The following is a 45,449-nucleotide window of genomic DNA, read 5'->3' as shown; positions in this document are numbered from 1 at the left end:
TTACGGTTTTAGTATCAATTTTAGTAGGACGTATCGCTTCGTTAGCTTCTTGTGCCATTGGTGTCTTTTTTTGTGTTTTAGTTTGTTTTGCGTTATTGGCTTATTTATTTTTAGATTTACTAACATAATTTTTACCATTATTACAACTTACAAGAGGCTAATATTCTCAAAAATTTCAATCTTACTTGATTTAGAAAAACCTAGATGATCTAACCCTAATTCAGACTTTTTTTTGTAATCATTAGCCATTTCTTTCGAATCGTTTATGGTATCTAATTCAATACATAATTTTTTTATTTCAGGAATTTTTTTTGGATCAATAATCCTGTCTAGATAGATTTCTCCAATTTTTCTTTTTTGAGTTGGATTTCCTTTTTGAAATACGAGTATTACAGGCAGTGGCTTATTTTTTGAAAGAATTCCGCCAAATTTTGCTGAATCTTTTGGTGAATCATCTCTAAAAAAGTCTATATCTTGCCTAATTTTTTCATAAGTCATTAGGTTCTTTGAAAGTTCATTAGGAGTATCCAAATCTGATTTACTAAGAATCATAGGAGTTGTCATAGTTAAGAGCAATAATGTTCCAAGCTTATGCTCAGCTAATCTTAGGTAATCATCAATTGTTGTTATTGGTTTTTCTTGAAGATCAAGTTCATAATTTTCGGATTCACATATCTTTATTATGCTTCCATCAAAATTAGAAATTATACTTAATAAAGATTCGGAATTATCAAAACCATCTGCAATATCTAATAATACTGATCTTGATAAAGCCTGGAAACCATCTCCTACATTTATTGCTTGAGCTGGCCCATATTTCCACCATAATGACTCTTTTTCAAATCTTTCAGTGTTACCATTTCTAACATCCTCATGAACCTCAAAAGATGCATTTAGTAATTCAATTGATGCTGATACTGAATAAGATATTTTATTATTTACTTCAAAATGCTCTGAAAATATTTGAGCGATAGTACCAAGGGGAAAATTTTGTTTAGGTGAATTCTCAGAATTATTCTCGAGACCAAAATGATATTTCATCATCTTATACAATCCGAGATCTTCTTTATTTAGTACTGAAGTTAAGGTTGGTATGAAATTCATCATCTTTTTTTATTTAATCAATTACTTCTTTTATTTTTTCTAAAGTTACTGGACCTTCTCTTAAAATATCTATTTCGGACTCATCATTGTCAATCTTTATTACGGTGGAAGAAAGAGTTTCTGATCCACAATCTATTTCAGTGATTTCAGAAACTTTTTTACTAAAAGTTAATTTGATTTGGTTTATATCTTTTGTGGGAGCAACACCACTTATATTTGCAGAAGTACCTGTTATTGGTCTTCCTAGAGATTCAATTATTTTTTGGGTAAATGAATGATTTGGTACTCTAACCCCTAAATATCCTGAACCGTTATTTATTTCTTTTGGAAAATCATTCATTATTGGTAGAACAATAGTTAGCGGCCCTGGCCAAAATTTATCAGCCAATTTATTAAGCCTTTGGGATGATATATCACAATACCTCTCTACATCTCTTAAACTTGAAATTAGCAGAGGAATAGGTTTATTTAAATCTCTTTTTTTTATCTTAAAAAGATTTTTTATAGCTAATGAATTATCTGCAACTACTGATAAAGAGTAAAACGTATCTGTAGGCAAAATACAAACCTTACCATTAGATAACTTTTCAACGATTTGGTCTATTAATATATTTTTATTTTTTTCTATCTTCAAATTTACAATTTTTACCTTTATTCTATAATTTTATATAAAAATTTAAACCGAGTTAGATTTGAAGCAAGCCACAATTGTAATTTTTGATTACGGATCACAATATACAAGACTAATTTCTAGAAGATTAAGAGAAAAAAATGTATTTTGTGATCTAGTAAATCCTGAAATAGATAAATCTTTTTTTGAAGATAGAGATATAAAAGGATTTATTTTATCTGGAGGTCCTAATAGTGTTTTTGATGATAATTCTCCAAATATTCCTGATTGGGTAATGGAAAGTAACAAACCAATTCTTGGTATATGCTATGGGATGCAATTATTAGCAATAAATCAAAGTGGTAAAGTAGAAAAAACCCAAAAAAGAGAATACGGTAACTCCATCCTAAGTATTAAAGAAGATTCTAAATTATTTTCTGGTATTCCTAAAAATATTAATGTTTGGATGAGTCATGAAGATAAAATAATAAATCTACCGCAAAATTTTAAGATAATTGGAAAAACTGATAATTCATTTTGTGCTGCATTTGAAAAAGACTTAATTTATGGAGTTCAATTTCATCCAGAAGTTGATAATACAGCCTACGGTAATAAAATTTTAGAAAATTTTGCTATTAATATTTGCAATACTTCAAATAATTGGACTGCAAGAAATTTTATCGATAAATCTATAGAAAATATAAAAAATGAAGTTCAGGACAATAAAGTTATTTGTGGAATTTCAGGAGGAGTCGATTCAAGTATAACTGCAACCTTAATACACAAAGCAATTGGAAATAAATTAACATCTATTTTTGTAGATAATGGATTACTAAGAAAAGGAGAATCAGAAGATGTTATGAATTTCCTTAAGAACAGTTTAGGGTTGAATATAATTAAGGTTGATGCAAGAGAGAATTTTCTAAATAAATTAAAAAATATAATTGATCCTGAAAAGAAAAGAAAAATAATAGGAAAAGAGTTTATAGACGTATTTGAAAAAGAAGCAAAAAAAATTGATGATGTAAAATACCTTGCTCAAGGTACACTCTACTCAGATATAGTTGAATCTGCTGTTACTAAAAATGGTCATCAAGTTGTTATAAAAAGTCATCATAATGTGGGTGGGCTTCCTGAAAAAATGAATCTTAAGCTTCTTGAACCTCTTAAGTTACACTTCAAAGATGAGGTAAGAGATATTGGATATGAGCTTGGAATAGATAAAGAAATTATAGAAAGACATCCATTCCCAGGACCAGGTTTAGCTATAAGAATTATTGGCAAGATAACTAAACAAAAATTAAACATATTAAGAGAAGCAGATCATATATTTATAGATGAAATAAAAAAAGCTGAATTATATGATGAGATTTGGCAAGCTTTTGCAGTTTTAACAAACATTCAAAGCGTTGGTGTTATGGGAGATAATAGGACTTATCAAGATTGTATAGCAATAAGAGCGGTAAATTCAAAAGATGCTATGACAGCTGATTGGTCTAAAATCCCCTATGAAGTTCTTTCTTCAATTTCATCTAGAATTATTAATGAAGTTGATGGAATAAACAGAGTGGTATATGACATAACATCAAAACCTCCAGGAACAATAGAGTGGGAATAATACATTAACAAGGAATCATAATATTTATGAAAGTTTTAGTAGTTGGATCAGGAGGAAGAGAACATTCAATAATATGGAATTTATCCAAAGATAAAAAAGTTAAGGAAATTATATGCATTGGTGATAATGCAGGTATCTCTAAGATAGCAAAATTAATTAATATAAATATTGAAGATTTATTTCTATTAGAGAAGACTATAAAAGATCAAAATCCAGATTTAGTTGTTATAGGACCTGAGGGACCGTTAAGTAAAGGTATCACAGATTTATTGATAAAAAATAATATAAATGTATTTGGACCAACCAAGCAAGCTTCGCAAATTGAAGCTTCGAAAATATTTGCAAAAAGATTAATGCTTGATAATGATATACCTACACCTCATGCTAAATTTTTTAATAATCACAATGAAGCTATAAAATATGGTAATGAAGTTGGTTTTGATAATTTAGTCATTAAGGCCGATGGCTTAGCAAATGGGAAAGGAGTATTTTTACCAAAATCTAAATTCGAAATGGAAGAAGTCATAAAATCTCTTATTATTGAAAAAAAACTAGGGATTTCAGGAGAATCTATATTATTGGAGGATAAAATATATGGTCCAGAGGTAAGTGTATTTTGTTTTACTGATGGGAGTAATTTTTCTGAACCAATAGCTATTTGTGATTATAAGAGAGTATTTGAAGACGATAAAGGTCCAAATACTGGAGGTATGGGTTGTTATACCCCTCCTGAATTTTGGACTGTTAGTTTAAGTGATAATATTATTGAAAATATTATCACTCCTACGTTAAAATCTATGCAAAAAAATCAGACACCATTTGCAGGGATGTTATACACAGGAATTATGCTGACTAATTCAGGGCCTAAAGTAATTGAATATAATTGTAGATTTGGTGATCCTGAATGTGAATTAATAATGCCAATGTTTGAAGGAAACCTATCTGAGGTTTTATTTGATATATCTAATGAAAATTTTGATCCTAAGAAAGTTAAATGGAAAAAACAAAAAGGAGTATGTGTAGTTTTATGCTCTGGAGGATATCCAGAGTCATACCAAACAGGATTTGAAATATTTGGACTTGATAATATAAAAAAAAATCTAATCTTTCATGCAGGAACTAAAAAATCAGAAAATAAAATAATAACTAATAGCGGTAGAGTGTTGGTTTTATCTAACATAAGCAAAACTATTAGTGAATCCAGAACAACAATTTATCAAGAAATAGATAGAATTAAATTTGAGGGATCATTTTATAGGAAAGATATTGCTCTCAGAGCAGAGGAAAAATGAATAAAAAGGAAATCTCATTAGTAATTGATTTTGATGACACACTAGTTGAAGAAAATGCAGCGAGAGTTGTTCTAAATCATTATTCTCCTGTTGAATACAATGAAATAGCTAATCTTTATAAATCAAAGAAAATTTCCTTCAAAATTTATCAAGAGAAATCTTTTGAAAAATCTATAGAGAATGCTTCTTTTTCAGATATAGAAAATTACTCAAGAAAAAATGTGAAAATAAGAGAAGGATTCATAGAGCTTTATAATTTTTCAATTAATAATAATATAAAAATTACTGTCTTAAGTTCTGGGCTAAAAAATTATATTCAACCTGTGCTAAAAGATTTTCATGAGATTGAAATAGTGGCAGCAACTATGAAAAAAAATAAATTATGTGAATTATCTTTTGATTACTCTGTTTCATTTGATAAGTCATGTTCACCTGAATGGGGTATATGTAAATGTGAGACAGTTAATCAAAAAATATCAGAAAGTTTTGTAATTTACGTAGGCGATGGAATTACAACGGATTTATGCGCTTCACAAAAATGTGATAAAATTTTCGCTTTGGATCCGTTATATAATAGATGTCTAGAAGAAAATATTTCTGCTACTAAATTTAGTAGCTTCAAACAATTATTAAGATATATAGAAAAAATAAAAGGAAATTTTATTGATTCCTAGATATTCAAGAGAAAAAATATCTAAAATTTGGTCTGATGAAAGTATGTTTAATTATTGGCTTCAGGTTGAAATTGCTACATGTGAAGCTTGGAATGAGTTGGGAGTCATTCCTAATAAAGATCTAAACAAAATACAAAAAATTACATTCGATATTAAAAAATATAATAAATATTTTGAAGAAACAAAACATGACATAGTTTCTTTTGTGAAATCAATTTCTGAAAATATTGGAGATGAATCTAGATGGATACATCATGGTATAACCTCAAATGATGTAAAAGATACGGCTTTGAGCCTACAGTTAAGATCTTCAATTAACCATTTACTATTAGAAATTGATGAACTTATGAATTCAATCAAAGATAAAGCAATAGAAGAAATAGAAACTCCTTGTCTAGGCAGATCTCATGGAATGCATGCTGAACCCATGAGCTTTGGGGCTAAATTAGCAATTTTTTGGGATGAGCTATATAGACATAAATCTAGACTAATTGAAACTAAAGATAGAGTTTCAATATGTATGATTTCTGGTCCTGTAGGTTCATATGCTACAGTTTCTCCTGATCTTGAAAAGAAAGTAGCAAAGAAGCTAAGTCTAAAACCTGCAAATGTAACTAATCAAGTAATTCAAAGAGATATACATGCTGAATATTCACAAAACTTAGCATTGGTGGCAAGTACTCTAGAAAAATTTGCATTAGAGATAAGACATCTTCAAAGAAGCGAGGTTGATGAGGTAAGAGAACCTTTTGGAAAAAAAGGATTTGTTACTAAGGGATCATCTTCCATGCCACATAAAAGAAATCCAGAATTATCCGAAAGGATTTGTGGACTTTCAAGAATTATAAGAGCGAATAGTGTTGTTGCTTTGGAGAATGTACCACTATGGCACGAAAGAGATATATCTCATTCATCTGCTGAAAGAGTTATTCTTCCTGATTCCTCTATAGCTTTAGACTATATTATTAATCTTTCTAATCAAATAATTTCTGATTTATACATAAATAGGAATCAAATGCTAGAAAATCTAAATAAAGCAAATGGATTAATATTTTCACCAAGAGTAATGCTGAAACTAATTGAATCAGGATTAGAAAAAAATAAATCTTATGATCTTGTTCAATCACTTTCGATGAAAAGCTCTGAAAAAGATATTCATCTAAAGGACCTATGTTTAGAAAATAAAGAAATAAAACTAAGGTTAACTGAAAAAGAAATTTTAGAAATATTCGATTTTAAGTTTTATCTAAGGTATACAAAAGATCAGTTTATTTCACTTGGATGGAAAATTGATTAGATGGAAGTAAAATCTGTTAAGTATACTAATTTGAAAAATAAAATTCATTCTGGAAAAGTTAGAGATATTTACAATATTGATGATGATAAATTACTTTTTGTTGCAACAGACAGAATTTCTGCTTTTGATGTAATAATGAATGAAGTAGTACCTCAAAAAGGAATAATTCTTAATAATTTAAGTTCTTTTTGGTTTGATTTTTTCAAAGATACTAAGTCACACTTTATTTCTAAAGCTGAAGATTATGATTTTTCAGATACTCCTTATGAAAAAATAAAAGATAAAGAAATATTGAAAAGATCAACTGTAGTAAAAAAGGCAGAACGAATAAATATTGAATGTGTTGTTAGAGGTTATATAACTGGAAGTGCATGGAATGAGTATAAATCTACAAATTCTATAAATTATAAAAAAATAGAACAAAAATTATTAGAAGCACAAAAATTTGAAACACCTATTTTTACTCCTTCAACTAAGGCTGATGAAGGTCACGATGAGCCATTATCAGAAGATGATGGTGTAAATCTCATAGGATCACAGCTTTACTATGAGCTAGAAAAGATTTCTATTGAATTGTACTCAAAAGCAGCAAAATATTGTTTAGGTAAAGGTATTATACTAGCTGATACTAAATTTGAATTCGGATATATAGATAATAATATTACTCTTATTGACGAAGCCCTTACTCCAGACTCAAGTAGATTTTGGAAATATACTGATTATGAATTAGGAAAATCCCCTGACCCTTTCGATAAACAATTCTTAAGGAATTGGCTTAATGAAGAAAACTGGGATAAAACCCCTCCCCCACCTAAATTGCCTGAAAATGTTATTAAAAATACATTAAAAAGGTATTTAGATATCTATGAAATTATTACTAATGATAATCTAGAATTATAAAAAATAAGGAAAAAGATATTACTACTAGGCCTAAACATAGAAAAGGAATGTCTAAATCTCAAATAACAAATGAGAGAAGAGACAAAAATAAAGAAAAGAAAAGAAGAAAAAGGTTCTTCATATATTTTTTCGGAGGACTGCTAGCTATAGTTTTTATACTTGGTTTAACTATAAGTCCTGCTCTAGGATCTAACTCAGATAGCTCCAAAATAAAAGGAGGAGGAGTTAATCTTGAGGGCCCTATAAATACTGATGAAGAAGATAAGCGAGAAGAAGTTGGAATTGGAGAAGTTCATGATGGCTATTCTTTATCTCCACCAACTTCAGGTGCATATTGGTATGACCTAGAAAGGCCTGTCCCAGGAGTTGGAGTAACGTCTCCAGCACCTTGGGGAAAGTATGATACTCAGTTACCTAATGAGATACTTGTTGCAAATCTATTACATGGGGGCATAGGAATACATTATGATTGCAGTAGATTAGATCCTGAATTTACAAGTATAAAGTCAGGCGGAATTATTTGCGATGAATTAATTGAAAATCTAACAGATTTAATGCCTACAAATAGGTTTCAATTTTTAATGACCCCTTACAGTTCTTTTGATGAATTTCCAATAACGATTACAGGATGGAGACATCACTTAAAATTAATGAAATTTGATGAAGAAAAAATTCAAGAATTCATAAATGCTTATCAAGATAGAGCGCCGCTTTCTTCATTTAGAGGAAATTAATAAATGATAGAAATTAAAATATTAGCTATTTCAAGCACTATTTTTATATCTATTTTTTCTCTAATTACAATATTAAACTTTTTTTATCCAAGTAACTTTATAGGAAGATTTTTTATAAATAATTTAAACATTAATAGAAACGTTTTATTTTATTGTTTTTTATTATCCTTAATTGGAACATTATCTAGCTTATATTTATCAGAAATAAAGAACCTAGAACCTTGTAAATACTGTTGGTTCGAAAGAATTTTTTTATTCCCTCTAGTAATAATTTATATAACGACTTACTTCAGGAAAGATAAAAATGGAATTTTCATATCGCTGCCATTTATATTAATTGGGATATCTATTTCTGTTTACCACTATTTTATTCAGTGGTTTCCAGGAGATGATTCTTGTGATTTAGTTAATTGCTCAAGCCCATATATCTGGGAATTAGGGTTTATATCTATTCCATTAATGGCTTTTTTCAATTTTTTTGGATTATTATTAATAATAATTAATCAAAAAATACTTTGTAAATGAAAAAATATATCATAATAACTTTAGTTTTATTTTTAGTATCTTGTTCAGGAAATTCTTATACATATACTGATGTATCTATCGTAGGAGGAGAACTACCGCAATATAATCGAAGTTCTCAAGATACTGCAGTAGGAGCTTTTGCTCCAATTCCAACTGGAACAAATCTCAATGGGGAAAGCATAACAGTAACAACTAGAGTAGGACTAGAAGAAAAAAAAGCTACAGTAATAGTATTCTTGGCACATTGGTGCTCACATTGTCAAAGAGAAGTTCCTATGATAAAAAAATGGTTAGACAGAAATGGATCACCTGAAAATATAAATTTATTCTCTGTGGCAACTCATATTGATAAAAATAAGCCTAACTTTCCACCTGATGATTGGCTAATAAGAGAAGATTGGAATGTTCCAGTAATATTTGATAATCAAAATAATTCCATTGCAGAACATTTTGGATTACCTGCTTTTCCATACTGGGTATTTCTAAATGATGATGGAACAATAAATATGAGGCATTCAGGCTCACTTTCTGAAGAAGCATTTGGACAAATAATGACTGCTGGGCTCGTAGAGGCAAATAATTGATATACAAGTTTGAAGTAAAAATCCTTTATAAGGATAATGTAAATGATCCTGAGGGACTTACGATATCTGATTCCGCAAATCGTATAGGATTTAGTGAAGTAAAATCTATAAGATCAGGGAAAATTTTCATTCTAGAAATAGAATCAGATAACGAAAAAAATGCTAAAAATATAACTGAAGAAATCTCTGATAAATTACTTTCAAATCCAATTATTGAAAAATTTTCTTTCAATATAATCTAAAGAGTTCCTTTAGTTGAAGGAATCGAATTTGCTCTTCTAGAATCAAATGAAGCAGCCTCTCTGAATGCTCTAGCAAAAGTCTTAAACGAACATTCTAAAATATGATGATGATTTGTACCAGAATGCATTCTGAGATGTATACCAAATCTTGCATTTGAAGCTAAAGATTCATAAAAATGTTTTGCCATCTCTATAGAAAATTCCCCTTCATTATCAATTTGACCCATATCGATTACAAAATAGCCTCTTCCTGAAAGATCAAGGGCTATTTGACATAATGCTTCATCTAATAAACAAGTTTTATCTCCCATTCTCAAAATTCCAGCTCTATCACCTAAAGCTTCATCTAAGCACATACCAAGAACAATAGATGTATCTTCAATAATATGATGAGTTCCTGTTTCCAAATCTCCTTTGATATCGGCTTTAATGTCAATCAAACCATGTCTAGCTATTTGATCAAGCATATGATTTAGCATGCCTATGGGTGAAGTTACTGAGGATTTACCACTACCATCAATATTTATTTCTATAGATATTTCAGTTTCACCTGTAACTCTTGTTTTTTTTGAAATTCTTTTATTAATCATAATAATATTTATATCACTAAATTATTGACTTAAGCACTCGTAATAATTTACGAGTTTGGTCAGGAGTTCCAGATGAAAATCTAAGAGAATTTGAAATCACATTATCTGAAAACTTTCTTACAAATATCCCATTTTGAGCTAATTTTTCAAATATTATGTTTGAATCCTTTTCCTTGAAATCACATAAAATAAAATTTGCAGAAGAAGGAAATGGTTTCAATTCATCATAGTTTGATAAAAAATCATAAATCTTATTCTTTTGATCTATGAGAATATCAACTTTCTCAAGAAGAAAATCTTTTTTACTCATAGCATTGATAGCTACATGTTCAGCAGCTGAATTTATATTATATGGTTGCTTTACTAGTAAAATTTTTTCAATTAATTTAGGATTTGAAATAGCATATCCAATTCTAAGTCCGGCTAAACCAGCCCATTTAGAAAATGATCTAAGTATGATCACATTATCATGTTCATGAATGAGATTAGAATAAGAAAATTTAGAAAATTCATAATAAGTTTCATCTATAACAACAATTAAGTTTGTATCTAAGAGTGTTTTTATTTCTTCAGGTGAAGCAATATTTCCAGTTGGATTATTTGGAGATGCTAAAAAAATCATCTTTGTCTTAGAGTCTATTTGTTTTAGAATTAGATCTAAATCTAAATTAAATTCTTTATCTCTAAATACAGATATAACATCAGCTCCCTGAATTTTTGCAAAAAATTCGTACATACCAAAAGTTGGTTTTGCATCTATTAATTTATCTCCTTCACTTAAAAATATTCTTATAAGAATATCTATAAGCTCATCACTACCGGAACCAGCAACAATTTCCTCAAATTTATTCCCCGTATAATTTACTAAAGATTCTCTAAGTAATTTTTGATTAGGATCAGGATATTCATGAATGTTTATTTTAGACAAATCTTTTCCTAAACCTAAAGTATCTCCAAATGCATTCTCGTTTGCATTTAGTTTGATAATATCCTTAGGATCAATACCTGATTCTGATGCAAGTTTTAGAGATGGATCAACCCCTTTATATGAAGGAATTCTCATTATATTTCTTCTGATACTCTTATCTAAACTCAATTAATTACTCCATTAAGTATTTTTCTTTTCTGATAGAGATAGCCTCGCTATGCGCTTGAAGTGATTCGAGTTTAGCAAAATTTTCTGCATCATTGCATATTTCTTTAAATATTTTTTTATCAATTGCCAAGACAGGGATAGATTTCTGAAACGTTCTTGATGATAGTGAAGAAGAATATCTAGCGGAACCATTTGTTGGCATAACATGACTAGGACCTGCTACATAATCAGCTAATACTTCTGAAGAAATTTCTCCAAGAAATATAGAACCTGCAGAATCTATTTTTTCAGATATATTTATTAACTTTTCTGATGCTATAGACAAATGTTCAGGTGCTACTTCATTTACTAATTCAATTATCTCTTTTTCATCTTGTAAAACTGAAATAAATCCTCGATTCATTGATTTTTCAATAATATCTTTTCTTTTCATTGAATTAAGCTTATTTTTATAGAAAAATTCGATGTCTTTTGCAAATTCTAGACTATTGGTAGCCATCATAGGAAGAGCAAGTACATCATGTTCAGCTTGAGCCATCAAATCTCCAACAACATATTCTATATTTGAGGAACTATCTGCAACAATCATAGTTTCAGTAGGCCCAAATATTCCATCTAATCCGACCTCTCCATATACAAGCTTTTTTGCTGTCATTACAAAAATATTTCCTGGGCCACATATCATATCAACTTTTGAAACTTTTTTAGTTCCAACTGCCATACTAATTATCGCTTGAGGCCCTCCATATGTATAAAAATCATCAACTCCTGATAGATAAGCCGCTGCAAGTAGCATATTATTTGGCAATTCAATACCTGCAGCAGGGGAAGCAATAGATATCCGCTTTACTCCTGCTACCTTAGCTGGAATAACTGTGTGTAGAACAGTAGAAATAAGAGGTGCAGTTCCACCTGGTATATAGCAACCTACAGATTCTATGGGTTTGATATATTCTCCATACCCATTTTTTTCATCAAACCAGTTCTTTGTTAATGTCTTTTTTTGAAAGTTTTCGATTCTTGAAATAGTATTTTCAAGAATATTTCTTTCTTCTTTTGTTATCTGATCAACTGAATTTTTTAATTCTTTTTCTGATATTTGTAGATTCCCAAATTTTTCATCATCTAATTTTGAACTTAATTCAAACAAAAAATCATCCCCATTAAGTTTAGTCAGATCCATAATTTTTTTTACATATTCCTCAACAGAATAATCTTTTTCAAAAAAGCCATTACCGCTAGTTAATATATTAGAGTATGTACTTTTCCTTAGTTCTTTTAAATATTTAAGTGTTGATTCAATATCGGATAGTATTTTCATTTCTTTTCTCCATACATAGATACTGCTTCTGATAATTTATAAAAACTTATAGATTCTTTATAAAATATCATATCTAAATTAGAGGTAGTAATACTGACTCCTCCAAGTTTTCTTAGTTCTTCAACACATTGCATTATTTGATCATTTGAAATAATTAACTCTAATGAAACCCATGAACCTGGTTCACCTGTTAGGACATAACTAAAAGAAGGACCTTTTAATCCATGCAAAACTGAGTTTGAACTTATAAGAGCTTCGAGTTCATCTGGGCTAGAAAGGCCAAGATCAGTAAGAGATAAATTTACAGTTACTCTTTGATATTTTTTTGAATTAATATGCCCTTCTATTCTTTCTATAAAAATTTTAATATCATCAAGATCTTCTTTTTGAGATAATGATTCAATGTTACCAATTAGTGCAGCTTGCGAAGAAAAGACTATTCCATTATCTATTATTTTAAGTCTATTCTGCCTAAGAGTATTGCCTGAAGCTGTTATGTCACAGATCATATCTGCATAGCCTATAAAGGGAGCTACTTCAATTCCACCACTAGCATCAACTATGTCGAAATAATATATGGAGTTATTATTGAGGAACCTTGAAACTAATTTTGGATATTTTGTTGCTATTCTTAAGTCCCTACCTTCTTCTCTCATTTTGAAAGATAAATCAGCCAAATCTACGAGATTTCTAACATCAAGCCATGCTTCCGGAACAGCAAGCACTAAATTTGCTTCTCCAAAGCCTAGATTATCTAAAATAACCATTGAGCTTCCATCATCTAACTTTGATTCATAAAAACTATCTAAGCCAACAATTCCAATATCTGCAACATTTGAGTCCAAACGTGAAGGAATATCAGATTGTCTTTGAAACATCACACTCATACTATTCAAGTTAGGTATTTTTGCTGTGTATACTCTATTATTAGATCTTGATATCGATAGACCACAATTATTGAGTAAATCTATACTTCCTTCATAAAGAGCTCCTGAGACAGGTATCGCTAATGATAAATTTCCCAAATTATACCCTCTTCCTCTCTACATTATTTTGATTAATTACCATAACCTCAGAAAAATCATTTTTTTTAGCCCAATCAATTACTTTGTCTAAATTTGAAGTCATAGTATCTAAAAGTACTACACTCCCAGTGTTTCTTTCTTCAAAACTAGTTCTTTGGGCGAATTCAAAATCTTTTTTATCTTTAGCATAAATAATTATTTTTTTTGTATTTTTTTTGATGTTTGAAAGTATCGAATTTTCTAATATTTTTTCTGTATCCACAGCGAAACCAGTTGCTGGAATCTGGTTTGTTTTCGATGAATAATCATATCTACCTCCTCCACCAAATGAATTATTATCACCAAATCCTTTAGCATAAAGATTGAAAACAAAACCACTATAATATCCCCATTCTCTAACTAATCCAAAATCAATTTTAAAATTAGAAATATCAATGTTATAGTTTTCTAAATTTTTTACTATAGTATAAAAATCTGACAGATTTTTTTTCACAGGTATCTTTACCAAAAGTTCATTCGCTAAAGATACAGATTCATCTAAGTTAGTATCAATATTAATTAGTTTTGAAATTAAGGAAATACACTCAGAAAAGTTTTTTGAATTAGAATTTTTTGAGAAATTATTCTTTATACCTTCTAATATAGAATCTTTATCTCTTGTTTGATTAAAATTACTATCTTCGGAAAAAGCAAAATCTAACATTTTAGAAATTTCAACATCAGATAATTCTTTTTTATCAATTGAAGGAATCCCATCATCAATAATAATTCCTGTTTGATTAGCTTTTTTTAATATGATCTCAACTGATTTCTCTGATGATATAAAATCTAAATTCTGCAATATAAACAGAGACTCTCTGTCACTCAAATTATAAAAACTAAAAATATCTGTAAGAATGCCTACATGACCAACTTTAACATATAAATCATCTCCTACTATTTTTTTGGAAAAATTGATTGACATTGATAATACCTCAATATCAGAAACTAAATTACTGTTTCCTATGAGTTCAATACCATTTTGAGATATGAAATTATCTGCCTCAGAGTTATATCTAAATATTTCACCGGTATAAGAGAATCTTAATGGGATATCTGAATAATCTAATTCTTTTTCTAAAATCATTCTCATTATTGATGATGTAAAATCAGGCCTTAGGGAAACCTCTGTTCCTGAGGGATCTCGAAAACTGTAGATATTACTTGTAAGACTAGTACCCGTTTTACTATTAAATAGATCAGATCTTTCAAGTACAGGAGTTCTTACTTGCTCATAACCCCATGTTTCAACAAACTCTATAAATTCTTTTTCTAATTTGTTAGTAAAAGACAAATCTCTAGAAAATTTATCCTGGAAACCAATTAACTTATTTATGTTTGAAAAATTATTCAATTATAAATTCTTCTCTCTGAAATTATGCGTGTATATATAAATATATTACTTAAGTTATAAAAATAATACTAAATTATGAGTTTGAAATAATATGAAATTAGTATACCTTAGACAGGCATTTTTCTTCCTGTTTTATTTCTACCATACTCAAGAAGTTCTTTTTGTTCACTTTCACTAAGCATTGCAGGCACACCAATCATCTTACAACCAAGTTCATCTATGATGTAATCAAGTCTTTGCTCCTGGGTCATACTTTCATCTATCCAACTTGAATAAAAGATTATTCCATTTTTATCCAAAGCAGACTTTATTTTATTTCTAGCATTATTCATAATTTCTGGATAAGGCGGATCATGAGCATCAGGTTGCATATAACTCATACCCATATCTCCTGGGCCCCATTCTGCAAATGCAATACCTGGAACTTTCGCTATATCATCGACATTTGCTACACAATGCCTATCCTCTATTTTTAGTCCTAAAATTAATTCTCCATTGGGGTTTAATGGCCATGGATCTGCAACATCAGTGTAATGGGATTGTTCTAATCCCCATAACTCAGCTGGATGTTTTTGTCCTCCTGATCCTCTTAATCCTTCTCCTATAAAATCTCTACCAATTTCTTGGTAAGGATACCTTGTAACTTGAACAAAGGCTTTTACTGATTCAGGACTTCTAGTATGTGTATGCAAGATCCCATGAATACCAGCGGTTAGCAAATGTCTAGCTTGCCATGCATTATATTTTACTTCTTCAGGAGAAATGGCATTAGAAGGTAAAGTACATACGACTGTAGGTGTTAGATGACCGCTATTAGTTGGTCCACCTTCTTTCAATCCTTCCATAAATTTTGTTAGACCTACTGTATCAAAAGGATTATGCTCAAAATCTATAAGAAACATATCTGCTAGCGTTTTAGCCCCCTTTATACCAGCATCATAACTTAATTCTTCTGGATGCTCATGATAAACTGGCTGACCTTGCTCCCATAAATCAATTACTTTATTTACTCTTTTAGTCATTTTTCCCTCTTTCAATTATTAGCTTAATTTCCAATCTATTCCTAATTCTGCGCAAATATTCTTGAACCAATCCAATACTTCTGGATGATAAGGTATACCATGATTTTCTCTTTCAATTTTTTCTTCATATTCTGGCAGACCAGCATATACAACCCTTTCTACTCCAGGGGCCGGTTTTGTTTCTTTAATTGATTTCATGTATTCATCCATGTCAGACTTAAATTTTTCAACATCTGTAAATGCATCTATATCATATGCTATGAAATGATGAGCAGCTTGAGACCTCCTAAAATTTCCAGCTCCAGATCCACCTAAAACCCCAGCTAAAATTTCTACAAGCATTGCTAATGAAAAACCTTTATGAGATCCAATTTCTCTTGTTCCACCAGCTGGAAGCATTAAATATTCATCAGGAACTTCTGTTTCTTCCATAATTGGAGTACCATCAGCTTTAGCAATCCAACCGGGCATAACCTTAACACCTATCCTCTGTGCAAGGGCTATCTTGTTACCAGCAACTGATGACATTGATGCATCAAAAATAAAAGGAGGCTCATTTTTTGTTGGAACAGCAACTCCTATTGGATTAAGACCAACTTTAGCTTCAGCTCCATTTACAGGTGCAACCATCAAACCTCCTGTTGTCATTGCTATGCCAATCATATTATGTTCTAGAGCCATTTCTGCATGATAAGCACATGCTCCAAAATGTCTACCATTTATAACTGTCACTGATCCAATCCCATAATCTTTTGCTTTTTCAATAGCCATATTCATTGCATAAGGACCCACAACTAAACCATGACCTGCGTCAGAGTCCAAAGTAGCTACAGCACCTTTTCCTCTAATTACTTTTGGTTTTGGGGTAGGATTTATATCCTTATCTGCGAATGAGTCAACATATCTTCTCAGCATATTAGAGACTCCATGTGATTCAATGCCTCTTACATCAGCATAAATCAGAACATCAGCAGAAATAGTAGCATCTTCTTTGGACATTCCCATTTTCAGGAAAATATTTTTTACAACATCAAAAATTTCTTTATGTTCAACCTTAATCGCAATATCTTCTGGTACATGAAATCTTTCTAACACTATTATCCCCTAACATATAATTATTAATGAACTATTATCTTAGACGATTTTTTAAAAAAAAAAACTAAAAATATCCATTGGGAAATATTTTTTTTATCAATTATCAATAATATTTTGAGTATAAAATGTCTTATATTTTGTACTCTGGGAAAATTAGGGGTTGCAATTTAAAAAATTTAATATATTATTTTATTAATCCTAAATGGAGAGAGGTTGTAGTAAAGTTCTCTAGGGGACTCTATAAGGGTAAACCGGAATGGAAACAGGAAGGAACCTAATTAGCTAAAACTGATTCCAATGGAACGATGAAGTTTAGAGAAAACCTCTAAATGGAGTGAAATTAGAGATAATTTGTAAAAAAATTATTAGGGGTAAACCGGAATGGAAACAGGAAGGAGCCCAATTAGCTAAAACTGATTCTGATGGAACGTTGAAATTTAGAGACAAAAAAGCCCGCTTCTAACGAAGCTCTAGTTGATTGCTCAGGTAGGACTCTGGAGGTGGGTTTTTTCATTTAATTGATATCTTATAACTCTTTAAATAAGATAAGTAATTTCTTGTAATTGAATCTGTTTCACTAAATCTACATCATATTTTTTATTCTGAAAAAGATATAATATTCATAAAAATAAATCGGAGATAAAAAAATGGCATTTGTAGAGATAGATAAACAAGATCAAATTATGATCATCAAACTTAATCGTCCAGAAAGGTTAAATGCTCTAAGTAAAGTTATTAGAGAAGGTATGGCGAATGCATTCATAGAATATAGGGACGATAAAAACTTAGAAGTTGCTATATTAACTGGTGAAGGGAGGGGTTTTTGCGCAGGAGAAGATATGAAGGAATCTTTAGAAGTTGGCTCATTAGCATCAGCTCCAGGTAAGGGTGAAGAAATTGAAAATCCATTTATGGATGGGAATCTAGACAAACCTGTTATAGGTGCCATAAATGGATACGCTATGGGTGGTGGTTTTATGTTGGTAGAAAAAACAGATTTAAGAGTAGCTGTCAAGGAAGCTATATTTGAAATGTCTGAGGCTAAAAGATGGCTTTTAGGAGGATATAATCACGGCTTCTATGCTAATTTACCACATCCTGTTGCTACAGAAATGGCATTAGGATTTAGATTTAATGCTCAAAGGCTATATGAAGTTGGATTTATAAATAGGCTTGTAGAAAAAGAAGAGCTATTGGCTACATCGATAGAAATGGCTGAGCATATTCTATCATTACCTCCAGCTGCAAGAGTAAATACCATATATATGATGAGAGAAATGGCCCCAAAAGTTGGAAGTAATTTTGAAGATTTAGCAGATCAATTACACTCTCATGGAGATCAAGAAGATCGAATGGAATCTAGAAGAGCTTTTGCAGAAAAAAGAAAGCCAAACTTTAAGGGATGGATTAATCCTGAAGATCGTTATAATATGCCAAAATTAAAGCCTAATAAATAAGGAACAAATATGACAGATACTAAGGGACCTCTATCAGGAATTAAAGCAGTAACATGTTCTACAGCTCAAGCAGGAACAGTTCCTTATATGCTGATGGCGGATATGGGAGCCGAAATAATCAAAATTGAACTACCCAAAAAAGGAGATGGAAGTAGAAAAGCTGGTGAAGTAAAAAATGGAATAAGCTCATTTTTCGAAACGAATAATAGAGGAGTAAAAAGCTTAACTCTTAATCTTAAGAGTAAAAAAGGTAAAGAAATTTTACATAAGTTAATCAAAAGAGCAGATATTTTTGGTCAAAATTTTAGTCCAGGGGCAGCAGAAAGAAATGGTTTTGGTTATGAAGAATTAAAAAAAATAAATCCTTCAATTGTTTATGCATCTGTTTCAGCATACGGTCCTGATGGCCCAAGCTCAAATCTACCAGGAACAGACGCCGTCGGCCAAGCAATTGGTGGAGTTACTGAAGCTTTTGCAGTACCTGGCCAGCAAAGAAGAACAGGAGTCGCTTCAGTTGCAGACGAGACTTGTGGATTAATAACCCTAAGTGGAGTTTTAGCAGCCTTAATTCATGCAAAAAATACAGGAGAAGGTCAAAAGGTTGAAACATCATTAATAGGTAGTGCATTTAGGCTAATGGGCTGGACAATGACTACCTCTATGTGGAGAAATATACCTCCAATAACTGGAGCTAGAATTAATGGTTCACGAGAAAGAGCAGGAATAGCTGCTTGTTTTAATGATATTGAAGGTAAACCTCTAGCTATTCAATTAGAACCAGATCATTGGAGACCTACATTAGAATTATTGGGTTTTTTAGAAAATTTAGAAAATAAAGGATTAGATGACTTAGGATTGGCTTTCGAATCTGAAGAAAATAAAAATTTAATTTTAGAAGAGCTAAATAAAATGTTTGCTACTAATAAAAGAGAACATTGGATAAAAATTCTTAGAGATGAAAGGAGAATTGCTGCACCAGTTAATAGCATGATTGAAGCTTCAAATGACCCTGACATTGTAGAAAATAATTATGTAACTGAAGTATTTCATCCTGATCTAGGAGAAAAATTTAAGACACACGGAACTCCTTGGAAATTTTCTGAGACACCATCAAAAATTGGAATAGCACCAAAGCTTGCAGAGCATAATAATGAGATTCTATTAGATTTAGGATATTCAATTGATGAGATTAAAGACTTTGAAAAAAAAGAAATTATTTAGAAATATATCCTAATAAGTTTTTGAGGGAAAGTTTTAGCTCAGGTAGAAATACTCTGAAGATTTTATGCCCAGGCCCCTCTGGGGGATATTTACATTTAACTATTTCCCAGAAATAATTTGTTACTAATAAGAAAATTAAATGCTATCTTTCTATTAAATAAAAAAATTAGAAATCTTTATGAAATATAATATTCTTGGCAATAATGGACCTAAAGTTTCAAATATATGTTTAGGAACATGGCCCATTGGCGGAGGAATGGGAAAAATAGAACAAAAAGATGCTATAAATGCCATTCATGCATCCATTGATAATGGTGTTAATTTTTTAGATACTGCGCAGATGTATCTTGATAGTGAAAATATTTTAGGGAAAGCATTAAAAGGGAAAAAGGAAAATTTAGTATTAGCTTCAAAGCTCTCTTCATGGAGAAATACTTCAGATATAGAAAAAGCTCTAGAAAATTCATTAAGAAATTTACAAACTGATTTTATAGATTTGTATCAAATTCATTCTTGGCAAGATTCAATTCCAATGGAAGAAACAATTACAAAACTACTTGATTTAAGATCCAAGGGATATTTTAAATATTTAGGTGTTTCAAATTTTTCTTCAAAACAAATTAAAGCTATGAATGAATTCTCTGGAAATCAAATTATTTCTAGCCAACCTCATTTCTCTATATTGTTTAGACATTCAGAAATAGAAATTATTCCAGAAAGTAATAAATTAGGCATAGGGTCTATTGTATATTCACCAATAGCAAGAGGCTTATTATCTGGAAAATATAAACCTGGACATATCTTTGATAAAAATGATGCACGGTATAATCATCATACATTCCAAAAAAATCAAATGGAAAGAGGATTAAGGATTTATAATATTCTCTCTGAATGGATTGGAGATAATAATTATAATGAAACCCAACTTTCTATAGCTTGGACTTTACATACAAATGGAGTGACCTCTGCTATTTGTGGATCGAAAAATCCAGAGCAGGCAATATCAAACGCAAAAGCAGGTTGCATAAACTTAACTCAAGAAGATATATCTGAAATCAACAAATTAATTAAAGATATTTCTATATATGAACTGATTACACCAAAAAGGTTTAGTGCCAATCAACCCCATACTCATCCCTGATATCTTCAAAAATCTTAGACAAACCTATGGTACCATATTGCAAGGAAGAACCTATATTCATCATTGTATATCCTTCCTTAATCCATTGTTTAGCGTGTTCTACATCACCCATAGTTGTAGCCAATGCTTTACCCGTACCTTTGACCTTATGAGCTAAATCAACCATTACATTTGCAGTTTTAGAATTAGTAGCATCATCACCAGGAAACCCTAAGGATGCTGATAAATCTGCAGGTCCAGCTAAAATCACTTCAAAATTAGGAATAGCAAGTATTTCATCTATCTGCTCATAAGCCTCAACAGATTCCATCTGCAGTATTAATAGAGTTTCATCATTAGCATTATCAACTACATCTCTGGCAGATACTCCATCAAGATATCCTGCAAAAAAAGGAGCTATACCTCTTTCACCAATTGGAGGGTATTTAGCATCATGAATTGCTTGTTTAACCTCATCTGTATTGTCAACCTGAGGAATCATTACTCCAACTGCCCCCACATCGTACGCCTTTTTAATGTAAGCGGGATCATTCCAAGGAATTCTTATAACAGGAGCAACTCCTTTTTTTCTACCATCGACACATAAAGTACCCATAGACTCAGTACCCCAAGGATTATGTTCAGTATCTATCCAGACCCAATCAGGTTTACAATTATAGGTTGCATTTGCAATATGGGGTTCGAAGCTAGGCATACTAGTTGATAAAACTGGTTTTCCAGTCGCAAGTTTTTTTCTAATGTCACTCGGATACATTTCTTTCTCCTGTATTGATGATTTTTTTACATATATTGTTATACTATGTTTGAGTATACCCCTTACCATTGATATTGAAAATAGAAAAGGAGAATAATAATGGAACTAACTAATTTTGCTTTTTTCCCACCTATTGATGATATAAAAAATGAATTAATAAAAAGACTTAAGATTGATTTTCCTAAAATAGATTTCCTAATACTTAATGATGAAAGTGAAGTTTTAGAAAATATTCATATCATTGAGGCTGGTTATGGATGGGTTTCACCTGAAGCTATAAGAAATGCAAAAAAATTAAAATGGTTAGCAAATCCTGATTCTGGAAGTTTTGTAAATGATTCAGGAAAGGATGGGTGGTTCTATAAAGAACTTGTTGAACATCCATTAGTAGTTACAAACCCTAGAGGCATATATTTTGACTACATAGGCAATCATGTTATGGCTTATTTGTTATCACTATCGAAGAGATTGCCTGATTTTTTGGAGGCTCAAAAAAAAAGAAGTTGGAACAAAAATGCAAATAGACATAAAGCTATTCATCTTGATGAAGCGACTATTATGATAGTTGGAGCAGGGGGAATTGGACAAGAAGTTGGAAGGCTGTGTAAAGCATTTAATATGAAAGTAATTGGTGTAGATCCAAAATTTGAGAAACTCAAGTATTTTGACAAACTTATAACTCAAAAAGAAATTGAAAAAGAAATTTCTGAAGTTGATATTTTAGTTTCAACGGTAATGCATACACCTGAAACTCACTATATGTTCAATTTAGAATTATTCAAAAAAATGAAAAAAACTTCTATTTTTATAAATGTCGGAAGAGGAAAAACAACGAGTCTAGACGATTTAGTTAATGCTTTAGAAAATAATATTATTTCTGGCGCTGGTTTAGATGTTTTTGAAGAAGAACCTTTACCTTCAAATCACAAATTATGGACTACTCCCGGAGTAATTATAACTCCTCATGTTGCACTTTTAGATGCAGGAGACACAATAACTAATAGAAGGTATGAAATTATCAAAAAGAATATTAGTCTCTTCAATCAAGGGAAAAAACTTCACAATATAGTGGATAAAGAAAAATGGTACTAATTTTATTTTGATATAGAAATTATTATTGCTCCAAAAAAAATTATTAATATCGCTAAAAATCTAGTTATTGTTAGTTTTTCTTTTAAGAAAAAATAGCTCCATATAATTCCAAACATTATAGTTAATTCTCTAGCTGTAGCAGCATAACTCATTTTAGAAATATTTAAAGCATAAAGCATCACGGAATATGCAATATACATAATTACTGATCCACCTATAACTGTAAGATAATTATTTTTAAATTGAAATTTTAAATCTTCTATTTTATTTTTACTACCTGTAAATAAAATAGCTCCTAAAGATCCTCCAATCGTAATTAATATTGGATAAATGAAAGGATGTACCGATGATACTGCCTTTTTATCTACTATGGTATAAAGTGAAATATTTAATCCTACCAATATTGATAAAAAAATACCTATTAGTAAATTTTTATTTATGGTTATATTTTTATTAATTACTGGAATTAAAGAAATAAATACTAGTCCAATAAAAATCATTGATATTCCAATTATCGCTGTGAATGTTACCGATTCATTTAAAAAGATCATCCCCCAAAATGGAATAAAGAAAACAGCACTCCCTCTTGCTAGAGGATATACGATAGATAAATCAGCTAATTTATATGCTTTACCTAAAAAAGCATAATAAAAAACTTGAAGAACTGAGTTAATTAATATGAATAACCACGATTCTAAACTGATAGAATTTATCAAAATGTAACCAATTGCTAGTGGAGAAAATATTACCCATGAACCAATAGCAATTAAGACGAGCATTATTTGAGGATTATCAGATTTTTTTACAAGAAAATTCCAATACGAATGTCCTAAACAATAAAGAAGTATTAAAAAAGTTGCAAATAACGTCATTTTTTAAGAGAATTTTTTAGATACTATCGTAAAAAGTAAAAAAAAAATAGAAGTGAGATTTAAATGAATTATAGGAATTTAGGAAACTCAGGAATTTTAGTTTCTGAAATTGGCCTTGGGACTAATAATTTTGGAAGAAAATTAAATTACAAAGAGTCTGAGATAATCATTAAATCAACTTTGGATCATGGTATAAATTTATTAGACACTGCCGACATGTATTCTAATGGTCTTTCTGAAGAATACATTGGAAAAGCAACTAAAGAAAATAGAGATCAATATATTATTGCATCAAAAGGTGGTATGAATCCCATGCCTTCTCCTACTGATACAAAAGTAGCTCAAAGAGTAAATGAAGGCCCAAATAAATCTGGGTTATCATCAGTGCATATAAAAAGATCCGTAGATGAAAGCTTAAAAAGATTACAGACTGACTATATAGACTTATATCAAACTCATATTTTTGATCCTTTCACCAGACAAGAAGAAACTCTAAAAGCATTAGATGATTTAGTTACTCAAGGTAAAATTCGATATATTGGATGCTCTAATTATATGGCTTTTGAATTAGTCGAAGGAATTCATATTTCAAGAAAATATGGATGGGCTGAATTTGCAACTATTCAACCTGAGTTTTCTATGTTCGAAAGAGAACCAGAATCTGAACTCATACATGCATGTGATAAATATAATGTTGGAATACTCCCCTACTTTCCTCTTGCATCAGGTTTTCTTACAGGAAAATATAAAAGAGATCTTATACCAGAGGATGGTAGATTAGCTGGTGGAAATACTGCATGGAGTGAAAAATGGCTAAATGATGAAAATTTTGAAATTATAGAAAACTTAGAACTTTGGGCTAATAATAAAGGAATTACTATGGTTCAGCTAGCATTTGCTTGGCTTTTATCAAAAAGATCAGTAAGTTCTGTTATAGCTGGAGCTACTAAGGTTGAACAAGTTAAATCCAATTCTGAAGCTTCAGGAGTAGAATTATCCAATAACGATCTAGAAGAAATTGATAAAATTTTGCCTCAAACAAATAAAGCTGGCGTTGGTAATTTACCTAGAAGAATTCAGAATACTCCTTAGTTTTTCTCTAAATAATTCATCGCAGACTTAACGCCTCCAGAATTATAGTCTATTTCTCCTAGTGATAATCCCATCTCAACGGAACTTAATGTTCCCAATAACATAGGATCATTAAAGTCTCCTAAATGGCCTATTCTGATTATTCTTCCTGACCATTTCCCCAATCCTGTGCCTAAAGATGTATTGAATTTCTCTAGAATAATTTTTCTTATAAAGTCAGCATTAACTCCTTCTTTAAAGATAATACTTGTTAATGAATTTGAGTATTCATCCTCGTTTAATGGAAGTAATTCTAATCCCCAATTTTTTACAGCAAGCCTAGTTGCATTTGCATGCCTTTCATGTCTTTTAAAAACATTATCAAGTCCTTCTTTTTTTAATAATTTCAACGCTTCTTCTAAGCCAAAAAGAATATTAGTTGAAGGTGTATAAGGGAAAAATCCATTAATATTATTAGTGATCATTTCATTCCAATCCCAAAAGGATCTTTTGTAATTATTAGACTTAGAAGCTTCTATAGCTTTCTCACTAACAAAATTAAATGCTATACCAGGCGGTAACATTAAGCCTTTTTGAGATCCTGCTATGGTAACATCTACATTCCATTCATCATGAGAATAATCAATAGAGCCAAGCGAAGAAATTGTGTCTACCATTATTATGGCTGGATGCCTGAGAGACTTAATCATTTTTATTATACTTGGGATTTTTGAAGTTACTCCAGTAGAGGTCTCATTATGAACCATACAGATAGCTTTAATATTGTGATCTTTATCTTTTTTTATAACATCAGCAATTTTTTCAGCATCAACCCCTGATCTCCAATCTCCACTAATATAGTCAACTCTAAATCCTAATTTTTCAGCCATAGTTTTCCATAATGTAGAAAAGTGACCAGTCTCAAACATCAGTATTCTATCACCTTCTGAAAGTATATTTACCAAAGAAGCTTCCCAAGCACCAGTACCTGATGATGGAAAAATTATAGGAGTTGATTCTTTTCCTTTTACAACTTCCTTTAATCCTTCGATAATATTTTTAGTCATATTTGAAAATTCAGGACCTCTGTGATCAATAGTTGGATAACTTATTGCCCTTAAAACACTATCTGGAACATTCGTAGGCCCAGGAATTTGAAGGAAATGCTTCCCGTTTTGTGTCATAGCTACCTCTTTGGATTATTTTGCTAACTGTATTATATCTATGAAATATATTTTATGATGATAAGTAAATAATTATTAACATTGAATACGTTCATTTTATTACAAGTTATTATTACCTGCTTTCTAGGTGCAGCATCACCTGGGCCAAGTTTAGTTTTAATATCTAGAAATGGAATAGCAAACGGTATATTAAGCGGAACAACAACAGGCTTAGGTCACGCTGTAGGCATTTTCTTTTACTGCATGATATCAATCATAGGAATATCTTTATTCTTTAGAATAAATTCTAAAGTATTAGATTATCTAACATTAATATTAGTTATCTATCTTGTTTTCTTAGCAATAAAAATTCTTAGATCTAATTCAAACATAAAACAAAATATAATTTCAAAAAAATTACTCACAGAAAACTTCATAGAAGGTTTTTTGATTTGTTTCTTTAATCCAAAAATAACAATCTTTTTCTTCGCAATTTTTTCTCAATTCATTAAATCTGAAACTACTATTTTTCAAATCTTTTATCTTGCTTCTATTGCTTCAATAATAGATTTTCTTTGGTATACCTTTGTCTCATTTTCTGTAGGAAATAGTGCTATTAGGAAATTTTTAAATAAAGAAAAAATATTAAATCTAAGTTCTAGTATGATACTGATTGGAATTTCATTATTCATCGTATATAAACTACTTATAAATTAGACACCTGGGAAAGTATTAATATACATATAAAAATGGCTATATTTATGGATACTCATCATAAAAATAAAAATTCCATTTTTCTGGGAAAAAAATTTATTGATTATTATTATTTTTATATTATTATTCTAATAACTTGATAAATATTCAGAGGAACTGCTAGATAATAGTCTGAAAAGTAGTGGTCTTTTTCGGCTTTCGGCGACGAAAAGTTTTTAAGAGTTTTTACCCTGTGTAAATAATGCTATCTGATTTATTATCAAGAAATAAGCCCGCTTCTTTGGCTTACTGGTTGATGCTCAGGCAGTTTACTCTGGAGGTGGGTTTTATTATTTAAGAATGTGCCAAATAGGTTGTTAAGAAAAAATAAATCATCTATTCTAATTCATATATTTGTATATAAAAATTGAAAAAAAATAAAAACATAACAGCTTATTCAATACAAGATTTTTCTCAATGCCAGCATAAAACTTGGCTAGACTTTTTAGAAACTCCCAAAGATTTTTCTAAAAATTATGATCCTTGGTTAGAAATTATAAGAAAAATTGGAATAGAACATGAAAGAAATTATTTAGACGACTTAAGAAAATCTGAAAACATTTATGAAATTGATAAAAATCTTAGCTTTGAAGAAAAAGAAGAACTAACAGATGAAGCAATAAAAAGAAATGAAAAAATTATTTATCAACCATACCTAAGATATAAAAAATTTACAGGATCACCAGACTTTTTAGTATTCAAAGATAATTATTATGAGCCCTGGGATGTAAAATCTGGATTCAGAATAAAGCCTGAAAATATTTTACAATTATGTCATTATTCTTATATTTTGGATAAAAAATATAGTTTACTCCCAAATTCTGGAAAAATAATTCTAAGAGATAAATCTTCACATGATATTGAAATAAGAAGGTATTTTGAATATTTTCTTAATATAAAAAATAGAATTTTAGATTTTATAAATTCCCAAAATGAAATCCCTGAAGCTTCTAAATGTAATTTATGTAACGTATGTGATTATAAACTGCTATGCGAAGCCAATTGGAAAAAAGAAGATCACCTAAATCAAGTTGCAAATATTAAAAAAAATCAAATAAAATTCCTACAAAACCAAAATATTGATACTCTTGAAAAATTATCTAAAATAGATTCAAATATTCAAATCAAGGGAATAAATAAAAATTCTTTAGAGATTCTAAAACTACAATCCTCTTTGCAGTTAAACGAACGAAATTCAAAAAAATTAGAATATAAAATAATATTTAACCAAAAAAAAGAAATTAACGATCCTAATAAATTAATTGGTTTTGAAATCTTACCAGAACCATCTCAAAATGATCTATTTTTTGACATTGAAGGATATCCAATGTATTTCGATGATAATTCTAAATCATCAGGCTTAGAATACCTATTTGGGATTTATTATAGATCTTTTGGTCAAGAGACTTTTTTGAAGTTTTTAGCTATAAATCATCAAGAAGAAAAAAAAGCATTTGAGGATCTAATTGATTTTATTTTTTCTCATCTAAAAAAATATAAAGATGCCCATATTTATCATTACAATGCTTATGAAGAAACAGCATTAAAAAAACTTTCTCTAAAATATGAAACTAAAATATTTGAGGTTGATTATATTCTTAGAGAAAAAAAATTAATTGACTTATTTAAAGTAGTTAAAGATTCACTACTTATATCAGCAGAAAATTATAAATTAAAAACTATTGAAAAGTTCTATCAAATTAATAGAGAAGAAGATATTTCATCAGGTCAAGACAGTTTAGTTGCATTTGAAAAATACTTAGATAGTGGGCATGAAGAAATTTTAGAAGAAATAATTTTGTACAATCAACAAGATTGCAAATCATTAATTTATCTTCAAAATTGGCTTAATGAAATAAAACCAAAGAACATAAATTTCAATAAAAATTTAATTGATGAAAAAATTAGTGAATCAAATCTAGAACAAATTCAGATTGAAAAAAATCTTAGTTTAACAATAAAAAATCTTGATGAATCTGAAAAAGATATTAAACCCATTTTAGATCAATTAAATTTTTATAATAGAAAAGAACAAAGACCTGACTGGTGGAGTTTTTTTTCAAATAAAGAAAAAGATACGGAAGATCTTATAGAAGATAATAGTTGTATTGGTGGATTAAATCTAACTAATGAAAGTAATGATGGAAACTATAAAATACTTAATTTCAAATATCCCGAACAAATTACTAAAATGAAACCCGGCGACTCCGTTTTAGATCAGAATGGTGAGAATTCTGCTATGATCCTATCTGTTGATTACAAAAACTTTGAAGTGAAGATAAGATTAGGTAAAAATAAAATACCACCTTTATCATTGACTCCTTCACAGCCACTAAATACTAAATCTATTGATAATGCTGTTGCGGAATTCATAAAAGACTATAGCTATAAAAATTCTTACCCCGCAATAAAATCTATGTTACATAAAAAAGATACTTCATATAAAGGAAAGTTTGAATTTAATAATTCAATACAGGCTATAAAAAATAGAATAAAAAATATGAACAATTCTTATATTGTCATGCAAGGACCACCTGGGACAGGAAAAAGCTTTATAACCTCAAGAATAATCTTAGATCTTATTGAATCAAACTATAGAATTGCAATCGTTTGTCACTCTCACAAAGCTATAATAAACCTTATTAAATCAATAGATGACTTTGCTGTTGAAAGTAAAGTCTATTTCAAAGGGATATATAAGTCTAGTTCAAAAAAAATTGATCACCTATTTTCAAATATACAAATAGGTGATACTAACAAAGTTAACGTAAAAGATTACCAATTGGTAGCAGGTACAACTTGGGCTCTATCAAATTCTAATCATAGGATAAATAGTAAAGAGGATAAAAATTTTGATTACATTTTCTTTGATGAAGCAGGTCAAATGAGTATTTCAAAAGTTATAGCTTCTTCTTTATCTGCAAAAAATATAGTTCTTATAGGTGATCACATGCAATTACCTCAACCAACTACTGGCAATATAGAAGGAGAATCATCCTTATCACCTATTGAGTATTTGATTTCAGAAAAAAATACTATAAGCAATGATAAGGGTATTTTCTTAGACAAAAGTTACAGAATGCATTCAAGTGTTTGTGAGTTTATTTCAGATAGTTTTTATGAAAAAAGACTCCATAGCGATGAATTGAATAAAAATCAAAAAATAATTATTAAGGATAAAGAAATTCATAATGGTATTTTTGTGGCAGATATTAATCATTCTGATTATTCAGTGCAAAATATTGAAGAAGCTCAATTCACGAAAAATATATATAAAAAACTTATAAATAACACTTGGATAAATAGAGAAAATGAGAAGAAAAAAATAACTCAAAAAGATATTTTAATTGTTAGCCCATTTAATGCTCAAGTTAACTTAATTAAAGAAGAAATTCCAGAAGCACAAGTAGGTACAATAGATAATTTTCAAGGGCAAGAAGCCCCAATTGTAATAGTATCGTATGCTTCTTCAGACCCAGAAAATATCCCAAGAGGTTCAGACTTTTTCTTTGACTTTAGGAGATTAAATGTATCAATTTCAAGAGCAAAGTGTTTAGCAATAATTCTGCTCAATTCAAGATTACTAAGTTATTATTGTTCCTCAATAGAAGATATGGAAAGATTGAATTATTTTTGCAAGTTAAATTCTCTTGACAATAATATTGATAAATTAATAAACATACTTGACTGAGATCCAAAAATAAAAAAACTTAAAAACTCTTAAATTATTTTTGGCACGCCCGGGAGGACTCGAACCCCCAACCCTCTGGTTCGAAGCCAGATGCTCTATCCAATTGAGCTACGGGCGCATATCTGGGGTGGGCGGAGGGGATCGAACCCTCGATCTACCGGGTCACAGCCGGTCGTGTTAACCACTACACCACGCCCACCATGGGTAGTACTAATTATTAGCAGGTCCTTTACCTATGGATTTTCGATACTCATTAATTGTCTCATGAGAAGGAGGATAATACTTGCCAGGAACAACGTTTTCTTTAATAATTTTTTCCTTCACAAAAGCTTCTGCTCCTTCAAGGTCCTCTACCCACTCTATACATTCTTCAGCAAACCAAGAAGGTACAACTACTACTCCATCATTATCTCCTACTATCACATCTCCAGGTCTTACCAGTGCTCCTCCACACTGTATATCAATATTTTCTTCCGCCGGTTCTGCCCATGGCCTACCTCCATATGGTGTTCTTTCTTGAGCATAAACAACTAAGTCATAACCTTCCTGTTCTAGGACATCCAAATCTCTGATTGCTCCATCAGTTACTAATCCAGCTGCTTTATTCATTTTCAGTAGCAATAATTTCACATCTCCAGCTATAGCTGCATATTTAGCTCCCATCATATCTGCTACAAGAACATCGTCTTCTCCACATCTAGACATTGCTAGCATTTCTGGTGATTTTTCCATATCTTTCTTTGTCTCAAAATCAATGTCTAATCTTGGTGGCAAAAACCTTAATGTCCTTGCTCTAGCAGCCAGTCTTTTATTGGGAGTCATTGTTCTAACTCCTTCCATATATGGTAATGGAACACCCAAATAAATATTTAAGCATGACCAAACTGTTGCAACTGGCACTTTCTTAAATCTATCTAATATTTCTTTACTTACTTCTACCGATTTATAAGATCTTTCCATAGTTCCCTCTTCTATTATTGCAATATATTTGCTAATTCTATCAATAATCTTGTAGGTATCCCAGTTGCACCTTTATTATGCCATCTATCATCAGAATTTGTCATCATATTTGCTGCTATATCTAGATGAACCCAGGGAGTATCCTTAACAAAATGATGAATAAAATGAGCCGCAGTTATAGATCCAGCATTTCTACCTCCCGTATTTTTTATATCAGCTATCAAGGAATTATTTTGTTTTTTTGAAATTGAATCTAATGGAAGTTCCCAAACTGTATCTCCAGTCTCTAAACCAGCGCTGATAACTTTTTCCATTAATTCACTATCATTTGAAAAACCTGAAATATTACCCCTACCAAGCCCTATTGCTGCTGCTCCTGTTAATGTTGCAACATCTATAATTGCTTTAGCATTCAATCTTTTGGCGTAAGTAACACCATCTGCTAATGTCAGCCTACCTTCTGCATCAGTATTTTCAATTTCTATAAATGTTCCGTCCATAGCTTTAACAACATCGCTTGGTCTTTGTGCACTACCACTTGGCATATTTTCAGTTGCTAAGCATAATGCCTCTACATTAATATTTAATCTAAGATCTGAGATAGCTTCGATTGCTGAAATTACAGATGCAGATCCGCCCATATCACCTTTCATTGAAAGCATTGACCCTGAAGGTTTCAAAGATAATCCTCCGCTATCAAACATAATAGCTTTACCAATAAACCAGATAGAATTTTCTTCTTTTTTTGGTTTATATGAGAGATGAATAAGCTTTGAAGGCTCAACTGAGCCTTTTCCAACACCTAAAAATGCATTCATTCCAAGTTTTTGACATTCATCCTCGTCTAAAATTTTGCATTGAATACTTTTACTAGATAATTTTTGTGCATATTGAGATAACTCAGAAGGTGATAAGGTATTTGCAGGCTCATTAACTAGATTCCTTGCTTTCATTTCAGCCCTAGAAGTTATGATTGCTTTTTCGATTATGCTCCTAATTTGATCTTCTTTAATTTTAGATATTATCAAAATATTTGTGATTTCATTTTCATTTTTAGAACCTGACTTATATTTATCAAATACATATCTACCTAACAAAAATCCTTCAAAAGCTGAAAGTATAAAATTATCAGAATTTTGAGTTTTATTATTTATTGAATCCATTAAAAAAGATATATCATTGATATTTTTCGCAAGAGATATTCTTCCCAAATTTGCAAATGCTGAGCGTATAGAATCATTATTTGCTTTTTCAATATCTCCTAAACCTACAACAAAGATTTTAGAATATTTACTATTTTTAAAAATTTTATTTGGAGTATATATTATTTCAACTTTACCACTTTCAGAACTAAGCTCTTCTGAAGAAATCATTTCTGAAACTATTGAGTTAGACATATTATCTAAATCTTTGAAATCAAATTTATTATTACTATAAAGACCAATAACTAATGAATCAGATTTTGAATTATACTGAATATCTTTTATTATTTTATAATTTATTTTTTTCATATTTGTATCTTATTTTTATTTTTTTTAAATTCTAATACTAAATTTATACAAAAACAAAATGAATATTATTATTCTTGTTTGAACTAGATTTTTGAATTTGTTCAAAACTTTAACTAAAAAAGTTCAAAAATAAGTACTTTGGTACCTTTCTTTTTTCTTGAATAGAGATTAGATTTTGTTTAAATTCAAAAAATTTACTGGGGGGTAAATATTGAAAAGTATAAATTCAGTCAAAGTAGTTAGTGATGGTTCATATTTGTTAGATGGTGGACCATTCTTTGGTCCGGTGCCTAAAGTTCTTTGGGAAAAACAAGCTAAGCCAGATAGAAAAAATAGAGTAAGGCTTGGCCTAAACTCTCTACTAATTAGGAGTGGTGAGGAAAATATATTAGTAAATACAGGTATAGGATCAAAACAACCTGAAATTAATAGAGAAATTTATGGGCATGCTTCATCTAGGCTTATTAGAAACTTAAAATCTAATGGTGTTTCAGCAAAAGATGTAAATAAAGTTATCCTAACTCAATTACATTTTGACCATTCAGGTGGATCAACTTCACTAGATAGAGAAGGAAAATTAATTCCTACATTTCCTAAAGCTAAATACGTAGTTCAAAAGTCTGCTTGGGATGAAGCCTTCAATCAAGATGAAAGATTGCTTCCAGCATATGGCCACCCAGTTGATCATCTTAACATTCTTGAAGAAAGAGAAATGGTAGAATTTATAGAAGGAGATACTGAAGTTAGTCCCGGTGTATTCTGTGAAATGATAGATGGTTATTCTGAAGGTCACCAAATAGTAAAAGTTAATGCTGGTTCAGAAAGAATAGTTTATTTATCAGAATTAATACCTGCCCCTTCTCACCTACCATTGGCTTATATTACAGCCTATGACAGATATCCTGATCAAACCCTAGAAATCAAAAGAAGAATTATAGCTCAATGTGAACAACAAGGTTGGTTAATGGTTTTTGCACATGGATATAAAGAATATGCTGGTTATATCAAGAGAATGAATCAAACATTATCACTAGAACCTATAGCTATTTAGAAATAATACCTACAAGATTATTATCTTCTATAGATTCTATTTTTACTTTTGTTATAGCAGTGTTTGTTCTTTTATTTTCAGATTTAGCTAAAGAAAAATAAGAATAATTTTCTGTATAACCTGAATTTCTATATTTATTCTCCCATAAGACCTTTTGTTCTGTATCAATTAGTGATTTCAGAAATTTTTCTTTGAGTAGCCTAGAAATATTCCTAATTTCTTTAGCTCTTTCTGTTACTAAGGAAGTTTGTATTTTATCTTTGAGGTAAAATGCTGAAGTGCCTGGTCGAATTGAATATGGAAAAACATGTATTTCAGATATATTTGAATCAATTAATAATTTTTTTGTGTCTAAATGATCTTCTTCTTCTTCTCCTGGGAAACCAACTATAATGTCTGTTGTTATTGAAGAATTAGGAATTGTAAGTTTAATTTTATTCACTATTTTTGTAAATTGATCTGTTGTATATTTCCTTCTCATTGATTTCAAAACATTGTTTGATCCACTTTGTAGAGGAATATGAAAATGAGGACATAATATATTTTTATAATTTTTATTTGTCCAAAGATCTAAAATTTCATCACTAAATTCATGGGGTTGAACAGATGATAACCTTAATCGAGTTATATTTGTTCTATTCAAAATATTTACTAATAATTTATATAAACTCATTTCTTTTAGGTCATATCCATATGTTCCAAGCTGAGTTCCAGTTAGAACTACTTCCTTGCATCCTTTAGAAACTAAATAATTTATTTGATTAATTATTTCATCTTGATCTATAGAATTTTCCCTACCTCTAACCTTAGGTACAATACAGTAACTACATATTTGATTACAACCTTTTTGAATTGCAATAGAAGCCCTTGTTCTTCCAATTAAAATATCTTCAATTTTGGGCTCAACAATAAGTGGTATATTTTTAGAGAATTTTTCTGAAAGTATTACAGGAAGCTGATTTTTTTTATCATTACTTATAATAGTATCAACTATTCCCAAAGATAAAACTTCAGATTCGTTTCTTTGAGGGTAACACCCAGTAGCAACTAAATGAATTCCAGGATTATTTTTTTTTATAAAACGTAATCTGTTTCTAGCTTTTTTATCTGCTGATTTAGTTACAGTACAAGTGTTAAGGATATAAATATCAGAATTTTCAATGTTATCAGTTAATGTAAATCCTTCTAATAGAATTTCTTTTGAAATTCTTTGAGAATCAGCTGTATTTAGTTTACATCCGTGAGTTTCTATATAGACTTTCATCTAATTACAAATATCATTATCTTTATAAAACTTAAGTATATAATGTTGAATTGGTTCTATTATTTGAATCGATGCTATTTCTTTGAATTTTAGGAGTAAAAATGACTAAAAAAGTAGTTGTAACAGGAATAGGATTAATAACCCCTTTAGGCCTTGATAGAAATTCCTCATGGAAAGGTATCACTACAGGTATGAATGGTATCAAAGAAATATCATCATTTGATACTGAAAATTTCCAAACAAAAATTGCGGCTGAAATTACTGACTTTTCACCTGATGAAATTTTAGGAAGAAAATTTGCTAAAAGGCTCGATAGGTTTTCTCAGTTTGCATGTATTGCCGCTAAAGAAGCTATAAAGGATGCAGGTATATTTATTGAATCAGTTGATGTTAATCGTTTTTCAGTATTAATTGGTAGTGGCATAGGTGGAATTATAACTTTAAGTGAACAATTTGATGTTCTAAAAGAGAAAGGACCAAATAGAATAAATCCATTTTTAGTTCCAATGATGTTAAGTGATATGGCATCTGGTCAAGTCTCTATGATGCTTGGAACAAAAGGACCAAATTTTTCTACTGTTTCTGCATGTGCTTCAGCAGCAGATTCTATAGGTCAAGGAATGAGAATGATTCAAAGAGGAGATTCTGATATTGTTTTGGCTGGAGGTTCGGAAGCAGCAATTTGCCCAATAGGAATTGCTGGTTTTAATTCTGCAAGGGCTTTATCTACAAATAATGATAATCCATCAAAAGCTTCAAGACCTTTTGATGCAGAAAGAGATGGCTTTGTATTAGGAGAAGGTGCTGGAATAATTATACTAGAAGAAGAAGAATATGCTCTTAAAAGAGGTGCTACAATTTTAGCTGAACTATCAGGATATGGTGCAACTTCCGATGCTCATCATGTAACACAACCACATCCAGAAGGAGAAGGTGCGGCCGAAGCTATGAACTTAGCCCTAAGAGACGCTGGAGTGGAAAAAGAAAAAATAGCCTACATTAATGCTCATGGTACCTCTACCCCACTAAATGATAAATTTGAAACTATTGCAATAAAAAGAGCATTTGGTGACCATTCAAAAAAAATTAAAGTTTCTTCAACAAAATCAATGACAGGTCATTTACTTGGTGCAGCCGGAGGAATTGAAGCTGCTTTTACCGTATTGGCAATCAATGAAAAAGTTGTTCCCCCAACTATAAATCTAGAAAACCCGGATATTGACTGTGATTTAGATTATGTTGCAAATCATGCCTTAAAAGGAAATGTTCCTGCAGCAATTTCTAATTCTTTAGGTTTTGGTGGTCACAATAGCTCTCTTTTATTTCAAGACTATCCTAATCAATAATGCTTGTAAGTATTGAAAATAATAAATTTACTATTCAAGAAGAAAATTCTAAAAATAAAATATTATCAAACAAAAATATATTAGAAATTCTTCTTGATAATAGATTGATCAAAGATAAAGATAGAAAAAAATTTTTACAGGACTTTGATATTGAAAAAATTGATCCATACGAATTTTCTGAAATGGAAAAAGCTGTAGAAATGATTTCAACTAAAATTAATTCAAAATCTAAAATCGGAATTTATGGAGATTTCGATGCCGATGGATTAACTGGAACAGCTATTCTTTTTGAAACCTTAAAAACACTTGGAGCAGATCCAAAACCTTTTATACCTCACAGGGAAAATGAAGGACATGGAATTTCATTAAATGGATTAAATACACTAATTGATCTAGGATGTGATTTGATAATTACTGTTGATACAGGTACAAATTCTAATGAATTAATAGATAAACTTATAGATGAAAAAAAAATAAATTTTGTTATTACAGACCATCATATTCCCGAAAAAACAAAATATAATTATCCAATAATCAATCCTGTATTTGAAAATAATAAAACAATTTATTCAGGAGCTGGCGTAGCTTGGCTATTATCTAAAGCATTATTCGATAAATTTAATATCCCAATGAAAGATGGAATTACTTCTTTAGCAACTATAGGAACTATAGCAGACGTAGCACCATTACTAAATAACAATAGAATTATTGTAAAGAATGGATTATTTGAAATTTCTAAAACCAAAAATTTTGGTATCAGGGCATTGAATAATTTAGTTGGTAAGAAATTTTTTTATGAAGCTCCTGAGAGTGAATATATATCATTTTCATTAGCACCAAGAATAAATACCCCGGGAAGAATCGAAGATGCTTACTTAGCCTTAAATTTATTAACTAGCCAAAATTCTAAGACTGCTCATAATTTATCTCAAAAAATAGAGATAATGAATGATAAAAGAAAAGATCTATCTAGAAAGCTATGGGATGAAGTTCAAGGACAAATTAACTCTCAATTTACTAATCCTATTATTATATTGGATTGCTCAGGTTATCCATTAGGTTTACTTGGTCCTTTAGCAGGAAGACTTGTCGAAAATTTATCTAAACCTATTTTATGCTTTGCTAAAAGAAATAAAATTTGTAGATTTTCCTCAAGGTCAGGAGATAATTACAATTTATTTGATAATTTGAGTAAATTACAAGATTATTATTTAAGCTTTGGTGGGCATGCAAGCGCTGCTGGTTTTTCTATTTATGCCAAGGATTTAGAATCATTCAAGAATGATTTATTTAATATAAATATTTCAAAGAAAAAATTAAATTCTACAAAAAAATATAAAATTGATCTTGAATTATCTATATCTGAATTAAATTTTGAACTATGGGACGAAATAAGATGTCTATCTCCATTTGGAGAAAAAAATCCTATTCCTATTTTTTTGGCTAAAAGAGCTAATCTAGAAAATTACAGAAAAATAGGAAAAGATAAAAATCATATGTCAGGTCAAATTTCAGCAAGAGATAAAATTTTCGATTTTATTTATTTCAACTGCGGAGACATAGAAATTAATAATGGATACATAAATTTTATATATCAATTACGGTATGATTATTGGAATGGTAAAATTCAAAAAAAACTACAATTACTCGAAATTGAAAATTGTTAGCTTTGAATCAAGCTTTTCTAGTCTTAATACCAAGAAATGCAATTGATACTACAAAACAAATAATAGCAATAAAATGTGCTTCCTGAAAACCTAAAATATAAGTTCTATCCAATCTTACCCACTGAATAGCAAATCTTCCTAGACTGTACCATGCTAAATAAACAAACCAGAGACTTCCCAAAGGCTTAAGTTTATTTCTAAGTGTAACTAAAAAAATCATTCCTAGAACATCCCAAATAAACTCATAGGCAACAGCTGGGTGTACTGCTGTATCTGGACTAGTGCCTGGAGGAAAGTGGGAATTACTGTAATTTTGAGACCTCATCACACAAGAGTAACCTGGAGAATTTGGATTTGAAAAATACCACCCAAAAAACAAATCTGTTGCTCTTGAACAATGCTCTCCATTGACTATATCACCAATTCTTCCTATAGCTTGACCTGCTAGCATTGCTGGAGCTGCAAAATCCATGAGCTGTCCCATAGTTTCAGTGGTTGCTTTGGATATCTTCAGATATAAAATTCCTCCTAAAATACCGCCTATAATTCCTCCCCATAACCCTATTCCACCTTTCCATATATAAATGAAATATAATGGGTTATCTATGTAATAGTCTAAATTATCTATTATGTGGACTAATCTAGCTCCAATGATGCCACCAATTACACCCCAAGAAGCAACATTAAATACCAAATCATCCGGAATATCCGCTTTTCTTGATTGCTTTAAGACAATATAAATTGCTGCTATAACACCAACAAGTGAAAAAAAACCATGCCATGATAATGCTAAATATTCGAACTGAAATATCATAGGATCGAAAGGTATTTTTATCATATTATTAAAGAATAGTTTTGAAATTTCTATCTATATATTAAATATTCAAAAAAAAAATTCAATTATTTTTATAGAGATTTTAGTAAAAATGTTTTTAGATGATAATTTAGAAAAATTTTATAATTTTATATCTTCAGAAAAAGGATATAGTAACAACACCTTAATGGCATACTCAAATGACCTAAAATTATTTGCGAATTTTATGGAAGAAAAAGATAAGTTCGAATGGGCTGATGTATCCACTAAAGACATAAATATTTATTTCAACTCAATTAGAAAATCATTATCTGAAAGCTCTTATAAAAGAAAGTATGCATCTATAAAGTCTTTTTTTGATTTCCTTTATAAGGAAAAATATGTTTATAAAGAAATATTTGAAAATATTAGGTCTCCAAAAGTATCCACTCCTATTCCAAAACCTCTAAGTGAAAAAGATATAAACCTATTGCTAGATTTCAAGAATAAAAATAAATTTTACTATAGAGATAGTTGTATATTTATGTTGATGTACTCTTCAGGGCTTAGAGTTAGTGAAGTAATTAATATAAAACTTGGACAATTAGACCTAGATAATCACTCTGTAAAAGTAAGAGGTAAAGGAAACAAAGAAAGAATATTACCTATTTATGAAAATGCAGTTAAATGTCTTATATTTTTTATCAAAAATATAAGACCCTTTTTTTCAAAATCTAATAATTTTTCCTCTGTTCTTTTTTCAGATAAAAATTCAAATATAATATCAAGGCAATATGTATGGAGAAGCCTAAAAAAAAGAGGATTGGAAAAAGGTATAACAAAAAATATTACCCCACATATGATTCGACATAGCTTTGCAACACATATTTTAAAAGGTGGCGCTAGCATAAGGCATGTGCAAGAATTTTTAGGTCATAGTTCTATAGAATCAACACAAATTTACACTAAAATACCTAATCAAAAACTTATTGAAGACTATAATATTGCGCATCCAAGAGGAAATAAATAAAATGTAAAAAAGGAGAATTTTATGCCTGTTGTTACATTAGAAGGTTATCTGGGTTCTGGATATCAAAATATCGGCAAAAAAGTATCAGAAAAATTAGAAATAGATTTTGTAGATAGAGTTATCTTATCTGAAGTTGCTAGAGAACTTGATACACATTTAGGTGAAATTTTAGATCTTGAAAAAAAACCTCAAGAAAAATCTTTAGTTGAGAAACTCTCAGAAAGACTTCTCAAAGCCTTAGAGAAATCTGCACTAGCTGGCGGTGGAGCAGATCCTTTTTTTGGCCAAGGTGTTGAAAATCTACTTTCTCAACCTTATAAAGACTTTCCTCATACTGAGGAATTAAGCGAAAATTTAGATTTTACTAAAGCAATTCGAAAAGTTATCAAAGAAATTGCATCAGAGGGGAGTGTCCTTATTTTGGGAAGAGGAGCTTCTGGAGTGCTAAGAAATGACCCAAATGCCTTAAAAGTTGGAATTTATTGCGATGAAGAGGTAAGAATAAAGAAGTATGCTGAAAAATATAATATTTCTGAGGAAGAATCTAGACAAAAGGTAGTAGAATACGATGAAGGAAAGAAAAATTATTACTTAAATGTTTTTCAAAAACAACCTTTAGATCCATCAATATTTAATATTATATTTAATTCTGAGCTTTTATCAGAAGATGAAATAATCGATGATATATGTGAAAATGCAAAAAAATATTTAATGAAAAGATCCAATGCCAAAAAAAAGTAAAAAGAATAGAAAAAATAGTAAACCTAATGTTTTCAAACAAACAAACTTCGATTCCTCTCAACCTGCTGATAATTCTTTACAAAGGATAGAAACAAATGAATCTAAATCTTCATCTAATAAAGTAAATGAGAAGATAGTAATTTATAACAATTCAGTTGCTCTAGAATTAAGAAAAATGGGTATCATTTCGTCTTCTCTTATAGTAATACTTGTAATATTAACTTTTATTCTTGGCTAATTCAGAATCATTCAAAAATAGATTAAAAGATATTCCTAAAAAGCCTGGAGTTTATTTACATTCAAATACCAAAAAAGAAATAATTTATGTTGGAAAAGCTAATTCTTTACAAGATAGATTAAGGTATTATTTTTCACAGCAACCCGATTTAACTCCAAAGATTATAGAGCTGGTATCAAATATAGAAGACTTTGATTTTATAGTAACAGAAACTGAGCAAGAAGCTCTTCTTCTAGAAAATCAATTAATAAAAAAATATCAACCAAAATATAATGCTAGATTAAAAGATGATAAATCTTATCCATATATAAAAATAACTAAGTCTGAAAAGTTCCCACAGATTGTAATTTCAAGAAATCCCAAAGAAGATAAAAATAAATATTATGGTCCTTATTCATCTATATCTAGCGTCAGACAAACTCTAGATTTATTATCAAAAATATTTCCCTACCGTACATGTACTAAAGAAATTACAGGTAATGACCTGAAAGCATGCTTAGAATTTGATCTAGGTAGATGTAAGGCTCCTTGTATTGGTAATAGCAATCAAAAAGAATATGAACAAATTATTAATAATGTAGAAACTTTTCTTAGTGGCAAAACATCTTCAATAGTCAAAGAGATAAAGACAGAAATGGTAAAAGCCTCAGAAGAAGAAAACTATGAAAGAGCGGCTGTATACAGAGATAGGATCAGATCTATAGAAAAAATGCTTGAGAAACAAAAGGTTTCTGGGTTACATTATGAAACTTTCGATTTAATTTCTTGTGTAAAAAATAAAAACGAAGCAATGATAGTTGTGTTTAATATTAGAAAAGGAAATATGATTGCTCATGAAAAATTTAGAATAGAAAGAACTGAATCTACAGAAATAAATGAAATCATAAGACTTTTCTTATTTGATTATTATTCAAAATCCATTTTTATACCAAAATCTATTTTAGTTTCAGAATTACCATCAGAAAAAAGTATAATAAAAGATTTTTTAGAAAATAAATCTAATAAAACCGTTAACATAAGAATACCTCTAAGAGGTACAAAAAGTAAGTTATTAAAAATGGGCATTACAAATGCAAAAGAATCATTAAAACAATGGCAAATTAAGTGGATCAATGATTCAAAGAAAACAAAAATAGCCCTAAATGATTTACAAAATGAACTTGGTCTTTTATCTCTGCCTAACAGGATTGAATGTTTTGATATTTCTCATATTCAAGGATCAAATGTTGTCGCATCTATGTCAGTATTTGAAAATGGAATACCCAAAAAGTCAGATTATAGAAGATTTAAGATATCAGAAGATAAAAATGATGATTTTGAAGCTATGAGAGAAGTTATCTATAGAAGATATAAAAAACTTTTAGATAAAAACAAAGAGATTAATAAAAAACTAGATTCATTTTCTAAGACGCCTGATTTGATATTAATTGATGGAGGTAAGGGTCAATTAAGTTCTGCTCTTCAAATATTACTTGAACTAGGTTTTTCTGATATTCCAATTGCAGGAATAGCGAAAAGAGAAGAAGAAATTTTCATGCCATATAGTGAGGAACCAATAATTTTAGATAAGTCTTCACAAGGATTATACTTATTACAAAGAGTTCGTGACGAAGCTCATCGTTTCGCAGTAACTTACCATAGGAATATAAGACAAAAAAAAGCTATAAGATCAGAGTTAGATTTTATTGATGGGATTGGAAAAATAAAGAAAAAAGCATTACTTAAAAAATTTGGTTCTACAGAGGAAATTAAAAAAGCATCTATAAAAGAATTGATTTCAATAAAAAATATAAATCTGAGTTTGGCTAAAAGTATACTAGAAACACTAAACTCTAAATAAATCTAATCTAGATTCCAATAATTTTATTGCAGCAAGCAATGATTCCTTAGATTCTTCTATTTCAATACTTACTCCACTTAGTTCTAGTTTTATTTCTTTAGTTTCTAATATTTGTTTATCCTCTTGGATGAAATTTGATCTATGTAGTCGTAAATCTAAAATTAAGTTTTTAATTTTTCTTAAGTTTTTACTAGAAATTTTTTGTGGAATTATCCTTGATATATCATTTGTTGAAGGTGATATAGGCAAGTCTCTAGATAAGCGGTTTAATATTATAAAAGTTTTAGAAGCTTTATAAATTGCCTCTATTTTATAATTTTCAGAATTTGAGTTGAATATTTGATTAGAAAGAGTTGTTAAAGAGAAAGGGTTACCATCTGTAAGAAGGCCCCAGAGCCTTGCGGACGATAATCTAAGGTTATAAGCACCACCAGAAGCATTGAAACCCCTTAAACTAGCATACTGGTTCTTATTTATACTAGAAAAGCTTGAAAATGCGAAAGGTTCAACAAACTTAATACTTTCAGATAAAGAATAATCTGGAATTTTATTATTTTCTATGTTCATAATTACTTTCCATAATGCAGGAATAATAGAGGCATTATAGAAGCATAATATAAAAAATTGAAAAAATATTACTGATAACTTAATTACGGATATTCATAAAAATATTTTTATAGATATAAATTACATTAATAAATAAAGTAACAAATATTCTTTAAAATACACAGATTATTACCAGATCATAATATTTATTTGATTTGTTTATTAAATTAGCTTGAATCTTAAAAGAAACATTTTTTTACCTATGCAATTTTTTTTTTTGAAATATACCCATAAGTGTTACATTTAAAAAAATAGTTATTTTTTTGTAATTTAGTAGAAACAATAATAAATATATTTTTTCTACTAAATTTATAAATTAATTAGAACCTTTTCAAATATAAAAATATAAAAAATTATAATATTTATAAAAAAATAAACTCAAAATATAAAAAGGCATTTTAGAGGAAATTTATCTAAATATTAATAAATATATAGATTTAGATTGAAAATTATAATAATTTTTCAATTTTTTTAGTTATACTTCCAACAAGTATGAATAGTAAAAGTAGTAATGAAAAGGCAAATGTAGATCAATTAAGAATATGGTCTGCTTTCCTTTATTTTGATTATAGAGTTTTATGGTTCTCAACTGTCACAGCAACTGCAACTATGAATCTAAGGATGATTATTACTGCAATTTGGCTTTATGAACGAACTGGTCAAGGATCTACATTGGCTTGGCTAGGATTAATTGAACTAGCAGTAAGATTGCCAGCTAATTTATATGGAGGAGTTTTTGCTGATAGAGTAGATAGAAAAAAACTTATAGCATTCACTCAATTATTTAGTTTAGTTCTTATTGGTTCTATGGCAATACTTGAGTCAACTTCAAGCTTGGAAATATGGCATGTTTATCTAGTTTCTGGAATACTTGCTGCAAGTAGTGTTTTTGGAGGACCTGCAAGATCTGCATTTACAGCTAGAGTTGTCCCAAGAAATGTCTTAGGGCATGCTGTAGCTATGAATACTATAACTTGGCAGATTGGTACAATAGTAACTCCTTTAATAATATTGTTAAATACGGGTGATAGTGGGAGTGAATCTCTTATTTTATCTTTCTGGATAAATACTTTTTTGGCTTTTATAAGTGTAATTTCACCATTATTCATAAAAGAAAGTGGAAGAGCTTTAGATATTACTAAATCAGAGTCAGTGAATAAAAATATAGTTGAAGGATTCAAATATATAAAATCTCATCCAATACTTCCTGGATTATACATTCTTGATATCGGAGTGACTGTAGTTTCTTACTATAGAGAACTCTTTCCATTATTCGCGAGCAAATTATATCAAGGTGGAAGAGGTGCTGTTGTTACTTTAAGTATTTTTAATTCAGTTGGTGCAATTTTAGGAAGCTTACTAGTTGTTTATACTCATAAATTAAAAAGAAAGGGAGTGATTGTACTTTACGCAACATTAGTTTATGGTTTTCTATTGATAATATTTGGATGGTCAACATCGATTTATATAGGTATATTTGCTCTTGTTGCATTAGGCGCAGCAGATGCCGTAGGTATGACAATGAGGCAAACAGTCGTTCAGCTAACAACACCTGATAATATGAGAGGAAGAGCTACAGCTGCACATTCTTTAGCGGCAATGACTGCCAATGGAATTGGTAAATGGGAAGTTGGAATAATGTCTGATTTTATTGGTGCGGGAAATACAATGGTTCTTGGAGGCGTCGTGTCTATCCTTGTAGTGTTAATAATTTGGTACGGTCTTTCGGGAGTGAGAAAATATTCATATGAAGAAATTGGAGAAGTAAGAATTAAGACTTAATTTATTTTTTAGAGGCTGAGTTTTCTAACTCGGCGACCTTCATTCCTTCTCTAACATTAACTGTAGATAATAATAATGTTCCTGCAATTATTAATATCCAAATAATTAATACTCCAACCTTTTCGTCACTCGAGTTTACAGCAGCTACATATATTAAGGGCCCAATTACTGAAGCTGCTTTCATAGTAAATGCATAAAATCCAAAAAATTCAGCCGATTTCTTAATTGGAGTCATCATAGAAAAGCATGCTCTTGCTAAAGCTTGACTCCCACCAAGAACTAC

General features: G+C 29.9%; 41 protein-coding genes and 2 tRNA genes. 23 read left to right on the top strand and 20 right to left on the bottom strand.

The window, feature by feature from the left end:
• Positions 1-147 precede the first annotated feature (147 nt).
• Positions 148-1,107, bottom strand: a complete 960-nt coding sequence (locus MK083_00875; protein ID MCH2673007.1) for a polyprenyl synthetase family protein — start codon at positions 1,105-1,107, stop codon at positions 148-150.
• A 10-nt stretch (positions 1,108-1,117) separates the two neighbouring features.
• Positions 1,118-1,738 (bottom strand): threonylcarbamoyl-AMP synthase, encoded by a 621-nt coding sequence (locus MK083_00870; GenBank protein ID MCH2673006.1) that lies wholly within the window; start codon positions 1,736-1,738, stop codon positions 1,118-1,120.
• A 58-nt stretch (positions 1,739-1,796) separates the two neighbouring features.
• Here MK083_00870 and guaA point away from each other — a divergent pair, with 58 nt between their 5' ends.
• The 8 genes from guaA (at position 1,797) to purS (ending at position 9,580) form a co-directional block, all read left to right on the top strand.
• The gene (guaA, locus tag MK083_00865) at positions 1,797-3,332 is read left to right on the top strand and encodes a glutamine-hydrolyzing GMP synthase (protein ID MCH2673005.1); all 1,536 of its coding nucleotides are present in this window, start codon (positions 1,797-1,799) and stop codon (positions 3,330-3,332) included.
• 26 nt (positions 3,333-3,358) lie between these two features.
• Entirely contained in the window at positions 3,359-4,624 is a 1,266-nt protein-coding gene (gene purD / locus MK083_00860) for a phosphoribosylamine--glycine ligase (GenBank protein ID MCH2673004.1), read from the top strand.
• On the top strand, positions 4,621-5,298 hold the full coding sequence (locus tag MK083_00855; GenBank protein MCH2673003.1) for a haloacid dehalogenase-like hydrolase: 678 nt from the start codon (positions 4,621-4,623) through the stop codon (positions 5,296-5,298). Before purD ends, MK083_00855 begins: the two co-directional genes overlap by 4 nt.
• A complete protein-coding gene (purB, locus tag MK083_00850) occupies positions 5,288-6,595 on the top strand; it encodes an adenylosuccinate lyase (protein ID MCH2673002.1) in 1,308 nt (435 codons plus the stop codon). Before MK083_00855 ends, purB begins: the two co-directional genes overlap by 11 nt.
• Before the next feature lie 30 nt (positions 6,596-6,625).
• Positions 6,626-7,495: a phosphoribosylaminoimidazolesuccinocarboxamide synthase gene (locus MK083_00845; GenBank protein MCH2673001.1), complete on the top strand. Its 870-nt coding sequence runs from the start codon at positions 6,626-6,628 to the stop codon at positions 7,493-7,495.
• Between the two features lie 47 nt (positions 7,496-7,542).
• On the top strand, positions 7,543-8,229 hold the full coding sequence (locus MK083_00840) for a DUF3105 domain-containing protein (GenBank protein MCH2673000.1): 687 nt from the start codon (positions 7,543-7,545) through the stop codon (positions 8,227-8,229).
• A 521-nt stretch (positions 8,230-8,750) separates the two neighbouring features.
• The gene (locus MK083_00835) at positions 8,751-9,338 is read left to right on the top strand and encodes a TlpA family protein disulfide reductase (GenBank protein ID MCH2672999.1); all 588 of its coding nucleotides are present in this window, start codon (positions 8,751-8,753) and stop codon (positions 9,336-9,338) included.
• The gene (purS, locus tag MK083_00830) at positions 9,335-9,580 is read left to right on the top strand and encodes a phosphoribosylformylglycinamidine synthase subunit PurS (protein MCH2672998.1); all 246 of its coding nucleotides are present in this window, start codon (positions 9,335-9,337) and stop codon (positions 9,578-9,580) included. Before MK083_00835 ends, purS begins: the two co-directional genes overlap by 4 nt.
• Here the strand turns inward: purS and hisB are convergent.
• The 7 genes from hisB to MK083_00795 all read right to left on the bottom strand — a co-directional run bounded on the left by hisB (position 9,577) and on the right by MK083_00795 (position 17,122).
• A complete protein-coding gene (hisB, locus tag MK083_00825) occupies positions 9,577-10,170 on the bottom strand; it encodes an imidazoleglycerol-phosphate dehydratase HisB (protein ID MCH2672997.1) in 594 nt (197 codons plus the stop codon). The two genes, purS and hisB, sit on opposite strands and share 4 nt — an antisense overlap.
• 16 nt (positions 10,171-10,186) lie before the next feature.
• Positions 10,187-11,266, bottom strand: coding sequence for a histidinol-phosphate transaminase (gene hisC / locus MK083_00820; GenBank protein MCH2672996.1), 1,080 nt, complete (start codon positions 11,264-11,266; stop codon positions 10,187-10,189).
• Between the two features lie 4 nt (positions 11,267-11,270).
• On the bottom strand, positions 11,271-12,587 hold the full coding sequence (hisD, locus tag MK083_00815; protein MCH2672995.1) for a histidinol dehydrogenase: 1,317 nt from the start codon (positions 12,585-12,587) through the stop codon (positions 11,271-11,273).
• Positions 12,584-13,612 carry an ATP phosphoribosyltransferase gene (hisG, locus tag MK083_00810; GenBank protein MCH2672994.1) on the bottom strand — a complete coding sequence of 343 codons (1,029 nt, stop codon included), beginning with the start codon at positions 13,610-13,612 and terminating at the stop codon, positions 12,584-12,586. Before hisG ends, hisD begins: the two co-directional genes overlap by 4 nt.
• Position 13,613: 1 nt before the next feature.
• Positions 13,614-15,005: an ATP phosphoribosyltransferase regulatory subunit gene (locus MK083_00805; GenBank protein MCH2672993.1), complete on the bottom strand. Its 1,392-nt coding sequence runs from the start codon at positions 15,003-15,005 to the stop codon at positions 13,614-13,616.
• Between the two features lie 107 nt (positions 15,006-15,112).
• Positions 15,113-16,027 (bottom strand): aldolase/citrate lyase family protein, encoded by a 915-nt coding sequence (locus MK083_00800; GenBank protein MCH2672992.1) that lies wholly within the window; start codon positions 16,025-16,027, stop codon positions 15,113-15,115.
• A gap of 18 nt (positions 16,028-16,045) precedes the next feature.
• A complete protein-coding gene (locus MK083_00795) occupies positions 16,046-17,122 on the bottom strand; it encodes an Ldh family oxidoreductase (GenBank protein ID MCH2672991.1) in 1,077 nt (358 codons plus the stop codon).
• Between the two features lie 647 nt (positions 17,123-17,769).
• On the opposite strand from MK083_00795, the gene MK083_00790 reads away from it, so the two are divergent.
• The 3 genes from MK083_00790 to MK083_00780 all read left to right on the top strand — a co-directional run bounded on the left by MK083_00790 (position 17,770) and on the right by MK083_00780 (position 20,941).
• Positions 17,770-18,579 (top strand): enoyl-CoA hydratase/isomerase family protein, encoded by an 810-nt coding sequence (locus MK083_00790; GenBank protein ID MCH2672990.1) that lies wholly within the window; start codon positions 17,770-17,772, stop codon positions 18,577-18,579.
• A 9-nt stretch (positions 18,580-18,588) separates the two neighbouring features.
• Positions 18,589-19,800 (top strand): CoA transferase, encoded by a 1,212-nt coding sequence (locus MK083_00785; protein MCH2672989.1) that lies wholly within the window; start codon positions 18,589-18,591, stop codon positions 19,798-19,800.
• Between the two features lie 178 nt (positions 19,801-19,978).
• Positions 19,979-20,941, top strand: a complete 963-nt coding sequence (locus MK083_00780) for an aldo/keto reductase (GenBank protein ID MCH2672988.1) — start codon at positions 19,979-19,981, stop codon at positions 20,939-20,941.
• Here the strand turns inward: MK083_00780 and MK083_00775 are convergent.
• Complete coding sequence (locus MK083_00775) at positions 20,910-21,695, bottom strand: aldolase/citrate lyase family protein (GenBank protein ID MCH2672987.1); 786 nt, start codon at positions 21,693-21,695, stop codon at positions 20,910-20,912. The two genes, MK083_00780 and MK083_00775, sit on opposite strands and share 32 nt — an antisense overlap.
• A 99-nt stretch (positions 21,696-21,794) precedes the next feature.
• On the opposite strand from MK083_00775, the gene MK083_00770 reads away from it, so the two are divergent.
• The gene (locus MK083_00770; protein MCH2672986.1) at positions 21,795-22,787 is read left to right on the top strand and encodes a D-2-hydroxyacid dehydrogenase; all 993 of its coding nucleotides are present in this window, start codon (positions 21,795-21,797) and stop codon (positions 22,785-22,787) included.
• Between the two features lie 2 nt (positions 22,788-22,789).
• Here the strand turns inward: MK083_00770 and MK083_00765 are convergent, their stop codons facing one another.
• Entirely contained in the window at positions 22,790-23,659 is an 870-nt protein-coding gene (locus MK083_00765) for a DMT family transporter (protein ID MCH2672985.1), read from the bottom strand.
• A gap of 63 nt (positions 23,660-23,722) precedes the next feature.
• Here MK083_00765 and MK083_00760 point away from each other — a divergent pair, with 63 nt between their 5' ends.
• Positions 23,723-24,751: an aldo/keto reductase gene (locus tag MK083_00760; protein ID MCH2672984.1), complete on the top strand. Its 1,029-nt coding sequence runs from the start codon at positions 23,723-23,725 to the stop codon at positions 24,749-24,751.
• Here the strand turns inward: MK083_00760 and MK083_00755 are convergent.
• The gene (locus tag MK083_00755; GenBank protein MCH2672983.1) at positions 24,748-25,914 is read right to left on the bottom strand and encodes an aminotransferase class V-fold PLP-dependent enzyme; all 1,167 of its coding nucleotides are present in this window, start codon (positions 25,912-25,914) and stop codon (positions 24,748-24,750) included. The genes MK083_00760 and MK083_00755 overlap by 4 nt on opposite strands.
• Positions 25,915-25,995: 81 nt before the next feature.
• Between MK083_00755 and MK083_00750 the strand changes: the two genes are divergently transcribed.
• Together MK083_00750 and MK083_00745 are read left to right on the top strand one after the other, a co-directional pair.
• On the top strand, positions 25,996-26,610 hold the full coding sequence (locus MK083_00750) for a LysE family translocator (GenBank protein MCH2672982.1): 615 nt from the start codon (positions 25,996-25,998) through the stop codon (positions 26,608-26,610).
• A 403-nt stretch (positions 26,611-27,013) separates the two neighbouring features.
• Positions 27,014-30,337, top strand: coding sequence for a TM0106 family RecB-like putative nuclease (locus MK083_00745; protein MCH2672981.1), 3,324 nt, complete (start codon positions 27,014-27,016; stop codon positions 30,335-30,337).
• Between the two features lie 41 nt (positions 30,338-30,378).
• Here MK083_00745 and MK083_00740 read toward each other — a convergent pair.
• From MK083_00740 to MK083_00725, 4 genes are all read right to left on the bottom strand, one after another.
• Positions 30,379-30,455, bottom strand: a tRNA-Arg gene (locus tag MK083_00740).
• A 5-nt stretch (positions 30,456-30,460) separates the two neighbouring features.
• Positions 30,461-30,536: transfer RNA gene (locus tag MK083_00735), tRNA-His, on the bottom strand.
• Positions 30,537-30,547: 11 nt separating this feature from the next.
• The gene (locus MK083_00730; GenBank protein MCH2672980.1) at positions 30,548-31,297 is read right to left on the bottom strand and encodes a hypothetical protein; all 750 of its coding nucleotides are present in this window, start codon (positions 31,295-31,297) and stop codon (positions 30,548-30,550) included.
• Between the two features lie 14 nt (positions 31,298-31,311).
• Positions 31,312-32,808 carry a leucyl aminopeptidase gene (locus MK083_00725; protein ID MCH2672979.1) on the bottom strand — a complete coding sequence of 499 codons (1,497 nt, stop codon included), beginning with the start codon at positions 32,806-32,808 and terminating at the stop codon, positions 31,312-31,314.
• A 211-nt stretch (positions 32,809-33,019) separates the two neighbouring features.
• Between MK083_00725 and MK083_00720 the strand changes: the two genes are divergently transcribed.
• Positions 33,020-33,859 (top strand): MBL fold metallo-hydrolase, encoded by an 840-nt coding sequence (locus tag MK083_00720; GenBank protein MCH2672978.1) that lies wholly within the window; start codon positions 33,020-33,022, stop codon positions 33,857-33,859.
• On the opposite strand, the gene mtaB is transcribed toward MK083_00720, so the two are convergent.
• Positions 33,852-35,123 (bottom strand): tRNA (N(6)-L-threonylcarbamoyladenosine(37)-C(2))-methylthiotransferase MtaB, encoded by a 1,272-nt coding sequence (gene mtaB / locus MK083_00715; GenBank protein MCH2672977.1) that lies wholly within the window; start codon positions 35,121-35,123, stop codon positions 33,852-33,854. The genes MK083_00720 and mtaB overlap by 8 nt on opposite strands.
• Before the next feature lie 101 nt (positions 35,124-35,224).
• Between mtaB and fabF the strand changes: the two genes are divergently transcribed.
• Together fabF and recJ are read left to right on the top strand one after the other, a co-directional pair.
• Positions 35,225-36,469: a beta-ketoacyl-ACP synthase II gene (gene fabF / locus MK083_00710; GenBank protein ID MCH2672976.1), complete on the top strand. Its 1,245-nt coding sequence runs from the start codon at positions 35,225-35,227 to the stop codon at positions 36,467-36,469.
• On the top strand, positions 36,469-38,136 hold the full coding sequence (gene recJ / locus MK083_00705; protein MCH2672975.1) for a single-stranded-DNA-specific exonuclease RecJ: 1,668 nt from the start codon (positions 36,469-36,471) through the stop codon (positions 38,134-38,136). Before fabF ends, recJ begins: the two co-directional genes overlap by 1 nt.
• A gap of 7 nt (positions 38,137-38,143) precedes the next feature.
• Here the strand turns inward: recJ and lgt are convergent, their stop codons facing one another.
• The gene (gene lgt / locus MK083_00700) at positions 38,144-38,974 is read right to left on the bottom strand and encodes a prolipoprotein diacylglyceryl transferase (GenBank protein ID MCH2672974.1); all 831 of its coding nucleotides are present in this window, start codon (positions 38,972-38,974) and stop codon (positions 38,144-38,146) included.
• 88 nt (positions 38,975-39,062) lie between these two features.
• Between lgt and MK083_00695 the strand changes: the two genes are divergently transcribed.
• Genes MK083_00695 through uvrC form a run of 4 tightly spaced genes read left to right on the top strand, consistent with a single transcriptional unit; the run spans position 39,063 to position 42,778 of the window.
• Positions 39,063-39,959 (top strand): tyrosine recombinase, encoded by an 897-nt coding sequence (locus tag MK083_00695; GenBank protein ID MCH2672973.1) that lies wholly within the window; start codon positions 39,063-39,065, stop codon positions 39,957-39,959.
• 21 nt (positions 39,960-39,980) lie between these two features.
• Positions 39,981-40,700: a cytidylate kinase-like family protein gene (locus tag MK083_00690; GenBank protein ID MCH2672972.1), complete on the top strand. Its 720-nt coding sequence runs from the start codon at positions 39,981-39,983 to the stop codon at positions 40,698-40,700.
• Positions 40,684-40,938: a hypothetical protein gene (locus MK083_00685; protein ID MCH2672971.1), complete on the top strand. Its 255-nt coding sequence runs from the start codon at positions 40,684-40,686 to the stop codon at positions 40,936-40,938. Before MK083_00690 ends, MK083_00685 begins: the two co-directional genes overlap by 17 nt.
• Positions 40,931-42,778: an excinuclease ABC subunit UvrC gene (gene uvrC, locus MK083_00680; GenBank protein MCH2672970.1), complete on the top strand. Its 1,848-nt coding sequence runs from the start codon at positions 40,931-40,933 to the stop codon at positions 42,776-42,778. Before MK083_00685 ends, uvrC begins: the two co-directional genes overlap by 8 nt.
• Here the strand turns inward: uvrC and MK083_00675 are convergent.
• Positions 42,764-43,345, bottom strand: a complete 582-nt coding sequence (locus MK083_00675; protein ID MCH2672969.1) for a hypothetical protein — start codon at positions 43,343-43,345, stop codon at positions 42,764-42,766. The genes uvrC and MK083_00675 overlap by 15 nt on opposite strands.
• 531 nt (positions 43,346-43,876) lie before the next feature.
• Between MK083_00675 and MK083_00670 the strand changes: the two genes are divergently transcribed.
• Entirely contained in the window at positions 43,877-45,166 is a 1,290-nt protein-coding gene (locus MK083_00670) for an MFS transporter (GenBank protein MCH2672968.1), read from the top strand.
• 1 nt (position 45,167) lies between these two features.
• Here MK083_00670 and MK083_00665 read toward each other — a convergent pair.
• On the bottom strand, positions 45,168-45,449 hold a 282-nt coding region (locus MK083_00665; GenBank protein MCH2672967.1), incomplete at its 5' end, for an MFS transporter.

The organism is Dehalococcoidia bacterium (assembly GCA_022451965.1).
Taxonomy (GTDB): domain Bacteria; phylum Chloroflexota; class Dehalococcoidia; order Lucifugimonadales; family Lucifugimonadaceae; genus TMED-70.
Note: the sequence above shows the minus strand (reverse complement) of the source record. Positions and strands in the feature narration are given on the sequence as shown.

Coding starts and splice junctions, on each gene's coding strand:
- MK083_00875 (MCH2673007.1), bottom strand. CDS start 1,107: ATGATGAATTTCATACCAACCTTAACTTCAGTACTAAATAAAGAAGAT.
- purD (MCH2673004.1), top strand. CDS start 3,359: ATGAAAGTTTTAGTAGTTGGATCAGGAGGAAGAGAACATTCAATAATA.
- MK083_00855 (MCH2673003.1), top strand. CDS start 4,621: ATGAATAAAAAGGAAATCTCATTAGTAATTGATTTTGATGACACACTA.
- MK083_00840 (MCH2673000.1), top strand. CDS start 7,543: ATGTCTAAATCTCAAATAACAAATGAGAGAAGAGACAAAAATAAAGAA.
- MK083_00835 (MCH2672999.1), top strand. CDS start 8,751: ATGAAAAAATATATCATAATAACTTTAGTTTTATTTTTAGTATCTTGT.
- hisB (MCH2672997.1), bottom strand. CDS start 10,170: ATGATTAATAAAAGAATTTCAAAAAAAACAAGAGTTACAGGTGAAACT.
- hisD (MCH2672995.1), bottom strand. CDS start 12,587: ATGAAAATACTATCCGATATTGAATCAACACTTAAATATTTAAAAGAA.
- MK083_00800 (MCH2672992.1), bottom strand. CDS start 16,027: ATGACTAAAAGAGTAAATAAAGTAATTGATTTATGGGAGCAAGGTCAG.
- MK083_00790 (MCH2672990.1), top strand. CDS start 17,770: ATGGCATTTGTAGAGATAGATAAACAAGATCAAATTATGATCATCAAA.
- MK083_00785 (MCH2672989.1), top strand. CDS start 18,589: ATGACAGATACTAAGGGACCTCTATCAGGAATTAAAGCAGTAACATGT.
- MK083_00780 (MCH2672988.1), top strand. CDS start 19,979: ATGAAATATAATATTCTTGGCAATAATGGACCTAAAGTTTCAAATATA.
- MK083_00775 (MCH2672987.1), bottom strand. CDS start 21,695: ATGTATCCGAGTGACATTAGAAAAAAACTTGCGACTGGAAAACCAGTT.
- MK083_00770 (MCH2672986.1), top strand. CDS start 21,795: ATGGAACTAACTAATTTTGCTTTTTTCCCACCTATTGATGATATAAAA.
- MK083_00765 (MCH2672985.1), bottom strand. CDS start 23,659: ATGACGTTATTTGCAACTTTTTTAATACTTCTTTATTGTTTAGGACAT.
- MK083_00760 (MCH2672984.1), top strand. CDS start 23,723: ATGAATTATAGGAATTTAGGAAACTCAGGAATTTTAGTTTCTGAAATT.
- MK083_00755 (MCH2672983.1), bottom strand. CDS start 25,914: ATGACACAAAACGGGAAGCATTTCCTTCAAATTCCTGGGCCTACGAAT.
- MK083_00730 (MCH2672980.1), bottom strand. CDS start 31,297: ATGGAAAGATCTTATAAATCGGTAGAAGTAAGTAAAGAAATATTAGAT.
- MK083_00725 (MCH2672979.1), bottom strand. CDS start 32,808: ATGAAAAAAATAAATTATAAAATAATAAAAGATATTCAGTATAATTCA.
- mtaB (MCH2672977.1), bottom strand. CDS start 35,123: ATGAAAGTCTATATAGAAACTCACGGATGTAAACTAAATACAGCTGAT.
- fabF (MCH2672976.1), top strand. CDS start 35,225: ATGACTAAAAAAGTAGTTGTAACAGGAATAGGATTAATAACCCCTTTA.
- recJ (MCH2672975.1), top strand. CDS start 36,469: ATGCTTGTAAGTATTGAAAATAATAAATTTACTATTCAAGAAGAAAAT.
- lgt (MCH2672974.1), bottom strand. CDS start 38,974: ATGATAAAAATACCTTTCGATCCTATGATATTTCAGTTCGAATATTTA.
- MK083_00695 (MCH2672973.1), top strand. CDS start 39,063: ATGTTTTTAGATGATAATTTAGAAAAATTTTATAATTTTATATCTTCA.
- MK083_00690 (MCH2672972.1), top strand. CDS start 39,981: ATGCCTGTTGTTACATTAGAAGGTTATCTGGGTTCTGGATATCAAAAT.
- MK083_00685 (MCH2672971.1), top strand. CDS start 40,684: ATGCCAAAAAAAAGTAAAAAGAATAGAAAAAATAGTAAACCTAATGTT.
- MK083_00675 (MCH2672969.1), bottom strand. CDS start 43,345: ATGAACATAGAAAATAATAAAATTCCAGATTATTCTTTATCTGAAAGT.
- MK083_00670 (MCH2672968.1), top strand. CDS start 43,877: ATGAATAGTAAAAGTAGTAATGAAAAGGCAAATGTAGATCAATTAAGA.